Below are 57383 nucleotides of genomic sequence, written 5' to 3' on the forward strand. Positions count from 1 at the left end.
GAAACCCGAGAGGCCATGGCCGCCTGTGCGGTAGATAACCTTCTGGCGGTGCTCTCGGGGCAACCGCCGCGTAACCCCGCCAACCAGCCACGGCGGTGAACGCACAGCCGGCCGTTTGGCCAGGGGAGCGCTGGCTGCTAAAGCCCCGAGAGGCCATGGCCGCCTGTGCGGTAGATAACCTTCTGGCGGTGCTCTCGGGGCAACCGCCGCGTAACCCCGCCAACCAGCCACGGCGGTGAACGCACAGCCGGCCGTTTGGCCAGGGGAACGCTGGCTGCTAAAGTAGCGCGCCCACCGGCCTCGCCTTGGCCGGCCTTCTTGCCTGCGGAACACCCCCTTGCCATGACTGCCTTGGTTGTACTTCGTTTTCTTCACTATTTTGCAGTGCTGAGCCTGTTCGGCGTCAGTGTATTCAGGCCTCTGCTCCTCGCAGGCATGCCGCAGCTTCCCGCCCTTCGCCAACGGATGGACCCGGTGCTGTGCCTGGTGGCGTTGCTGGCGTTTCTCAGCGCGGTGGGTTGGCTGCTTGCGGCCAGCGCCGGCATGGCGGGCGACTGGCACAGCGGCATTCAGCCCGCCACACTGCGTACGGTATTGCTCGATACCGCCTTTGGCCGCATATGGGCCGCGCATGTGATTATTTGCCTGCTGCAATTGATCTGGTGGCGGTTGCCCGGCCAACGCTCGCCTTTGCCCGCGATCGCGCTGTCTGTGCTGGCTATCGCCACGCTTGCCCCGGTGGGCCACACCGGGATGCTGGGCGGCGTTGCGGGTACACTGCTCGCGCTCAACCAGCTGCTGCACTTGGCCGCCACGGGCGGATGGGTCGGGGCCTTGTTGTTGCTGGGCTGGATCGCCGTGCAGCCCCGGGGCTTGCGGCCAGGCGCACTCGCGCTTGATTTTGGCCGCTACGGCCTGCCGATGGTTGGGGTGATAGCCATCACCGGCCTGCTCAACCTCTGGGCAATCACCGGCACACTCCTGCCGGGCGCAAGCCCCTTTGCCACGGTGTTATGGATCAAGCTGGCCGCAGTCGCGGGGATGTTGGCGCTTGCGCTCTGGCACCGTGCGCATGCCCTGCGCGCCGGCGAAGCGAACCTGAAGCTCACGCTGGGGCTCGAATGGCTATGCGGGCTGGTGGCGCTGCTGGCGGTTGCCTGGCTTGGAACGCTACCGCCTTCCCTCTGAAACGTTCACACACGAGGCACTCATGAAAATCGGCCTGATCGCAGACACCCATGGCTTGTTGCGCCCGGAAGCCCTGGCGGCGCTGCAGGGCTGCGATCACCTGATTCACGCCGGGGACATTGGCAAGCCGGATATTCTCGACCAACTGCGTGCCATTGCCCCGCTGAGTGTGGTGCGCGGCAACAACGACCGAGGCCTGCCCTGGGCCGATGGCCTTCCGGATCATTTGTTGCTCGACCTCGGTGGGTTACGGATCTACCTCACCCATGAACTCGCCGACGTGCCCTGGCCACTGCCCGGTGAGGCAACCGTGGTAGTGACCGGGCACTCGCACAAGCCGCTGATCGCCCACAAGGACGGGGCCCTGCACATCAACCCTGGCAGTGCGGGGCCGCGGCGGTTCAAGCTGCCGGTTTCGGTCGCGCTGCTTGAGCCGACCCCAGCGGGGCCGCACGCCCGGCTCGTCCCTCTGGGCTGAAGGTCATACCGCGCAGATGTTGCTGAAGCCCGGCCATCTCCGCCAGCAACCCCTGCAGCGTCGCTTCGCCACGTTCCATGGCCTCACAGCGATCGACCAACCCTGCGGCGCCCACGATACGTGCCCCGCCCTTTACCCGGTGCACCACGTCGTCGAGTTCCGGCGAGGCCGTGGTGAGGCCCTGCAGCCGCTGGTAATCCTGCGCGAGCGCTTGTAAAAGGCTGTCTCGCAGCCGGCGAGCCGAGGTCACGCAGCCTCCCGCCAGGCTGAGCAGCGCCTCCGGGCTGTCATGAGCACGCACCGGCGTAGCCGTAAGGGTAGCTGGCAGTGCTGGCGCAAGCGCGGCCGCCAAGGCTTCCAGCCCCAGGGGTTTGCCCAGACATTCGTCGATGCCGGCTTCACGGCAGCGTTCGCGTTGATCCCCTGTGGTATCGGCAGTGCATGCGAGCAGGCGGCAGGGCCTCAACCCCTTGCGCTGCTCTTCCAGGCGAATGGCGCGCGCCAGGTCGTAACCATCCATTCCCGGCATTTCGCAATCACAGATCACCGCATCGAAACCTCGATGACTGCACCACTCTCGCAGGCCGTTCGCGCCGTCTTCAGCCACGGTCACGCGGTGCCCGAGATAACTGAGCTGTTGAGCGAGCAGCAAACGGTTGGGCTCGTGGTCGTCCACCACCAGCACGCTGATGGTCGCTTGGGTACAGGTGGCCAGGCTGGGCTGGGCGGGCTTTTCCACGCTGCAGCGTGGCAGGCGAAGGCAGGCTTCCACTCGGCTGCCCTCGCCTTCCCGGCTGGAGAGCTCCAGCCCGCCGCCCATCATCCGGCATAGATGGTGACTGATAGACAGCCCCAGCCCGGCACCTGTGCGGCCCGACAACTGATGGTTGCCGGCCTGCTGGTAAGGCTGGCAGAGGCGACGCAGGTCCGATTTGGGAATACCGATCCCGGTATCCTGCACCACCAGCCTTACCACGAGCTCGTTGTGTGCGGGTTCTGCCGTCAGGTGTACGCTCACCCGCCCCTGACGGGTAAACTTGATGGCGTTGCTCAACAGGTTGCCCAGCACCTGCTGAAACCGTAAAGGGTCCAGTACCACGCCCCACCCCGTATCCTGCTGGACGGTAAGTTCCAGCTGCAGGGATTTCTCCCGCGCCCGCGCCTGGTAAAGCTGCACGGCCTGGCGCGTCAGCGCATCCACTTCAACGGGCCGGGGGTTGAGGTTCAGATGCCCGGACTCGATACGGCTGATGTCCAGGATATCGTTGAGCAGTTCCAGCAGGCCGCTCGCGGATTCGGACGCTACCCTCAGCGCCAGCATATCCAACTCGCCCGTGTCGGCCTTGCGCCGCGCCAGCTCCAGCATCCCCAGAACCGCGTTCATCGGCGTGCGTATTTCGTGGCTGGCCGTGGCCAGGAAGCGCGACTTGGCCCGATTGGCCGAATCAGCCTCCTCCTTGGCGGCCTGCAGGGCGTCATACAGACGCTGGCGTTCGGTGATGTCTATCCACCCGCCGATCAGGCCCATGATGTTGCCGCTGCTGTCGCGGTACGGGAGGATCCAGTGGAACACGGTAAGTTCGCGGCCATCACGCAGGCGTAGCTGCCGATCCTCGACGATAGGCTGGCCGTCGGCGATCACCTGGTGGTACAGCGCTTCGTATGCGGCTGCCTGGTCGTGAGCCAGTGGTATGCGCGTGACCCTTTGCCCGATCACCGCACCGCGCTCTACCCCCAGTGCGAGCAAATAACTGGCATTACAGTCCAGCAGGCACCCTCCACGGCTGCGCACGTACACCGGATGCGGGGTGCCGTCGATCATCACGCGCACGAACTCCAGCTGATCGGTGAGTGCCTGCTCGGCGGCCTTGCGCCGGCGTACCTGTCGCCGTAACAGGCGAATCCACACCACTGCCAATAGCAGCATCGCCCCTGCAACGGCAAAGGCCGGAACTAGCCACCTGGCCTGCGTCGGCCACTCCGGTTCCACGTGAATTTCACTGCGCCAACGGCGGGCCATGGTGTCCAGCACTGCGGGTTCGAAGCTCAGTAGCGCCTGATCAAGGATGGCCGGCAAGGCCTGTTGCCCATAGGCCACCGCAAACCCGTACCGGCGTGGCGGCAGCGGCAACACGCTGCCTATGCGCCATGACTTTTCCGGGCTACCCGCAAGCATGACCCGTGCCTGTTCGTAGGGCAGCACCGCTGCCCGGGCATGGCCGGCAGTGACCGAATCCAGGGCACCCCGGGCCGTGACGGTTTCCTCCCAACGGACAGTCGGCCAGCGCCCCGCCAACGTAGCGGTCGATGCCAGCGAAGCCGGTACCGACACCACTTGCCCGTCCCAATCAGCCAGGCCTTCGGCACGCTGCACGGCACCGTTGGTCACCAGCACAGGCACGGTACTCAGCCACGCCCGGGTAAGGCGCAGGCTACCCGGCGCCTCGGCATCCGAAGCCATGGCGGCGGCGAGGTCCACTTCTCCGTGCTCCAGTGCAGCCACCAGGGCGGCATGGGACGCCAGCGGGACGGGTTCGAACACAAGCCCGGTCCGCTGGCCAATACGCGCCAGAAGGTCCGCAGCCAAGCCCTTGAATTGGCCCTCGTTGTTTTGAAAGCTCAGCGGCGCGAATTCACGCAGATAGCCAACCCGCACGCGAGGGTGAGCGTCCATCCAGCGCCGGGCTTCGGCGGTCCAGGTCAGCGTTGACGCTTCACTGAGCCGCGCCGCGCCGCGGCTCCAGGTGTCATCGACCTTTTTGCGCCATGCCGCGGGGGCACTGGCAAGGCACGCGTTGACCAGCCCGGCCAGGCGTGTGTCGCTGGCACGCAGCAGGAAGGCAATGCCGCTTGGCCGCGGTGGCAGGAAGGTGACTTGCTCGCGCCCGGACAACGGGCTTTGCGCCAGCTGCGCCGCGACCGCTCGGGCATTGCCCAGCGCCATGTGCACCTGCCCCACCGCAACCGCCGCCAGGCCATTAAGCAGCGAAGGCACAGCCACAGGCTGATAGTCAGCCGCCAGCTCGGCCAGCTCCGCTTCACTCACGTAGCCCCCGTTGACGGCAATGGTCCCGCCACGCTGCTCGGTGATGCGGTCGGCGCGCCGCACCAGCACCGGCTCGTCCGCGGCATACGGCCGGCTACGAACAAGCCCCGGCAGGTCGGCTTCTTCGGCGTAGGCGGAGGTAAGCATGTCGACGTCGCCGGCGCGCAGCGCTTCCACGGCGGCGCTGCGAGCCTCATAGGCCTGGATGCGCACCTCCAGGTGCAACTGTTCGGACAGCAGACGCACGTACTCGGCACTGATGCCCTCGTAGTGCTGACCATTGCCGAGCTGATCGAAGGGCGGGGTGTCGGGCCGCGTAACCCCTACCCGCAGCACGCGCCTGCGCCAGAGCCAGCGCCTGTCGTCATCCGGCAGTTCAAGCCGGACGATGGCTTCGGTGCCCGCGGCCAGCCGGGAATGCAATGCCGGCTGTTCGGCGCACGCCAGCGGAACGGCCAGGCCGGCCACAAGTGCAAGGGCAAGAAGTACTGCCCGCCTGGTCAAGTGCCGCCGTTGGATCAACACAATTGATGCCTCCGGGCGATTTCCGCCAGTGCGACGACTGAGGGAACACCCAGCTTTTCCATCAGGCGATATTTGTAGCTGCTCACGGTCTTGGCACTAAGCGCCAGGTGCTGGCCGATCAAGCGGTTGGTATACCCCCGTGCGAGGTGATGAAGCACGAGGATTTCCCGGTCGCTGAGCTCGGCCAGGCACTCGCGCTCGGTGCGCAGCGAATCCTGGCGCCGCACGCTGCTGTAGGTCACGTCGGGGAAATAGCTGTAACCCTCACGCAGGGCCCGCACGGCCTTGCGCAACTCCGCAAGCTCGTTGTTCTTGGCCACGAACCCGCAAGCGCCGGCCTTCATGCATCGGAGGGAATAGAATTCCGCCGGCAGGGAGCTGAGCACCAGGACCTTGGTTGGCAAGCGCAGGCTGCGCAACCGCTGGATCACCGTAAGGCCATCCAGCAAAGGCATGGAGATATCGACGATCGCGAGGTCTGGCAGCGCCTCCCGCGCGATCTGCAGCGCCTGACGGCCGTTGTCGGTTTCGCCCACGATGTCTACGCCATCCTGCGCCAGCAACAGGCTGACACTAGCCCGTATGAAAGGATGGTCGTCGACGATGATTGCCCGGTACATGGGACACCTCCTTGGCTATAACCGCCTATCGCATGACGGGATAGGGATTATTCGGCAGTGGGCCTGAGGAGTCTGTAGGACGCGTCCGAGCTGGTTGTAGGAAAGGTGGAAGAGGTTCTGCGAATTCCCTGAAGAGGGGTGTTCAAGGGAGCATTGGCGGTTGCGTTGTGGTCTATGGGACAGGCCCCGAAGGATGTTTCCTCATGTTGGACACTGCCGTACCTGCCCTGCCCCCCGACCTTCATTACGTCGACGATAGCCAGCCGGGTATCCGCCGACGCAAACTCAGGGGCAAGTTCGCGTATTTCAACCCTGATGGAACGCGCATCACCGACCCTGAAGAAATCAAGCGGATCAATGCGCTGGTGATACCGCCCGCTTACCAGGATGTATGGATTTGCCCCGATGCCCGTGGCCATTTGCAAGCGACCGGTCGGGATGCACGAGGGCGCAAGCAGTACCGTTATCACGCGCGCTGGCGGGAATTGCGCGACGAAAACAAATACAACCGCATGCTTGCCTTCGGCAAAAGCCTCCCCCGGGTGCGGCGCCAGCTGGAGGAGCATCTGGCAACGCCGGGGCTGTCACGTAATAAAGTCATGGCCGCGGTGATTTCGTTGCTGGACGCCACCTTGATCCGCGTCGGCAACAGCCAATATGCCCGGGATAACCAGTCCTATGGCCTGACAACGCTACTGAACGAGCACGTGGAGGTGAAAGGCAGCGCTATCGCCTTCCAGTTTCGCGGCAAGAGCGGCGTGGAGCATCAGGTAAGCCTGAAGGACAAGCGCCTGGCGCGGATCATCAAGCGGTGCATGGACCTGCCAGGCCAGCACCTGTTCCAGTACCTGGACGACAACGGCGAGCGCCACCACATCAGCTCCCACGATGTGAACGACTACCTGCGCGGTCTGCATGGCAGCGACTTCACGGCCAAGGATTACCGCACCTGGGCCGGCAGCGCACTGGCCCTGGCGATGCTTCGCGAGCTGCACTGGCAACCCGAGCCGGATGCCAAGCGGCATATTGTGGAAATGGTCAAACATGTGGCGCGTCAGCTTGGCAATACCCCTGCGGTTTGCCGCCGTTGCTACATACACCCTGCGGTACTCGAACGTTTTGTGTTGGGCGAACTCGCGGCGCTGCCCAAGCCGAGACAGCGCAAAGGCCTGAGGCTTGAAGAAGTTGCGCTGGCGACTTTCCTGGAAAACCTCGCCGAAGTGGCAGACGCGCAGGTGCGGCAGGCTAGCTGACTCTCTATCCTGCACTCGCGAGCGACCTGCGGGTCAGGAAGCTCGCGAGCGCACCCTATTACTACTGCGTAGGTGCCGGTCCCTTGCCCGGATCGTTCTTGTCGATCGGCCGCGGGGCTTCACCTTGCTCATTCAGCTGCTTGTGCTTTTCTCCTACGTCGCCGGCCTGCTCGGGCTTGTGATCGAGGTCTTCACGTTGCGATTGCTTGTTCATGGTCATGCTCCGGACGGTTCATGCATTGGGCAACAGCACATGCGCAATGTTTCCTCTGAACTCATCGCCCTGGCCGCCAGTCCCCATAAGAGTGACGTTTATGAGGCAAACCCGGATGCACATCTCGCTCGAAAAACAAGTAGCACTCGTGACTGGCGCCAGTTCGGGCCTGGGCTATGCCGCCGCCAAGGCGCTGGCCGCGGCAGGTGCTGCGGTGGTGATCAACTACAATAGCCACGCTGAACCTGCCGAGGAGCTGGCACAGGCTATCCGCGACCAGGGTGGCCAGGCCATTGCCATTGGCGGCGACGTGAGCAATGAGGCGGACGTGGAAAAGCTGTTCGCGACTGCAGTTGACACCTTTGGCGCGCTGGACATTCTCGTGGCCAACTCTGGCCTGCAGAAGGACGCGCCCATCGCCGAAATGAGCCTGGAAGACTGGCGCAAGGTTATCGACGTAAACCTCACGGGTCAGTTTCTTTGTGCCCGCGCCGCGCTGCGGCAATTCGCCCGCCAGGGCCCGCGGCGGTCGGTGTCCCGCGCGAACGGCAAGATCATCCACATGAGCTCCGTGCACCAGGTAATACCGTGGGCGGGCCACGCCAACTATGCTGCGTCCAAAGGTGGGGTAGACCTGCTCATGCGCACCATCGCCCAGGAAGTTGGCGAACTGCGCGTGCGAGTCAATGGCATTGCACCCGGAGCCATTCGTACGGCAATCAATGAAAAGGCCACCGAAGGCGACGCCGAGGCCAACCTGCTGAAACTCATTCCGTACGGTCGCGTGGGCGAGCCCGACGATGTTGCCAATGCGATTGTATGGCTGGCTTCAGACCTGTCCGATTACGTACATGGCGCAACACTGTTCATCGACGGTGGCATGAGCCTGTACCCAGAGTTCCGAAACAATGGATGACGCGCGCAAGACCGCCCAGGTACCCATTCAGCGCCACGGCGTGATCGGCAATATGCGAGCGCTGGCCTTGGTAGCCGATACCGGCAGCATCGACTACATGTGCTGGCCGGAATTCGACAGCCCCTCGCTGTTTACCGCCTTGCTGGACACGCCCGCAGCGGGTGTTTTCGAGCTGGCGCCGCGTTTGCCGGATGCCCGCCGCCTGCAGATTTACCTCCCTGGTAGCAACATCCTGCAAACCCGATGGCTCAGCCGCGACGCCGTGGTGGAGGTCACCGACCTGATCCCTGTGATCCCTGACGCAGATGCGTTGCCGCTGCTGGTGCGGCGGGTCACCGTGGTCCAGGGGGCGGCTACCATTCGCATGCGCTGCAGGGTGCGTCATGACTACAGCCGAGCTGATACGCGCGCCACCGCTGACGAGCGTGGCGTAGTGTTCATCGCCGAAAACCAGCCCTCCGTCCGCCTCAGTGGCTCGGTGCCCCTGCGACTGTCGGAACAGACCGCCGTCGCCGAGTTCGAGCTGCGCGCCGGTGAAAGCGCCGAATTCGTATTCGGTGACGCGGACGATGCTCGGGTCGCCCCGGGGCACGCCGATCGCCTGCTCGTGGAGACTTTGGCCTTCTGGCGACACTGGCTGCGCAAGAACACCTATCGCGGCCGTTGGCGCGAAAGCGTCGAGCGCTCTGCACTGGTGCTCAAGTTACTTACGTCCCGTAAACATGGCGGCATTCTGGCGGCGGGCACCTTCGGCCTGCCTGAGCTTCCCGGCGGCGAACGAAACTGGGACTACCGCTACTGCTGGATCCGCGACGCGTCCTTCACGGTGTATGCGTTCATGCGGCTGGGGTTCAGCGACGAGGCCAATGCATTTGTTCGCTGGGTTCGCGCACGCGTGAGTTCCTGCTCCAAAGACCCGGACCCCTTGCGTATCGTGTACGGCATTGCCGGAGAGAAGGAGTTTCCTGAGCACAACCTTGAACACTTGGCAGGCCACCTGGGCTCGCGCCCGGTTCGGATCGGTAACCAGGCCTACGAACAGAAGCAGCTCGACATTTATGGAGAGCTGATGGACGCGGTGTACCTCGCCAACAAGTACGGCGAGGCCATTTCCCATGAGGGTTGGGAAAATTGCCAGAGGCTTATCAACCAGCTCTGCGAAGCCTGGCACGACACTGACGTAGGTATCTGGGAGATGCGCGGCCCGCCGCAGCACTTCTTGCACTCCCGTCTGATGTGCTGGGTGGCGCTGGACCGCGCCATTCGCCTGGCCTACAAGCGCTCCCTGCCCGCCCCGTTCGAACGCTGGGACGCCGCCCGCCAGGCTATCCATCACGATATCTGGGACAACTTCTGGAACGCCGAAGCAGGGCATTTCGTGCAGCGACTGGGCAGTACCGAAGTAGACGCCGCGATGTTGCTGATGCCGCTGTTTCGTTTTGTGGGCGCCACCGACCCTCGCTGGCTGGCCACGTTGAACGTAATCGAGCGCGACCTGGTGCGGGACGGCATGGTGTATCGCTACCGAAACACCGGAGGCAGCGATGGCTTGAGCGGCGATGAAGGCGCGTTCACTGCGTGCTCGTTCTGGTACATCGAGTGCCTGGCACGGGCGGGCCAGTTGGACAAGGCTCACCTGGAATTCGAACAACTGCTGCGCTATGCAAACCCCCTTGGCCTTTACGCCGAGGAATTCGACCGTAATGGCCGCCATCTGGGTAATACCCCGCAGGCACTGAGCCACCTGGCGCTGATCAGCGCCGCCACCTTCCTGGACCGCAAACTCAGCGGCGACAGTAGTAATTGGCAACCGTAAGAGGAACCAGACGATGCAAAGCGAACTTGAAAAAGTAGTACTCACCCGCCTCCTTCACGCTCACCCGCAAGGGCTGGGCAAGGAAATACTCGATGATCATCGGGGCGCCGAGCAGGTTGAACTGTGCATCAAGAACCTGCGCGAACGCGGGCTGATCCACAGCCCCGAGGAAGGCAAACTGGTGTACCCCGTGAAGCTGAGCTCAGCGGGCGTGGAGGCTGCCAAGGCTTTTGAACCGCAGTAAGCCTACCCATGAGGCGCCCGTGCAAGGCCGGGCGCCCCTGTGAAAGTACAAAACCAAGGGTTTTTATCAAGTTTTCATCGTTTTCACTGCCTGCCCGGCTAGGCGCCATAGCGGGTTACAGGCGATACTTGGCATCCGTTTTTCCCAATCCTCTTGTAGTCCTTTTCTTAATAGGACGAAGGATAAATACGGAATTAAATTGTCCAATCCGCGTCTCTAGAGTTATGGCGTGTTTATGCACGTCACCAAGGCCGGATATTTAGCAAGGAATCAAGGAGCATTAAATGCTGATACTCACCCGCAAGGTCGGCGAAAGCATCGTCATCAATGACGATATCAAGATCACCATCCTTGGCGTGAAAGGAATGCAGGTTCGCATCGGCATCGACGCGCCAAAGGATGTACAGGTTCACCGTGAAGAGATCTTCAAGCGCATCCAGGCCGGCACCCCGGCGCCGGAAAAAGCAGGGCAATAACCTCTAGCCCTCGCTTATCGTTTCTCGCGCATGCCGGGCCCTGCCCGGCTGGGCTACCCCTCTTCTTCCCGGACCCCTCATGCTTAAACGCGGTGCCCTGATCCTTTCAATGTGGTTGCTCAGTGTACCTGCATGGGCGGTTCAGCCCGGGGACCCCATCACCCCATGGACACTGCTTGACCAATTCGATCAGCCTTTCACCCTCGATGCTGACACCCATGTGTTGCTAGTGGCCCGCAGCATGGCCGCAGCGCGCCTGGTGAACGCGGCGCTCGATGCGGCGCCAACCGGGTACCTGGAGGATCGGCATACGGCGTATATCGCTGATATCGAACACATGCCAACCGTGGCCCGGGCCTTTGCGATCCCCGCCATGCGCTCGGCGCGCTATCGCATTCTGCTGGACGGGGATGGCCGGGTGGCGCCCCGCTATGACGGCGCCCGAGAAGGGGTGCAGTGGCTGGAAGTGCGGGATGGGACCCTGCGGGCGCAGCAGCAATTCAATGATGCCGCGCAGTTACGCCAGGCGCTGGAGCGCCTGACCCAATAGCGGTTAGCCCGAAGCGGTTAGCCGAAGCGCGCGAACAGTTCCGCCACAAATACCCGGATGGCCTGCTCAGGCCCGTAGACTTGACCAAGGTACTGATCAGCGGCGCGCACATGCTGACGCAGCCGACGTTTTACCCCGCTGCTGCCCAACACCGCGACCAGGGTGGATTTGCCGGCGTCCTTGCCCACGTCCTTGCCCAGCGCAGCGTCAGGTACCCCGCGATCCTGCAAGTCATCGAGTAGCTGGAACGCCTGGCCAAGCTCCATCGCGAACGCACCCAACGCCCGCCGCACCGTGTGGGAGGCTCCCGCTCCGATTGCCGCCATCTGCAGGGTGGCATCGAACAGCACCGCGGTTTTCAGCTCATTGGTGCGCGCGATGGCGTCGGCGGTGCGAGCTTGCCGCCCCTCGCGCAGGTCCTCGTATTGCCCCTTTACCAGCCCTTGGCTACCCACAGCCCTGGACAGTTCCACGACCAGGGCTGCACGCCGGTCCGCTTCCAGGTCTACAGCGCCAAGCAGCCCGAACGCGCGGCTGAGCAAGGCGATGGCCGCCAGAATGGCCACATCCTCGCCAAAAGTCAGGTGAAGGGTGGGCCGGCCCCGGCGCAGGCGCGCGTCATCCATGCACGGCAAGTCATCCAACACCAGCGAGGCGGCATGCACCATTTCCACTGCGCAGGCCATGTCGAGCATTGCCGGGCGGGTTTCCCCCAAGCCTTGCGCAGCCAGCAACAATAGCAAGGGGCGCACGCGCTTGCCCGGCGCCAGCGTGCTCTCGCGCATGGCCATGGCAAGCAGCTCCTGATGGCTGCCGGGTTCTGGAAGCAATGCCTGCAAGCGGTCTTCCACCGACAGGCGCAGCGGCCCCCAGGCGCAGGTTGGGCGGTCATCAAGCACGGCGAGGGGGGTGGGCGTCATCCGGGGCAATCCTTTATGGCTGTAAACGGCTATGTTTAAACGCAGGGGCCGCGCAGGCACCACACCGCTGCCGGGCGCAGGGCGGCTGGCAATAACCGCCGCCCACCCAGCTCAGCGCCCCGAGGGCGAGGTACGGCACTAAATTTCGAGGTTGATGCGCACGCTGGGGAACGCCTTGCCACCGGCGCTGCCTTAACAGCGCGCGGACGCTATACCAACCCTCTACAAAATAGCCGACCCTGCATAACTGACAGTGGATTTTCAGGAATACTCCCGGAGCCGCGATGAATCATGTGGATCTGCTTGACCGAAAGAACGATCACCTGGAGATCGTGCTGGATCCCGCACGCGCGAAAAGCAGTGGGCGTACGGGCTTCGAACATTGGCACTTCGAACATTGTGCCTTGCCTGAACTGGCTCTGGATGCTGTCGACCTGAGCACTTCATTCCTGGGCAAGCCGCTGCGCGCGCCTGTGTTGATCAGCTCGATGACGGGGGGCGCCAGCCGTGCCCGGGAAATCAACCATCACTTGGCCGAGGCCGCGCAAACGCTGGGGCTGGCCATGGCAGTGGGCTCCCAGCGGGTAGCGCTGGAGACCGGGGCAGACCGCGGTCTAACCCGGGAGCTGCGCCAGCGCGCGCCGGACATCCTGCTGATGGCCAACCTCGGCGGCGCGCAACTTCGCACGCCCGCAGGGCTGGACCTGGCGCGCCGGGCTGTCGATATGATCGCCGCCGATGCCCTGATCATCCACCTCAACCCCCTTCAGGAGGCGGTTCAGCCCGGCGGCGACAGCGATTGGCGTGGAGTGGCCGATGCCATCGCGCAGGCCGTTGCCCAGCTCGGAGTACCGGTGATTGTCAAGGAAGTGGGCAGCGGGCTCAGCGCGGCGGTGGCTGCACGCCTGGCCGAGGCAGGCGTCGCGGCGCTGGACGTTGCTGGCATGGGCGGCACTCATTGGGCGGCGGTGGAGGCGGAACGCGCGACCACGGCTGCTGAAAAAGAGATCGCAGCCGCTTTCAGCCAGTGGGGTATCCCCACGTCAGACGCCCTGCGCGCCGTACGCCAGCGCCTCCCGGACATACCCTTGATCGCCTCGGGCGGCATCCGCAACGGGATCGACATGGCAAAGGCGATCGCGCTGGGTGCGAACCTGGTGGGCCAGGCGGCCGCGGTGCTGCGCAGTGCCACTGACTCGCCAGAAGCCGTGATCGCACACTTCCAGGTTGCCTTGCGCCAATTGCAGATTGCGTGCTTCTGCACAGGGTCGGCCAACCTCGCACAACTGCGCCAGGCCACGCTGGTACGGGAGGCATCCGCTCCGTGACTCATTTCGGCGTGGTTGCGCCACCCTTGTTCAGCCATTTTCAAGCGTTGCAAGCCCTGGCCGGGCGGCTTATCGACCTTGGCCATCGAGTGACCTTCTTCCAACAGCTGGAGGCAGGCGCCTTGCTGCGCGATAACCGCATCGCCTTCCATCCGCTGGGGATCGATAGCCATCCGCCCGGCAGCCTGGGCCTGGTGCTGCGCCATGCCGCGCGCCCTGCTGGCCTGGCGGTACGCCGGGTGATCCGCGACATGGCGGCCAGCACCGACATGCTGTGCGCCGAGCTTCCCGAAGCGCTCACAGCGTTGCATGTGGATGCATTGATCTGCGATCAGATGGAAGCCGCCGGAGGGCTGGTTGCCGAGGCGCTGGGGTTGCCGTTCGTGTCGGTTGCCTGCGCCCTGCCGGTTAACCGGGAGCCTGGCATGCCCCTGCCGGTCATGCCGTTTCCATGGGAGGACGACCCCCGCATGCTGAAGGTGTACGCCACCTCTACGCGCATCTACGATGCGCTGATGGCACCGCACGGCCGAGTACTGGCAAAACGTGCCAAGGCCTTTGGTCTGCCCCCTCGGCGCGGGCTGCACGAATACTTGTCCAACCTGGCCCAGCTCAGCCAGACCCTGCCTGGCCTGGACTTTCCCCGACGCGCCTTGCCGGCCTGCTTCCATCACGTAGGCCCGCTGCGCACCCCCTCGCGCCTGCTCGCCGACGATCAGCCTTGGCCGGTGGAGCGTGAGCGCCCTTTCGTCTTTGCCTCCCTGGGTACCCTTCAAGGCCATCGGTACGGCCTGTTCCGGCGCATCGCAAAAGCCTGCAAGGCACTCGATGTTCAGTTGCTGATCGCCCATTGCGGTGGCCTCGATGCAGCCCAGGCTGAGCGATTGAAGCGGCTGGGCGCCACCTGGGTCACCGATTTTGCCAACCAACCCCAGGTATTGCGCCAGGCAAACGCCGTGATCAGCCACGCCGGTTTGAATACCGTGATGGACGCCGTGGTGGCCCGAACGCCTATTCTCGCCCTGCCCGTGGCGTTCGATCAGCCGGGGGTAGCCGCCCGGGTACAGCATGCAGGCCTTGGGTTGCATGCCTGGCACCGCAGCCGCTGGCAAACGATCCAGCAGCGGCTGGACGTGCTGCTCAGCGAAGGCGAGTTCGATAGCCGTTTGGCCACCCTTGACCACGAGTTGCAACTGGCCGGCGGCGCCCAACGCGCGGCGGCAATCATCGAACAGGCGGTTACCCGGCGCCGCCCGGTGTATGCCGAGCCCTTACCATGAAGCGCACCTGGGATTTGATACTGGTAGGCGCCGGCCTGGCCAATGGGCTGATCGCCTGGCGCTTGCAAATGGCACGCCCCGAGCTGTCGGTGCTGGTCATCGAACAGGCGGCGGCCCTGGGCGAGGCGCATACCTGGTCATTCCATGAAAGCGACCTTTCCGTGGACCAGCTGCGCTGGGCGGGGCCGCTGGTGAGCCATCGCTGGCCGGGGTATCAGGTCCGCTTCCCTAACCTCAAGCGTACCTTTTCAGGCGCCTACTGCAGCATCAGCGGCGAACATTTTGGCCGCACGATTACCGCAGCCCTGGGGCGTGACCTGATGTTGGGCGCCACCGTGCAGCGGCTCACCCCGGACACCGTACAATTGGGCAGCGGCGAGACCCTGCATGCGGGTGCTGTTATCGACGGTCGGGGCTTGGAAGCTTCCGGCCACCTGCGCCTGGGCTACCAGCGCTTTCTGGGCCAGGAAGTACGGCTGGCCACCCCCCACGGGCTGGCGCTGCCCACCGTGATGGACGCCAGCGTGGCCCAGCATGATGGTTACCGCTTTGTATACGTGCTGCCGCTGGCCGATGATCGCTTGCTGATCGAAGACACCTATTACACCGAAGACGGCCAGCTGGAGCCCGTACGCTTGCGTGATCGGGTGAACGCCTATGCACAGGCGCAGGGCTGGACGATCACCGAGGTGATACGCGAGGAGCAAGGCAGCCTGCCCATCGTCCTGGCCGGGCGCTTCGAAGCCTTCTATGCCCAAGGCAATGGCGTGGCGCGCAGCGGCCTGCGGGCCGGGCTGTTCCACCCGGTTACCGGTTATTCCCTGCCTGAAGCGGTGCGCCTGGCAGACCTCATCGCCGCCACACCCACCGCTGACAGCGATGCGCTTCAAGCCGTGCTTTACCGCTATCGACGGGCACTGTGGCGGCGCCAGCGATTCTTCCGGCTGCTCAACCGCATGTTGTTCCTCGCCGGAACGCCCGATAACCGCTGGCGCGTGCTGGAACGCTTCCACCGCTTGGCGCCCGGGCTGATTCAACGTTTTTATGCGGGCACACCCACATTGGCCGACAAGGCACGCCTGCTCATGGGCAAACCGCCGGTCCCCGTGGGGCCCGCCGTGAAGGCCATGCTCGATTACGCTCCACCTGTACAGGAAGAACCATGACAGACACCCCAGTGACGGTGGTGACAGGCGCAGGTTTCGGTGGCCTGGCGCTTGCTATCCGCCTTCAGGCCGCAGGCCGGCAAACCGTGCTGCTCGAGGCCCGGGACAAGCCGGGTGGCCGCGCCTACGTGTATGAAGACGAAGGTTTTGTCTTCGATGCCGGGCCCACGGTAATCACCGACCCCACGGCGATCGAAGAGTTGTTTCAGGTGGCGGGCCGTCGCATGGCCGACTACGTGGAGCTGCTACCAGTCACGCCGTTTTATCGGCTGTGCTGGGAGGATGGCAGCCGCTTCGACTACGCCAATGACCAGGACGCCCTGGAACGGCAGATCCATGGGTTCAACCCGGCGGATGTCGAAGGCTACCGCCGTTTCCTCAAGTATTCACGAGCAGTGTTCGAAGAAGGCTACCTCAAGTTGGGCAGCGTGCCGTTCCTGTCATTCCGCGACATGCTGCGCGCCGGCCCCAGCCTGGCTCGGCTACAAGCCTGGCGCAGCGTTTACGGCATGGTTTCAAAGTTCATCAAGGACGAGCGGCTGCGCCAGGCGTTTTCGTTCCATGCGTTGCTGGTGGGTGGTAACCCGTTCGCTGCCTCGTCTATCTATACCCTCATCCACGCGCTGGAACGCGAATGGGGGGTGTGGTTTCCTCGCGGTGGCACCGGGGCGCTGGTACAGGGGCTGGTGCGGCTGTACCAGGACCTTGGTGGCCGGCTGGAATTGAACGCGAAAGTGAGTGCTATCGACACCTACCACGGGCGGGTGAGCGGCGTACGCCTGGCGGATGGCCGCTCCATTCCCGCCGTGGCACTGGCGTCCAATGCGGATGTAGTGAATACCTACAAGCAACTGTTGGCCGCACATCCTCGGGGCCAGCGCCACGGCAAGGCCCTGGCGGGCAAGCGGGCAAGCAACTCACTGTTCGTGCTGTATTTTGGCCTTGATCGGCTGCAGCCCGGGATGGCGCACCACACTGTGTGCTTCGGCCAGCGTTATCAGGGCCTGATACAGGACATCTTCCATGGCAAGCACCTGGCGGACGACTTCTCGCTGTACTTGCACGCCCCCTGCGTAACAGACCCATCGCTCGCCCCGCCGGGCTGCAGCGCCCATTACGTGCTCGCGCCGGTTCCCCACCTGGGCAATGCCCCTCTGGATTGGACGCAGGAAGGGCCGCGGCTGAGGGAGCGCATCTTCGATTACCTCGAAGAACGCTACATGCCCGGCCTGCGCAGCCAGCTGGTCACCAGCCGCATGTTCACTCCAGAAGATTTTCGCGACCAGTTGGGCGCGCATCTGGGCTCGGCCTTCTCGCTGGAGCCCCTTTTGCGGCAAAGCGCGTGGTTCCGCCCGCACAACCGTGACGATGAGATTCCCAATCTTTACCTCGTAGGCGCCGGCACCCACCCCGGCGCGGGCGTTCCCGGTGTGATCGGCTCGGCCAAGGCCACGGCCCGGCTGATGCTGGAGGATCTGGCACCATGAACCAGCCGTTGCTTGATCACGCCAGCGAGACCATGCGCCAGGGCTCCAAGAGCTTTGCGGCCGCGTCCAGGCTGTTCGACCCGGACACCCGCCGAAGCGCGCTGCTGCTGTACACCTGGTGCCGCCACTGTGACGACGTGATAGACGGCCAGGTGCTGGGGCACGACGTCCTGCCACCACCACCAGGTGAAGCCCTGGCCCGCCTTGAACAGCTGCGGGAAACCACTGCGGCGGCCTACCGTGGCGAGCCCATGAGCGACCCAGCGTTCGCGGCATTTCAAGCTGTAGCGCGCGAGCATGGTATCGAAGCGCGACACGCCTTCGCCCACCTGGATGGCTTTGCCATGGACGTGGAAGGCCGGCGCTACGAAACCCTGGAAGATACGCTGGAGTACTGCTACCACGTGGCCGGCGTGGTGGGGCTGATGATGGCGCGGGTAATGGGTGTTACCTCGCCAGCGGTTCTTCAGCGGGCCTGCGACCTTGGGCTAGCGTTGCAGCTGACCAATATCGCCCGCGACATCGTGGAGGACGCTGGGGTGGGCCGGTGCTACCTGCCACACGCCTGGCTAAAGGAGCTGGGCATACCCGAGAACAACCTCGCCGCGCCGACCTATCGCCCTGCCCTGGCCATGCTGGCAAATCGATTGGTCGAGGCCGCCGAACCCTATTACGCCTCGGCAGTGGCCGGAATCGGCGCGCTACCGCCGCGCTGCGCCTGGGCGGTGGCCACGGCGCTGGAAGTGTACCGGGCCATCGGCTTGAAAGTACGCGCCGCCGGCCCGGCCGCCTGGGACAAGCGCCAGGGGACGAGCAAGGGCGAGAAACTGATGTTGCTGGGCAAGGCCACGTACATCGCGAGCCGCGCGCGCTTCACCCAGCACCCTCCCCGGCCACCGGGGTTGTGGGCGGCCCCAATCTAGGACCCTTATTCGCGAGCTGCGCCTGCAGCTTCGCTTGCTCCCACAGGGGCCGGTGCAGTCCGTTCATTTTGTGGGAAGCGGGCTCGCGAATCGGCTCGTAACCGCTGCTTGAGCTTGGTAATAGGCGGCGCATACAGAAAGCCGAACGACACGCACCCTTCCCTGCCGCCTACCGCATGGTGAAGCCGGTGAGCCTGGTACAGGCGCTTGAGATAACCACGCCGTGGCAGGTAGCTCATGGGCCAGCGGCGGTGCACCAGCCCGTCGTGGGCGATGAAGTACAGGGCGCCATAGGCGGTCATGCCGGCACCGATCCACTGCAGCGGATAAGCGCCGCTTGTGCCGTAGGCAATCAATGCGATGGCGATGCCGGCGAACACCACCGCATACAGGTCGTTGCGCTCGAACCAGCCAGTGCGCGGCTGGTGGTGGGATTGATGCCAGCCCCACCCCCACCCGTGCATGATGTATTTATGGGCAAGGATGGACACACCTTCCATTGCCACCACGGTCATCACCACTATCAGCGCTTCAAGCATTAGCGAGCTCCTCGACAGCCGTTGGGCAACCCTTGGGCCGTGGGGTTCCCTCGGCTGTCCGGAACGTCAAAGCCAGCCTTGCTGCAGCGACTCGATCGCCATTGGCCGGGCGAAGTGGTACCCCTGCGCCTGGCCCGTGCCCATTTCCCGCAGCAGGTTCAGAGAGGCGGCGTCTTCCACCCCTTCAGCCACTACAGACAACCCCAGCGACTCGGCCATGCGCACGATCGCCCGTACGATCGCCCGGCTGCGGCTGCTCGAAGTGAGCTCAAGGATGAACGACTTGTCGATCTTCAGGCCCGTGAAACGGAACTGGTGCACATAGCTGAGCGAGGAGAACCCCGCGCCGAAGTCATCCAGTACCACCGACATGCCCTGGTCCGCCAGCTTCTGCATGCTCTGGCGCGCCAGCTCCGGCTCGGCCACCAGGGCGCCCTCGGTGAGCTCCAGGCAGACCCGTCCCGGGCTTACGCCGTAGTAACCCAGCAGTTCGAGCACTTCATCGGCAAATTCGGGGCGGGTGATGCTGTAGCTGGAGCAGTTCACGTGAACTGGCGGCCAGTGGCCGTTTTCCGGCCGCCCCAGGATGGTTGCCACGCAGCGCAGCATGTACAGGTCCAGCCGGCCGATAAGCCTCAGGCCCTCCAATGCCGGCAGAAACGCGCCGGGCGCCAGCACCTGGCCGTCGGGCTGGCGCCAGCGGATCAACGCCTCCAGCGCCACCAGCCTGCCGCTGTCCACATCCACGATAGGTTGGAAATACGGTACCAGCTCCTCGTTGCCTTTCAGCGCATTGCGTAGCGCACCTTCGCGCTCTACCTGGTCCGAAAATTCGCGTCGCAGCTCCTGGTTGAACACCGCGTAGCTGTCCCGACCACCGTTTTTTACCCGGTACATGGCGGTATCGGCGTCTCGCAGCAGGTCGGCTGGCTCCTGGTGGAACTGCTCGTCCGCGCTAACGATGCCGATGCTGCACGACGAAAACACGGCCTGCCCGTCGATATGGAACGGCAGGTCGAAGGCGGCGAGGATCCGCTCGGCGATACCGACCGCCACGTCCACCGGAGCCTCGGGCGCGAGCACCGCAAATTCGTCGCCGCCCAGCCGGGCCAGCAGGTCAGTGTCACGCAGGCAACTGCGCAAGCGCGCTGCCGCTTCCATCAGCAACAGGTCGCCAAAGTGGTGGCCGCGGCTGTCGTTGATCAGCTTGAAGCGGTCAAGGTCCAGGAACATCACCACCAACTGCCGGCCCTGCCCACGAAATTCCTGCCACGCCTGGCCCAGTCGGTCCTGGAGGTGGCTGCGGTTCGGCAGGCCGGTCAGCGCGTCATGGGCGTTCTCGTGCTGCAACTTGGCGTTGGCCAGGTCCAGTTCGCGGGTGCGGTCCTGCACCCGGGCTTCGAGCTTGAGGTTGGCGGCGTGCACGGCTTCGGCGGCGCTGCGCCGAGCCAGCGCGGTGTCGATGTGGCGAGACACGAACGTGAGCAGTTCCTGGTCGCGCAAGGTGTAGCGGATTTGCGGGATATAACTCTGCACCACCAGCACGCCACGCACCTGCTCGTCATCGAACAACGGAATCCCCAGCCAGGACTGCGAGCGCACCGGGTCATTGTTGTTCTGGATCTCGCCCGCTTCCATCAGCCGGCTGGCGTCATCGAAGTCGATCAGGCACGGGCGCCGCTGGCGGATCACGTACTCGGTCAACCCCCGACGACCACGGCGAGGGCGCGGGCGAACGGACAGCACTTCGTCGATGTAGTACGGGAAGGTCACTTCATCCTGAGCGATGTCGTACAACGCGATGTAGAAGTTTCGGGCATACAGCAGCTCACCCACAATGGCATGCAGGCGGGAGAACAGCTCGGCCATGTCGCCCTGTTGGCTCGACAACTCGGCGATCTGGAACAAGGCGCTTTGCAGGTGTTCGGCACGCTCGCGTTCAGTCACTTGCTGACGCAACGCATCGTTGAGCTGGGACAGCTCACGCGTACGCTCGGCTACTGTACGCTCCAGGTGAGCGCGGTGCAGGATGCGGTCAAGGGCCATGGCTACGTGGCGGGCCACGACCAGGAACAGTGCACGGTCCTCCTGGCTATACACCCGCTCCACGTCATACACCTGCATGGCGATCATGCCGAATACTTGATCGGAGGCGTTCTTGAGCGGAGCACCCATCCAGAATTCCGGCTTGTGGCCCACGCAATGGAAGCGATTTTGCGCGCTGGCAAGGGCGATGCCGGCGGCGTCGATCAACATCGGCTGGCCCGAGGTCAATACATAGCCGGTCAGGGACAACCGCTCGGGGTCGAGGTATTCGTTGGCGTCCGCCTCCACGGCTTCTGTATCAGTGGTGTCCACGTAGTAGGGATAGGTGACTTGCCCCGTGCGCTGATCGTACAGCGCCAGGTAGAAGTTCTCGGCGTCGATCAGGTCGGCCAGCTGACGGTGCACGCCCACCATGAAGCTGGCGCGGTCATGGGTGGAGCTGGCCAGGTTGGTAATGCCATACAACACCCGCTGGGTATGCTGGGCACGAATCAGCGCATCGCTCTGCAGGCGCAGGCCCAAGCGCATGGCCAGGTCGACGAATTGCGGGTTGTCGCGGTCGCTTTCGCTTACCAGCAGCCAGCCCAGTACGCTCTCACCGCGGCCCGTGGCCCAGCGATGCAGACGTTCGCGCTGGCAATAGCTGTCCAGTTGGGCTTCGTCCAGCGCACCAGGCCAGCTTGCGGGCGCGTCGCCGCACCCGGCGAGCAGCAACTGCTCCCCAGCCCGATAGAATGCCCATGCCCTGTCCCGGGCTTGCTCCCTTGCCCCATCCAGCAAGCGGGTGAGGCTTGGCAACGTCGAATCCTGCGAACTCATGCATGCTCCAAGCTGTACCCACGGGGTCCATCATCCTGTCACGCGTGCCACTATGGCCAGGGGCCATCACTTTTTTCAGTGCTGATACTACATGCATAAAACGTGCGCCCGCTAGCGGGACCGCACGTTCAAGCCTTACAAGCGACAAGTGCGCTATTGAAGGGCTTCCCGTTCACGCTGTTCATGTGACTTGATCACTCGCGCCCGGCTGTTGGCAAGGTGTACACGCATGGCCGCGCGGGCGGCGTCGTAATCGCACCGGGCAATCGCGTTGTAGATGTGTTCATGCTCACCTACCAGCCGGCTATGTGCCTGTTGCCGATCCAGGCGAGCAATGGCTACGGTATTGAGCCGCGCCCTGGGGAACATGCTGGTGCCGAAGTGCGTGACGATTTCCACAAAATAGCGATTATTGGTGGCGTTGGCGATCTGCAGGTGAAACTGGAAGTCCGACACCAGCGAGCTTCCAGTGTCGCTGGCCCGCTCGAAACGCTCCAGCGCCTCGCCCAGGGCCGCCAGTTGAGCGTCGGTGCGCCGCAAGGCGGCAATACCGGCGGCTTCCACTTCGAAACTCATGCGCACATCCAGGATGGCTACCACGTCCTGAAGGGTCACGATGGTAGAAGGGTCCAGCCTGGGGCTGGCGCTGCCTGATGCGTTGAGCACGAAAGTACCGATGCCACGACGCGTTTCGACCAGCCCCGCCACTTGCAAACGTGACAGTGCCTCGCGGACCACCGAGCGGCTTACGCCACCGGTTTCCATCAATTCCACTTCGCTGGGAAGCTTGTCCCCCGGCTTTAGCATGCCCTCGCCAATACGCCGGGAAAAGTCATCGACCAGCGCCTGGGCCAGGTTGCGAGGGCGGCGGGGCAAGCCGGGGGAAAAAGGAAGGTCGGTCGCCAAGGCGTTCTGCTTATGTGAAAACAAGGTGGCCACATCATATAGGAACGCATGGGCCTGTTGCCAAAGTTGGCAAACAGGCCCGTCCTGGCCGTGCATCAATCCTTCTTGTGGCCAGGCAATACCGCGCCAAGCACCTGGCGGGCGGTCTGTACCAGGATGCCGGCTTCGTCAGGGTCACCCTTGAGCAATGCCGAGGCAAATTTCTTGGCCTGTTCAAGTTTGATATGGGGCGGCAACGGCGGCACGTTGGGGTCGGTCTTGAATTCGATCACCACCGGCCGGTCACTGGCCAGCGCTTCTTCCCAGGCCCCGGCCACCTGTTCGTCACTGTTGACGAAAATACCTTTCAGGCCGATGGACTCGGCAAACCGGTGATACGGCACGTCCGGGATGTTCTGGGAGGCCTCGAACTTGGGGTCGCCTTCCATCACGCGTTGCTCCCAGGTTACCTGGTTAAGGTCCTCGTTATTGAACACCGCGCAGATCCACCGGCCGTTGCCCCACTGGTGCCAGTACTTGGCTATGGTGATCAGCTCGGCCATGTTGTTCATCTGCATGGCGCCATCGCCCACCAGGGCAATCACCGGCTTTTCAGGCCAGGCGAACTTGGCGGCAATAGCGTACGGCACCGCAGCGCCCATGGAGGCCAACCCTCCGGACAGCGAACACTGCATGCCCCGGCGGATTTTCAGATCACGGGCGAACCAGTTGGCGCAGGAGCCGGAATCACTGGTGATGATGGCCTCGTCGGGCAAGCGCGGCGACAGTTCGTACACTACCCGCTGCGGGTTGATCCGGTTGGCATGCACCAGCGCACGCTTGGTGAGGGTGTCCTCCCAATCGGCGCGCCAGCCTTCGACGCGCTTGCGCCAGGCGCTGCGGTCCTTGTCCAGCAGCAAGGGGATCAGCGCTGTGAGCGTTTGTGCCGCATCCCCGGTGAGGTTCACCTCCATGGGATAGCGCAGGCTGAGCATGTCGGGTGCGAGGTCGATCTGTACCCCGCGGGCATGGCCTTCCATGGGGAGGAACTCGGAATAAGGGAAGCCCGAGCCGATCATCAACAAGGTGTCGCATTCCATCATGAGCTTGTAGCTGGGTTCGGTCCCTAGCAGGCCGATGGAGCCGGTAACCCAAGGGAGGTCATCCGGGAGCACTGCCTTGCCCAGCAGGGCCTTGGCCACACCCGCGCCGAGCAATTCGGCGACCTGGGTCACTTCATGCGCCGCGCCCAAGGCCCCGGCCCCTACCAGGATGGCCACGCGTTCGCCGCTGTTCAGCACATCCGCGGCACGTTGCAAGTCATGCTCATATGGCACCACCCTCGGTTGGCTGTAGCCCACCCCGGAGTGCACCGTGCCATGGGCCCGCGCGGGCTCGCTATAGGGTTCTTCCTGGAGGTCGTTGGGCAGCACCAGGGCAGTCACACGCCGCTCTCCCACAGCGGTGCGGATGGCACGGTCGACCAGGTGCCGCACCTGCGAGGGGGCACTGGCCTGTTGAACGAACGCCCCGGCTACGTCCTTGAACATGGACACCAGGTCCAGCTCCTGCTGGTAGTGCCCACCCAGCGCAGTGCGCGCTTGCTGGCCGACGATGGCCAGCACGGGCATGTGATCCAGCCGCGCGTCGTACAGGCCGGTGATCAAGTGGCTGGCGCCGGGCCCGGAGGTTGCAATGCACACGCCCAGTTCGCCGGTGAACTTGGCATGGGCACTGGCCATGAATGCGGCCATTTCCTCGTGCCGGGCTTGAACGAACTCGATTTTGCCGTTGGCTCGCGCCAGCGCGCCGAAGACGCCGTTGATACCGTCACCGGGGTAGCCGAATATCCGCCTTACCCCCCACTGGTACAGCCGTTCAACGAGAAAATCACCGACGGTCATGCTGGCCATGAAAACCTCTCTTTCACCCGGTACGTTTGGGTTCTAGACCGTTGCGGCGTGCGCGGTGGTTCCATTTTTTTCCGAAAGCCTTCGGCATTGGCTAGAATCGCCGCCCTTTTCATTGCCCGAGCCCCGCCCATGGATGCCAACGCCCTCCTCCAATTGCGCCAGTGCCTGCAGGCCACTCTCGCTGCGCCGCCGGCCGAGGCTCAGCGATTGCTGCACGGGCGTGGGCGCCGCTACCCGGGGCTGGAACAGGTGACCGTGGACTGGCTCGAAGGTGTGCTGCAGGTCACGCTGTTCAAGGCGCTGGAAGGCAACAGCCGTGAGTGCCTGCTGGCCCTGTTGCACGAAACAGCGGCCTCTGCCCAGTGGTTGGCGGCAGGGCTGGACGGGCTGTTATTGCAGGAGCGATACCTGGACGGCAGCCCTTCCACATGGGTTGCCGGCGGCGCCACTGGCCCTCGGCTGGTACACGAAGACGGCCTGGCCTACTGGATCGACCCGGGGCGGGCCCAGAACAGCGGTTTCTTCCTGGACATGTGCGAGGGGCATCGGTGGGTACGCAGTCACGCCGCGGGCAAGCGTGTACTCAACCTGTTTGCTTATACCTGCGCATTTTCCGTGGTCGCCCTCGCGGGTGGCGCAAGCAGCGTGGTGAACCTGGACATGTCCAGCCCGGCGCTGGCACGCGGCCGGGACAACCACCGCGCCAACGGCCATGCCCTGGACACCGTCACGTTCCTGCCCCACGACCTGTTCAAATCCTGGGGGAAGGTGGCCCGGCAAGGGCCGTACGACCTGATCATCATGGACCCACCCTCTTTTCAGCGCGGGAGTTTCATCCTTACCCGCGACTACCCCAAGGTCATGCGCAAGCTCCAGGGGCTGCTAACACCCCACGGGGAAGTGCTGGCGTGCCTGAACGACCCGGCGCTGCCTGCCTCGTTCTTGCTGGATGCCATGGCCATAGAGGCGCCGGCGCTGGAATTCGTCGAGCGCCTGGCAAACCCCGAAGCGTTCGCCGACATCGACCCGCAGGCTGGGCTCAAGGTACTGGTGTTCCGCCGCCGCGATTGACGAGCAAAGTGCAAAGCACGCTATTCATTTTCTGAAGGGGCGGCCGATACAGCTGGCACAAGCGACACGCTTATCCATTTTTTCGTTATCAGGCCTGCCAGCCCCCTTATGAGCTTTCCACCGATCAACCGGCTATTGCCCCCACGCTGCATCCAGCGGGGTATCTTCCTGCTTCCGCTGGGGATACTGCTCGTTGCGGTGGTGCTGGCCTGGTGCATAGGGCACCTTGACGTACGCCACGCCAAGCGCGAGATGCGCGCCGACGTGCGGCTACAGTTGGGCGCGATCAGTGCCCAGGCTCAAAGCCAGGTGCGCTCGGCCTTCAGCGAGACCGAAGGGCTGGCGCAGTTGATTGGCATCGATGGCGACATCAGCCCCCAGCGCTTCGCTGGCATGGTGCGGCAGGTGATCAACGTGCTGCCTTATCTCAGCCACATTGCGCTTGCCCCGCAAGACGTTGTGCGCGACGTGTACCCGCGCGAAGGCAACGAAGACGTGATCGGCCTGGATTTCCGTACCGTGGCCGATCAATTCAAGCTGCTGGAGCAGTCTCGCCAGGCGCGGCAGAGCGTGCTCGCCGGGCCGCTGGAGCTTCACCAGGGCGGGCGGGCCTTGGTGTATCGTCGGCCGGTATTTACCACCGGTCATCTGGGCAAGATCCAGTACTGGGGCACTTTGTCGGTGGTGGCGCGGGTGGATGGCTTGCTCGAAGCCGCTGACATCACGAACCAGGCCGACCTGGACATCGCCCTGCGGGGCCAGGACGGGCTGGGCAAGGATGGCGCCATGATCTGGGGTGACCCGGCGCTGTTCCAGGGCCATAACGTATTTACCGACATCGAGGTACCCGGTGGCCACTGGCAGATCGCGGCCAGGCCCCGGGGCGGATGGCCGGCGGTGGGCCTGATGGATTCACGCCTGTTCATCCTCTGCCTGAGCGCCGGGCTATTGCTGTCGTTGTTCTGTGCCCAGCTTGCACGTGGCCACTTGCTCTTGAGCCGCCGCAACCACGACCTCAAGCGCGAGGTCAGCGAACGTCAGCAGGCCGAAGCCGAGCTGGCGCGCATCGCTCACTTCGACAACGTGACCCACCTGCCCAATCGCGTGCTGTTCAGGCAGCGGCTCGATCACGCCGTGGCCGCGGGGGCCGAGACCGGCGGCTTTGCGGTGCTGCTGCTGGATATCGACGGGTTCAAGGTGATCAACGATACCTTGGGCCACGCCCTGGGCGATCTGCTGCTGTACCAGGCCACTCAGCGCCTGGCTCAGCACATCCGCCCTGACGACACCCTTGCCCGCCTGGGCGGCGACGAGTTCGGCTTCATTCTCGAGCACCTGGGAGATCCGGCCCAGGCCGCACCCATTGTGCAGCGGCTGGTCAATGCGATGCAGCAACCGTTCGATCTGGACAGCAATGCCGCACTGGTCTCGGCCAGCGTTGGCGTGGCGTTGTATCCACTGGACGGCCACAGCGCGGCGGATTTGTTGCGCCATGCCGATACGGCGATGTACAGCGCCAAGGAAGCGGGCCGCAACGACTATCACTTCTACCAGCCGGCGATGACATCAGTCATCCATGAGCGCGTGGTGCTGGAACACGCCCTGCGCCGGGCCTTGACCCACGAAGAGTTTGAGGTGTGGTACCAGCCCAAGGTGTGCTTGCGCACCAGTGCCATTGCCGGCGCCGAGGCATTGCTGCGCTGGCGTGACCCGGTGCAGGGCATGGTCTTCCCGGATGTATTCATACCCGTGGCCGAGCGCACCGGGCTGATCATTCCCATTGGCGTGTGGGTGCTCGGCGAAGTGTGTCGCCAGCAGCGGGCTTGGCGCGAACAGGGTGTTTTCGAGGGGCAGGTCGCGATCAACGTGGCGGCTCCGCAGATCGACCGCAGCGATTTCGTGGCCAGCGTTCGCGCAGCCCTCGAGCATAACCGGCTACCGGCCGCCGCGCTGGAAGTGGAAGTCACCGAAAGCCTGCTGATGGAAAGCCAGGAGCGGGCGTGCGAGGTATTGGCCCAGCTGCAAGCGCTGGGTGTACGCACGGCCATCGACGATTTTGGCACTGGGCATTCGTCCCTCGCCTACCTCAAGCTGTTGCCGGTCGACCATTTGAAGATCGACCGCGCATTTATCCGCGACCTGCCGGCCGATCGCACCTACGGGGCGATTACCGAAGCGATCATTGCCTTGGGCGATGCCTTGCAGTTTCACGTGACCGCCGAGGGGGTGGAAACCGCCGAACAGATGGAATTCCTCTGCCAGGCAGGCTGCGGCTACGGCCAAGGCTATTATTTCGGGCGCCCCATGCCCGCCGAGGCCTTCGAAGCCTGGGTGGCCCAGCGGCAGCAAAGCGCCGCGCTTAGCCGCTGACAGGCGCTGGGGAACCAGGCGGCCCGTTCGCAGCCTCCGCCCACCCCTACAGAGGTAGGGGGCCTTGTAGGACCAGGTGAAACCCGGGAATAACCGGCGCACCTTGCTTCCCGAGTTTCACTCGGCCCACACCCACTGCAAAAAAGTATCAGTCTGCGTGCTCGCCCGGCGTTGTTTCCTGAACGAGGCGGGAGTGTAATCGTTGCAGGCATACGCCCCCGCTTCCTTGCGGACAAAAAAAACAATAACCGGCCCCGGCACGCCTGGGCCAGAGGAGAGCACGATGCGCACTTCGGTTCACGCTTCGGTGTCCGGCATGGCACCCGCCTTGATCGCTACCTGCTGCCTTGCCCTGATCGGGCCAGCCATGGCGGCAGACACGCTGACCATCGCTACCGTCAACAACAGCGACATGATTCGCATGCAGCGGCTGTCCAAAACCTTTGAAGAACAGCACCCCGAGATCAAGCTGAACTGGGTAGTGCTGGAAGAGAACGTCCTGCGCCAACGCCTCACCACTGACATCGCCACCCAGGGCGGGCAGTTCGATGTGCTCACCATTGGCATGTACGAAGCCTCACTCTGGGGCGCGAAAAACTGGCTGGCGCCCATGAAAGACCTGCCCGCCGAGTACAAGCTCGACGACGTGTTCCCTTCGGTGCGCGAAGGGCTTTCCGTCAACGGCACCCTGTACGCACTGCCGTTCTACGCCGAAAGCTCCATCACCTATTACCGTACCGACCTGTTCAAGGCCGCTGGCCTGACCATGCCCGAGAAGCCCACCTGGGACCAGATCGGCGAGTTTGCCAGCAAGCTCACCGACAAGAGCAAGGACCAGTACGGCCTGTGCCTTCGCGGCAAGCCAGGCTGGGGTGAGAACATGGCGCTGATCACTACCCTGGCCAACGGCTACGGCGGTACCTGGTTCAACAACCAGTGGGCGCCACAGTTCACCAGCACCGCCTGGAAAGACGCGCTCAACTTCTACGTCACCAACATGAAGAAGTCCGGCCCTCCCGGCGCCTCGAGCAACGGCTTCAACGAGAACCTGGCGCTGTTCAACAGTGGCAAGTGCGCCATCTGGGTCGACGCTAGCGTGGCCGGTTCGTTCGTGACCGACAAATCCCAGAGCAAGGTGGCAGACAGCGTGGGCTTCACCTTCGCGCCGCACCAGAGCACCGAGAAAGGCACGTCGTGGTTGTACTCCTGGGCGCTTGCCATCCCGGCCAGCTCGAAGAAACAGGAAGCCGCCCGTACCTTCGCCACCTGGGCCACCTCCGAGGACTACGCCAAGCTGGTGGCCGACAAGGATGGCATCGCCAACGTGCCGCCGGGCACCCGCGCGTCCACCTACAGCGACGCTTACATGCAAGCGGCGCCGTTCGCCAAGGTAACGCTTGAGTCGCTGAAAATGGCCGACCCGTCCAGCTCCGCGGACAAGCCGTACGTGGGTATTCAACTGGTGACCATTCCTGAGTTCCAGGCCACCGGCACCGCGGTGGGCAAGATCTTCTCCGGCGCCCTCACCGGCCAGACCAGCGTCGATCAGGCGTTGACGGCCGCCCAGGCGAGCACCGAGCGCGACATGAAACGCGCCGGCTATCCGAAGTAATCATTACCTTCCCATGGGGGCCCTGCCACAGGCTTCTGGCCCCCCGGGTTTATCAAGGTACGCGATCATGACTGTATCTACCCTCAAGGCCGACCTGGCGACCCCTCGCCAGCCCAACCGTCGCCTGTTCCGCAACCCTGGCTGGTTCCTCGTCAGCCCCTCGGTCATCCTCCTGCTGCTGTGGATGATCGTACCCTTGGCGATGACCGTGTATTTTTCGCTCATCCGCTACAACCTGCTGTACCCCGGCGAAAATGCCTTCGTGGGGCTGGAGAATTTCAGCTTCTTCCTCACCGACAGCGGCTTCCTGCCGGGCGCCTGGAACACCGTGGTGCTGGTGGGCAGCGTGTTGCTCATCAGCGTGGTAGGCGGCGTGCTGATCGCGGCCCTGCTCGAAGCCAGCGACTTCATCGGCCGTGGTGTGGTGAGGGTGATGCTGATATCACCGTTCTTCATCATGCCCACCGTAGGTGCGCTGGTGTTCAAGAACCTTATTTTCCACCCGGTGTCGGGCATTCTCGCCGCGGTGTGGAAATTCTTCGGCGCCGAGCCGGTGGACTGGCTCGCGAACTACCCGTTGCTGTCCATCATCATCATTGTGGCGTGGCAATGGCTGCCCTTCGCGATCCTCATTCTGATGACCGCCATGCAGTCGCTGGACCAGGAGCAGAAAGAAGCCGCACGGCTCGACGGCGCCGGCCCACTGGCGATCTTCTGGCACCTTACCCTGCCCCACCTGGCGCGGCCCGTGGCCGTGGTGGTGATGATCGAGACCATCTTCCTGCTGTCGGTGTTCGCCGAAATCTTCACCACCACCAATGGCGGCCCGGGCTTTGCGTCGACCAACCTGGCGTACCTGATCTACAACCAGGCCCTGGTGCAATTTGACGTGGGCATGGCTTCGGCCGGCGGCCTGATCGCCGTGCTGATTGCCAACATCGCCGCCATCGTGCTGGTTCGCATGATCGGCAAAAACCTGACCGACAAGGGCTGAGGCCACCGCCATGACTACCCTCAAACAAACCCGTCGGCTGCAAAGCATCGCGCTGGGATCGCTGTCCTGGCTGATCGCGGCGCTGATCTTCTTCCCGATCTTCTGGATGGTGCTTACCAGTTTCAAGACCGAGCTGGACGCCTTCGCTACGCCGCCGCAGCTGTTCTTCACGCCAACGCTGGAGAACTACCTGCACATTCAAGAGCGCAGCGATTACTTCCATTTCGCCTGGAACTCCGTGGTGATTTCCTTCAGCGCCACCCTTCTGAGCATGCTGATCGCAGTGCCGGCGGCCTACTCCATGGCCTTCTACGAAACCAAACGCACCCGCAAGACCCTGCTGTGGATGCTCTCCACCAAAATGCTGCCACCGGTGGGTGTACTGATGCCCATCTACCTGTTGGCCAAAGGCGCCGGCCTGCTGGATACCCAGCTGGGGCTGATCATTATCTACACCCTGGTGAACCTGCCGATCGTGGTGTGGATGGTGTACACCTACTTCAAGGACATCCCCAAGGACATCCTCGAAGCCGCTCGGCTGGACGGCGCCACACTGCTGCAGGAAATGGCGCGGGTGCTGTTGCCCATTGCCAAGGGCGGGCTGGCCTCTACCGTGCTGCTGTCGCTGATCCTGTGCTGGAACGAGGCGTTCTGGTCGCTCAACCTCACCAGCTCACAGGCGGCGCCGCTCACCGCCCTGATCGCCTCCTACTCCAGCCCCGAAGGCCTGTTCTGGGCCAAGTTGTCCGCGGTTTCTACCCTGGCCTGCGCGCCCATCCTGATTTTCGGCTGGATCAGCCAGAAACAACTCGTGCGCGGCCTGTCGTTCGGCGCAGTCAAATAACAAGAAGGAGCCTGTCATGGCGACGTTGAAAGTACGCAATCTGAAAAAAGGCTTCGAAGACCTGCAAATCATCAAGGGCATCGACCTGGAGGTGCGCGACCGCGAGTTCGTGGTGTTCGTAGGCCCGTCGGGCTGTGGCAAGTCCACGCTGCTGCGGCTGATCGCCGGGCTGGAGGACGTAAGCAGCGGGCAGATCGAGCTGGACGGGCGTGACATCACCGAGGTCACCCCGGCCAAGCGCGACCTGGCCATGGTATTTCAGACCTACGCACTGTACCCGCACATGAGCGTGCGCAAAAACCTCTCCTTTGCCTTGGACCTGGCCGGCCAACCCAAGCAGGACATCGACCGCAAGGTGAATGAAGCCGCGCGAATCCTCGAGCTGCAGCCCTTGCTGGAGCGCAAGCCCAAGCAGCTGTCCGGGGGCCAGCGCCAGCGCGTGGCCATCGGCCGTGCGATCGTGCGCAACCCGAAGATCTTCCTGTTCGACGAACCGCTTTCCAACCTCGATGCCGCCCTGCGGGTACAGATGCGCCTGGAGTTGTCGCGCCTGCACAAGGAACTGCAGGCCACCATGATCTACGTGACCCATGATCAGGTAGAAGCCATGACCCTGGCTGACAAGGTGGTGGTACTGAACGCTGGCCGCGTGGAGCAGGTAGGTTCGCCGCTGGAGCTCTATCACCACCCGGCAAACCTGTTTGTGGCGGGCTTTTTGGGTACGCCAAAAATGGGCTTCCTCAAGGGCCAGGTGAGCCAGGTGTTCAACGACGGCTGTGAAGTGCTGCTCGATGCCGGTACCCGTATCACCCTGCCACGCACAGGCCCGGGCCTGGCCGAAGGCAGCCCGGTGACCGTGGGCATTCGACCGGAGCACCTTGAGCTGGCCCAACCGGGCCAGTGCCAACTCAGCGTGGTGGCTGACGTAAGCGAGCGCCTGGGCAGCGATACCTATTGCCACGTGCGTACCGATGCCAGTGAGCCCTTGACCCTGCGCATTCGTGGTGACCTCAGCAGCCAATATGGCCAGCGGCTGAGCCTGCACCTCGATGCCCAGTATTGCCACCTGTTCGACGCCAACGGCCTGGCCGTGGCGAACCCTATGCGCGCGGCCGCCTGACGTTCGGAGCCTTCATGACCACTACCCCTCTCACGCTGCGCCTGGATGCACTGGACGACCTCCCCGACGAGGTGAAACGCCCCTCCTACCAACCCGAGCTGCTGGTGCAAGGCATCGTTCACATTGGCGTAGGCGGTTTCCACCGCGCGCACCAGGCGTTTTATACCGATGCCCTGATGAATCAGGGCAAGGCGCTGGACTGGGCTATCTGCGGCGCAGGGCTGCGGGCCGAGGACCGCAAGGCCCGCGACGACCTTGCCGGGCAGGACTACTTCTTTACCTTGTTCGAGCTGGGTGACACCGACGACACCGAAGTGCGCGTGGTCGGCTCGATTCGAGACATGTTGCTGGCCGAAGAATCGCCGGAGGCGCTGATCACCCGCCTGGCCAGCCCGAACATTCGAATCGTGTCGCTCACGATCACCGAAGGCGGCTACTGCATCGACGACAGCACCGGCGAATTCATGGCCCATTTGCCGCTGATCCAGCATGACCTGGCCCATCCCGATACACCCAAGACCGTATTCGGCTTCCTTTGTGCAGCGCTGCAACGCCGGCGCGCGGTGGGCATTCGCCCGTTCACGGTGATGTCCTGCGATAACCTCCCGCACAACGGCCAGGTCGCCCGCAAGGCCTTGCTGGCCTTCGCCCGCCTGGCGGGAGATAACTATGGCGCTGGGCTCGCGCAGTGGATCGAGCAGCAGGTAGCCTTCCCTAATGCAATGGTGGACCGCATAACGCCAATGACCAGCGCCGCGCACCGGCAGCAGTTGCTGGAGCGTCACGGCATCGACGACGCCTGGCCGGTGGTGTGCGAGCCCTTCGTACAATGGGTGCTGGAAGACAACTTCTGCGACGGCCGCCCGGCCTGGGAAGACGTGGGCGTGCAGTTCACCGAAGACGTGACGCCCTACGAAGAAATGAAGATCAAGCTGCTTAATGGCAGCCACCTGGCACTGACCTACCTGGGCTTTTTGCGCGGCTACCGCTTCGTTCACGACACCATGAACGACCCGCTGTTTGTGCAGTACATCCGCGACTACATGAACCTGGACGTCACGCCGCAACTGGCACCTGTGCCAGGCATCGACCTTACGGACTACAAAAACACCCTGATTGAACGCTTTTCCAACCAGGCCATTGCCGACCAGTTGGAACGGGTGTGCTCCGACGGTTCGTCGAAATTCCCCAAGTTCACCGTACCCACGATCAACACACTGATCAGCGACGGTGGCGATTTGAACCGCGCGGCACTGGTGGTGGCTGCCTGGGCGCTGTACCTGCGGGGCGTGGACGAGAAAGGCCAACACTATGCCATTCCCGACCCTCGCGCCGAATTCTGCCAAAGCCTGGTAGCCGAAGATGACGGTCTGGCCGAGCGATTGCTGGGGGTGGTGGAAATCTTTGGCCAGCAGATCCCGGCATCGCCGGAATTCGTCGCAGCATTCGAGGCCCAACTGCACCAGTTGCGTACCTACGGCGTTGAAGGCGCGTTGCGCGCATTGGTGACCCTGTGAGGAGAGCGGCATGTTTCTAGGGATTGATTGCGGAACCCAAGGCACAAAGGCATTGGTGCTCGATGCCGCGAGCGGGCAAGTGCTGGGGCGTGGCGCCGCAGAGCATACGCTGGTGAATGAGCCCAACGGCCGCCGCGAGCAGGACCCGGCAGAGTGGGTGCAGGCATTGATTATCGCCTGCCGCCAGGCGCTCGCCGAATCGGGCGTGCCAGGGGCGGCCATTCAGGCGGTGGGGGTGTCGGGCCAACAACACGGCCTGGTACTGCTAGATGAACAAGGCGAGGTGCTGCGCCCGGCCAAATTATGGTGCGACACCGAAAGCACCCCTGAAAACGACCGCTTGCTGGCCGAACTCGGTGGCAACCAAGGCTCGCTGGAGCGGCTGGGGTTGGCGATCGCGCCGGGCTATACCGTGTCCAAGCTGCTATGGACGCGGGAGCAATTCCCCGAGGTGTTCGAACGTGTCCGCAGCGTGCTCCTGCCTCATGACTATCTCAACTTCTGGCTGAGCGGCCAGCGCTGCAGCGAATACGGTGATGCGTCGGGGACCGGCTATTTCAATGTACGTGAACGCGCGTGGGACTACGCGCTGCTGGACCGCATCGACCCCAGCGGGCGCCTGCGGGCGGCGCTTCCCACGCTGGTCGAGGCGCGTCAGGCCATCGGGCTGGTGAGGCCTGAAGTGGCCGCGCAGTTAGGGATCAACCCCGAGGCGGTCGTGGCCAGCGGCGGCGGTGACAATATGATGGCGGCCATCGGCACTGGGAACATCCAGCCCGGGCTGTTCACCATGAGCCTGGGATCTTCGGGCACGGTATATGGCTTTACCGAAACCCCGGTGGTGTGCGAAGAGCCCGCCGTGGCGACGTTCTGCTCGTCCTCGGGCGGCTGGCTGCCGTTGATCTGCACCATGAACCTTACCAACGTCACCAGTGCCGTGCGCGGCTTGTTCGGCCTGGACCTGGCTGCTTTCAACGACCAGGTTGCCCAGGCACCGATCGGGGCGGACGGCGTGTTGATGCTGCCATTCCTCAACGGTGAACGGGTGCCCGCCCTGCCCCATGCCACCGGCGCGCTATTGGGCTTGACCGCGACTAACCTGAACCCGGGCAACCTGTGCCGCGCGGCTGTCGAAGGCACCACCTTCGGCCTGCGCTACGGCCTGGACCTGCTGCGTGCCGCTGGCATGCACAGCTCGGACATCCGCCTGGCCGGCGGGGGCGCGAAAAGCGCCGTGTGGCGGCAACTGGTGGCTGACGTAATGGCCACTCCGGTGATCTGTACCGTAGAGCCCGAGGCTGCGGCCCTTGGCGCGGCGATACAAGCGGCCTGGTGCGCGGGCGCGGGAGAACTACAAGCACTGTGCGAACGTTGCGTGCAGTTGGACGCCACTACCCGCTGCGAACCGCACCTGGAACACGTGGCGGCGTATCAGCCCGTTTACGAACGCTACCGCCAGCACATACTTTCGTTGGCAACATAGCGCTCGCAGGCTTCGCCTGATGGCCTGCCCCAGCTCCTGCACCCGGCGAGGCCTGCGAAACTCCTTCAACTAACAGCCAAGTAGCAAACTCCATCCGATATTTACTTAATCGACTTCAGGCTCTATTCTCTAGTTACACACTTCATCAGCCGGAGCCGAAAACCATGTCACGACTTGCCGAATTCCGCGCTGCCGAGAAAGCCCTACAAGAGCAACTCGCGCAGCTCGAGGTAATGAAAAACGATGCAGGGCTTAAACGGGAAATCGAATTCGAGCAGAAATTGCTTGGGCTGATGAAGGAGTATGACAAGAGCCTGCGAGATATTATCGCCCTGCTGGATCCGTCCAAGTCATCCTCTTCTCGTGCCGCCGCTCCGGCCGCCGCCCCAAAGACTCGCCGGGCACGCGTAGTGAAGGTTTATGAAAACCCGCACTCGGGTGAACTTATCGAAACCAAGGGCGGCAACCATCGTGGCTTGCGCGCCTGGAAAGACCAATATGGCGCCGACACTGTTGAAGCCTGGGTGCGCCGCTGAACGGTAATATGCTTCACGCTTTTTTCACAGGGCTACGCGCAGGATGAAGGTCGCTGAAGGAACAGCGCCCCATATGCCCGCTTCGGCGGGCTTCTTCTTTTCTGCCCCATGGCAGCCGCTGTATGGCCTTGCGCCCCGCGTCGTACCCCTTCCGCAGAACCGCCTCATGGCTTGCATGCATCAGGAGTAACTTCATGACACTCACCACCCTCGACACCGTCCCGGGCGTTACCGCGCAGCCGGACGCCGCTACCCAGGGCTTCGTGTTCAATCACACCATGCTGCGTGTAAAGGACATCACCCGCTCGCTGGATTTCTATACCCGTGTGCTGGGGTTCAGCCTGGTGGAAAAACGGGACTTTCCTGACGCTCAGTTCAGCCTCTACTTTCTGGCGCTGGTGGAGCGCGACAGCATTCCCCAGGACGATGCCGAGCGTAATCGCTGGATGAAGTCGATCCCCGGCGTACTTGAACTAACCCACAATCATGGTAGTGAAAACGACGCCAGCTTTGCCTATCACAACGGCAATAGCGACCCGCGCGGCTTCGGTCATATCTGTGTATCGGTGCCCGACATTCACGCCGCTTGCGAGCGTTTCGAACAACTGGGCGTGACCTTCCAGAAACGCTTGAGCGATGGCCGCATGAAGAGCCTTGCGTTTATCAAGGACCCGGACGATTACTGGGTGGAAATCATTCAGCCCACGCCGTTGGCAAGCGAATAACGGACTAACGCCCGGGGCTGTGCTCGAACAGCCCCAACTGTTCTCCGGTCAAATCACCGAAGTCTTCCCCAATAAACGGCAAGATGGCGTCGGCCACGGGCTGTAACTGGCGGCTGATGTAATGTTCGTAATCGAGCGGTGCCTGTCGCGCTTCCAATGGCTCGGGCCCCTGGGTAGTCATGACATAGCTGATCCAGCCGCCTCGCTGGTATTGCGCCGGGCGGCCGTGGGCATGGTTGTAGGCATCGGCCAGGCGGGCTGCCCGAACATGGGGCGGCACGTTACGAACATAGTCGGCCAATGGTCGCCGCAGGCGCTTGCGGTAAACCAGCAGCGGGTCCAGCTCCCCGGCGCGGGTCCGCCGAACATATTCGCGCACATAGCCCTGGCAGGGTTCGCCGGTGAACACCTTGAGGTACAACGCCTGCTGAAACTCCCGAGCAAGCGGTGACCAGTCGGTGCGTACCGTTTCCAACCCCTTGAATACCATACGCGGGCCTTGGCCTGCGGTTTCTACCAAGCCGGCGTAGCGTTTCTTGCTGCCTTCCTCCGCGCCACGGATGGTGGGCATCAGGAAGCGCTTGAAATGCGTTTCGAACTGCAACTCCAGGGCGCTCGTCAGGCCGAGCGTGCCAGCCAGATGTTCGCGCCACCACTGATTGACGTGCGCCAACAGCCGCGCGCCGATGGCGCTGGCTTCGTTCTCGGTGTGTTCGCGTTTCAGCCATACGAAGGTGGAATCGGTATCCCCGTAGATGACGGTGTACCCCTGGGCTTCGATCAGCTCCCGGGTTTGCCGCATGATCTGCTGGCCGCGCAGGGTTATGGAGGATGCCAGCCGAGGGTCGAAAAAGCGGCAACCAGGCGAGCCGAGCACGCCGTAGAAAGCATTCATGATGATCTTCAACGCCTGGGCCAGCGGCACGTTGCCGTCGCGCTTGGCTTGCTCGCGGCCATTCCATACGCGCTCGACAATGGCCGGTAGTGCATGGCAGCCACGGGAGAACCAGGCATCGCGGAAACCCTCGACCGCCTCCTCCGGGGCGGCCAAACCCTCGATCAACCCTACCGGGTCAACCAGGAAGGTACGGATGATGGAGGGGTACAGGCTTTTGTAATCCAGTACCAACACCGAGGCGTACAGCCCGGGCCGTGAATCCATCACGAAGCCTCCGGGGCTGGCCTGCGGCATACGCTCGCCGCGGTTGGGGGCCACGCGGCCAAGCCGATGCATGGCTGGCAGGTAGAGGTGATCGAACGCCGCCACGGATCCCCCGTTGCGGTCAACCGGCAGGCCGGTGACGCAGGCACGCTCCAGCATGAAAGCCAGCAGCTGGGTGTGTTCGAAAATCCGTGTAACCAGTTCGCAATCGCGCAGGTTGTACCGCGCCAGCGCAGGCTTGTCCTCGGTAAACATGCGTTCGATGGAAGCCAGGCGCTGGTACACGTTGTCGATGGCCTTGCCCTCGCCGAGCAAGGTTTGCGCGAGATGCTCGAGGCTGAAGGATTCGAACCGCCAGAACGCCGACCGAAGGCCTTCAATGCCGTCGATGATCAGGCGCCCCGCTGCCGATGCGAAGTAATGCGCATGTTCCGGATGCTCCCGCCAGCTCATGGCCTGACCGCCACGCCCGAGCAGCAGCGGCACGCCATAGCGCCGGCTATGCTCGTGCAGGATGCGCAGGTCGAACTGCACCACGTTCCAGCCGATGATGCCGTCCGGGTCATGGTCGGCGAACCAGCCATTAAGGGCAGTCAGCAGCGCAGGCGTATCGGAAAAGTACTCAAGCTGGAAATCCACCTCCGCCGGTTGCGAGGGGCGCGCACCCAGCATCATCACCACGCGCTGGCCGCAGCCCTCCAGGCCCACGCAGAACAGGTTGCCGTGACGGTCGGTTTCGATATCCAGGGACACCAGCCTCAGCCGCGGTCGATACGCCGGGGCGGGGCGCACGTCCCCCCGCCAGGTGTCGTCGCCCGAGGCATGCGCTATAAAAGAGACCGGGGCGGTAATGAACCGCTCCATCAGGTACCGGTCAGCGGGGCGCACGTCTGCTTCATACACATCGACCCCGCCCTGGCGCAGCCGCTGCGCCAGGTCCAGCAGTTGCCGATAATGTGTGCAATACAGGCCAGCTACCGGGCGATGGCGAAAATCCTTGAGGGACAACGCGCGGATGGACACCCCCGCTTCGCCTGAGACCAGTTGCTCGGCGCGTGCCCGTTGGGCCTGCGGCAGGAAAGCAACCTGAGGCTGACACAGCAGCCGCAGGCACAACGGGCCATCATCGGTGGCCAGCCAGAGGGTAACCTCGGTGCCCTCGGCCGTATCGGCCCAATGGCGGGTGAGGATGAAACCATGGCGCAGGGGCAACGCGAAGTCCTCGCAGGTGGGCTGGCAAGTTTACCCGCCCTTCCCCGCTACCGACAGCTCAGGGTGAAATGGGGTCACTGGCCGGGAAGGTTTCGTCTACCGCATGGTCGACCTTGTCATGCCCCTTCCCCTCCTCGCGGGTTTTCACGCCCGTACTACCGCATTCGCAACCGGCCATGGCACAGGGCTCGCCGTCCAGATGATCCACCGAACAGGCCACGCAGCAGTACCACTGCCCTTTTACTTCAACCCCTTCGGTGTGCTCGGCAGTGCAGTCGCAGCCGGAACAGTTACATGTCTTGTCTGCCATTTCAGTCTCCAGGCGCTGGGTGTAAGGCGGTGAGCCTTTTCGTTACGGCCTCAAGGTTATGAATGGCGCAGCGCGGGGGAAGTTTCCAATAACGCAAAAAGCGATGCCCCTTTTCAGGGGCATCGCCTGGGTTTGCAAGGGCGTTACTCAGTAGCGCTGATACTGCGAACCGAATTCCTTGCGGTTGTCGGCGACCAGTACGGCTTTGTCCTTGGCTGCCGGTTGGGCCTGGCTGGCGACGACCTTGGCGGCAGGGGCGCTGGCGGCAGCAGTGTGAGCGATCATCGAAGGCTGCTGGGGCACGGCATAAGCACTGGCGGCGGAAAAGGCTGATACGGCGAGGGCAAGGGCGATGGCACGTTTCATGGTAAAGCTCCTTCAGGGGGTGGGTAACTGTGTGTGGAGTAACCTTAACCGCCCTCGCCGCCGCCGGGAAAATCAACGCGCGCATAGTAAACATCAGCGCGGATGATACATCGGCGCTACAAGCTGAATTGCCGTACCTGCCGCTCCAGCGCCTGCGCCAGCCGCTCGATTTCTTCGGCGCTACGCGATGCACCGGCGATACCGTGGTTCGCCTGTTGCGCCATCTGTGCGATCCGCTCCACATTGCGCGCCACGTCCTGGCTGGCGGCGGATTGCTGTTGCAGGGCAACCGATATCTGATCCACGGCCGCGATGATCTTTCCCGAACCGCCGCGGATATGGTCAATGGCCTGATTGGCCGTCTGCGCCAGGCGCAAGCCATCGTTCACCTGCTCTACGCCTACCTGCATCTTGTTGACTGCCTCGTGCGCACTGCCCTGGATCTTCTGGATCATGTCGCCAATTTCCTGGGTGGACTTGCCGGTACGCTGCGCGAGCAGGCGCACTTCGTCAGCCACTACCGCAAAGCCGCGGCCCTGTTCGCCGGCGCGGGCGGCTTCGATGGCAGCGTTGAGGGCCAGCAGGTTGGTTTGCTCGGAAATGGCCGTGATCACATTGACGATCGAGGTGATCTGCTCGATTTGCCGGCCCAGCTCGGCCACCTGGTCGGCGGAGGTCTGCACCGTTCCGGCGATCTGCCCCATGCTTTGCAGCGTTTGCTGGATAACCGCCCCGCCTTCGTGAGATTGCTGCCCGGAGTCTGCGGAAATATCCCTGGCCTCGGTGGCGCTGTTGGCTACATGGCTGATGCTGACAGTCAATTGCTCCACGGTTGCGGCCATGGTGGCGGCCGAGCTGGACTGGTCCTGCGCGGCATTGGACAGGTCATTGGAGGTGGAAGCGATGTTGCGGGCGGCCAGCACCAGGTTCTGGCTGCCGGACAGAATCTCGTGAATCATTTCCCGCAAGCGCTGCTGCATGGCCGCGAAAGCGGTATAAAGCTGGCCAATCTCGTCGCTGGAACGATCATCGATACGTTGGTCCAGGCGCCCGCCGGCAATGCCTCGGGCTACTTCAATCGCACCGCTGATACGGCGGCGAATGGAAGTCGAAAGGCCCGCTGCAATGCCCAGCGCGAGCAAAGCTGCCACCAGCCCGCCGATGATAAGGCTGCCTAGCGCGAAGCGTTCCGCGCCCTGCAAGGCGTCGCTGCGCGCGCCCAGCAACTTTTGCTCATCGCCGCGAATGTCGGCCAGCAGCGCGCGCATTCCGTCCATGTGGGTTTTATCCTGGCGCGCAATAATCCGCTCGGTCAGGGCGCTCAATGGCTGGGTGCCGCCGTTCACCTGTCGGCGCAGGGCCAGGGTGCCTTCGATGTCCTGGCTCAGCCAGGCTTGCTGAACGCCGCGCAGGTCGTCCAGGCGCTTCTGTTGCGTGGGATTGTCGGAGGTGAGCTTTTTCAGCTCGGTCCAGGCCTGCTCGAAGGTCTGGCGGCCCTGATCGTAAGGGCCAAGGAAGTCATCCTGGCCTGTAAGGGCGAAACCCCGCATGCCCGTTTCGATATTAAGCAGGCCTTCCAGGGCCTGATCGGCCCGGCCCATCACCTGGTAGGTATGGATGGTCCAGTCCACGTTGTCGTTGACTTGGGAAAACCCCTGCCGCGCCACCACCACCAGTACCACGATGATAAGGATGATCACGCCGAAACCGGCGCTCAGTTTCTGGGTGATCGAGAGCTTCGACAGCATGAGAAATCCTCTGGCGGAATACGGCTTGAACAGCAGGCCGCGCAAGAGACAACTGTAGCTGCGTTACAGCGGTTGGTATCCCGGCCTGTACCGGGGCAGATCTCCAGGGTGGCGCAAGCGCAGCGCCACCCTGGTGGGTATTACCCGCAATCACTTCTTGTCGCGAATCTCCTTGATCACCGAGTTTTCGCGATTGACCATTACATACTTGCCTCTGATCTCAACCCATTGGGCGTTGTCGTCAGGAGCCGTCAGGCCCTTTTCCTTCCAGTTATGGATAGCGGTATCGTCGCGGGTGTACATGTCCGGGGCCTTGTCGCCGTTGGTATAGCAGCGGCCATGGCCGAGGAAGTCGGTCCATACCGCGTCAGGCTTGCAATCGCTGGGTTTTTCATCGGTCGCATTCGCCATCAGTGGGCTGAGGCACAGCAGGCCAGCCAGTACTACCGCATATCGTTTATCGCGCATCATTCACCTCGTCTCAGGCGGGCAACCGGCCCACTTTCCGAAGGCCCGGCCAGTAGCCGAACCCCTTTGCGTATGGAAGCCGCCGGGGCCTGAAAGTTTCTTCGCCGCGCAGGCAAAAGCGAAACGGGGTCATAGCCGTTTGTACGTCAGGCTTGCAGCCGCCGCAGGGGCCGTTAAAATCAGTGTCCGGCTGAAACCCTCCGCCCTACCGAGTAAAGCCGCAGATGCCCGATAGCGCTCCTTTGCATTTGATCGACGACAGCAGCCGGTACCGCCTGCTGCTCGACGCCGTTACCGATTACGCCATTTACATGCTCGGCCCCGATGGGCACGTCACCAGCTGGAATACCGGCGCTCGCCGGTTCAAGGGCTATGAAGAGGCTGAAATTCTCGGGCACCACTTTTCCCGTTTCTATACCGAGGAAGACAAGGCCGCCGGCTTGCCCGATCGCGCGCTCGCTATTGCCGCCCGGGAGGGGCGGTTCGAGAACGAAGGCTGGCGCGTGCGCAAGGATGGCACCCGCTTCTGGTGCCACGTGGTCATCGACCCGATCTACTCGTCGGCAGGCGCAGTGCTTGGCTATGCCAAGGTTACCCGCGACCTTACCGAGCGGCGGCTGGCCGAGCAGGAATTGCGTCGCAGCGAACAGCAATTCCGGCTGCTGGTGCAGGGCGTGGTGGACTACGCCATTTACATGCTTGACCCCACGGGTGTGATCACTAACTGGAACGCCGGGGCCCAGCGCATCAAGGGGTATCTGCCAGAGGAGGTGATCGGCAGGCATTTCTCGATGTTCTACCCCGCGGCTGAGCGCGAGCGCCAGGAGCCGCAGCGCGGGTTGCGCACCGCCTTGGCCGAGGGCCGCTTCGAGAACCAGGGCTGGCGGGTGCGCAAGGACGGCAGCACCTTCTGGGCGAACGTAGTGATCGACCCTATCCATAACGAGGCGGGCGAGCTGATCGGCTTCGCCAAGGTGACTCGGGACATCACCGAATCCCGTGAGAAAGAGCTGGCACTGGAGCAGGCTCGCGAAGCGTTGTTCCAGTCGCAGAAGATGGAGTCGCTTGGCCAGCTCACCGGGGGCATCGCCCATGACTTCAACAACCTGCTGATGGTGGTGCTGGGCAGCCTGGAGATTGTGCGAAAACGGCTGCCCCACGACCCACGTATCACACCGTTGCTGGAGAACGCCATCCAGGGCGCCGAACGCGGCGCCTCGCTGACCAAGCGTATGCTGGCCTTCGCCCGTCGCCAGCAGCTTAGCCTGGCGCAAGTGGACCTCGGCGCAGTGATACGCGGGATGTCCGAGTTGATGCAAAGCTCGATCGGCCCCCGCATTCACATCGAGACGCGGTTCCCACTGTCTATCCGCCCTGTTATGGCCGACAGCAATCAACTGGAGCTGGCAGTGTTGAACCTGGCGGTAAACGCCAGGGATGCCATGCCGGACGGCGGCACCTTGACGATCGAACTGCATGAGCGAGCAGTGGCCAGCGACACGCTGGGCCTGCGCGCAGGCAATTACATGTGCCTGTCCCTTCGCGACACCGGGGAAGGGATGGATTCCGCCACTCTGGCGCGTGCCACCGAGCCGTTCTTTACCACCAAGGGGATCGGCAAGGGAACCGGGCTGGGGTTGTCAATGGTGCATGGCTTGTGCGAGCAGAGCGGCGGCAAGTTCATATTGCACAGCAGCCGCCCGGGCGGCACTACCGCGCAGATGTGGTTCCCCGTAGCCGTTGGCGAAGACAGCCCCGTTTGCCCGGCGCAGCCCCCCAGTGAGGTGACAACCGCTGTAGGCCAACGTGTGATTCTGGCCGTTGACGACGACCCGCTGATCCTCATGAGCACCACTGCCATGCTGGAAGACCTGGGTTATCAGGTGCTCCCGGCCGCCTCGGCCGAGCAGGCGATGGCACTGCTGGAGCAGCACGGAGCAGCTATCGATGGGCTGGTGACCGACAATGTGATGCCTGGTTTGTCAGGTGTGCAGCTGATCGAACGTGCCCACCGTTACCTGCCGTCGCTGCCTGCCGTGCTGGTGAGCGGCTTCGGCGAAGACACCGACGCCGCCTCTACCGCAGTGTCGCAACTGGCCAAGCCATTCGATCAGGCCATGCTCGCTCGGGTGCTCGCGAAGTTGTGGTAAGGCTCCTACCGGGTTACCGGCCGGTCCTGCTCTACTTCAAACCCTGTGTCCACGCTGACCACCACCGATAATCCCGGGCGCAGGCGGCGGGCCTCTGGCTGGCCGGGGTCCACGATAATGCGCACCGGAATACGCTGGGCAATTTTCACGAAGTTGCCGGTGGCGTTGTCGGCCTGCAGCAGGCTGAACTCTATGCCGGTGGCCGGGGCGATTTCCTGGATTTTCCCGGTGAAGCGCCTGTGATTGAGGGCGTCGACGGTAAAGCTCGCCGGCTGGCCGATACGCATGTTGGCCATCTGGGTTTCCTTGAAATTGGCGATGACCCACGCCGTGTCCGGCACCAGCGCCATCAACTGCGCGCCCGAGTTTACCCAGCCGCCAAGGCGCACCCCGATCTGGCCCAGTTGCCCATCGCGTGGGGCGGTCACCCGGGTATTGTCAAGGTCGATGCGCGCCAGTTCCAGCGCCGCCACCGCATTGCTCACCGCCGCCTCCAGCGAATCGCGGTTTACGTCCACACTGCGCAGATCTTCCTCGGCGATTTTTACCGCCGCGTTGGCTTGCGCCAGGCTGGCCTTGGCCTGCGCAGCGGCTGCCCGGCTGACGTCCAGCTCGCTGCGTGAAATCGAACCATCAGGCGCCAGGGCCAGGCTGCGCTGAAGGTCAGCGGCGGCCTTGGTGGCTTGCGCCTGGGCGCTGCCTACAGCCGCCTTGCGCTGCTCCACGGTGGCCTGAGCGCTGCGCTTCTGCTGCCGGTTGTTGGCCAGTGCCGCTCGCTGGGACGCCAGGTTAGCCTCAGCCTGAGCCAGCCGCTGGCGATAGATGCGATCATCCAGCCGTACCAGCAGGTCCCCGGCTTTCACGAACTGGAAATCCTGAACCGGCACCTCGAACACATAACCGCTGAGCTGCGGGCTGATAAGGGTAACTTGCCCGCGCACCAGCGCGTTCTCCGTGCTCTCGATCGCGCTGGCGAACGGTGGCAGCTGCCACGCATAGAGCACCACCAATACGCCCAACAGCGCCAGGCTACCGAAGGCCAGCGCGGAAAGTACCTTGGTACGCCGCGGGCGGGTTTCGGCCACCCGGTCGGCGGGCGGTGTCTGGCCTTCCGGAGTAGCGGCGATGGCGGTGGTCGTAGTGGCTTGCGGCGTGGGCTGCGTGGTGTCGGTCATGAACGATTGCCGGAAGATTGGGCACTGGCTGCCTGAGCAGCACGGGCATTGCTGGCAAGCCAGAGTACGCGTATGGACATCCAGATCAGCGTAAGGATCGCGATGATCGCAATCAGCATGAACACGTCGTTATAGGCCATTACGTTGGCTTCCCGGGTGGTGGCATTGGCCAGCAAGCGCAGGCCTTGGACAGCGCGTGCCTGGGTGTCAGCGATAGCCTGGGCGTAGCTTGCGCCCCCGCTGGCTATCCGCGCAGCCACACGAGGATCGGTGGCCATCAACTGCTCGACGAGATGACTGGAATGAAACTTTTCCCGGGCCGCTTGCCAGGTGCCCAGCAAGGCGGCCCCCAACAGCCCACCCAGGTTCTGGGCAATCCCGAACAGCACCGAAAAGCTCACCAGGTTGCGTGGGTTGGCAATGACGTTGCGAGTGCCCAGCACCATGGTTGGGCCGAGGAAGTAGGTGCTGCCGAAGGCCAGCAGAAACTGGCTTGCATACAGCTGCGGTGGCCGGGTGAGGTTGTTGGAAAAGCTGTCCATCAAGGCGCCTATCGCCATCATTCCCACCGACACCAGCAGCGGGCGGAACAGATGGTCAGGGTGAATGGTGAGCGCACTGATCGCCAACCCCGCCACGCTGCCGATCAACATCACGACATACAGGCTGAACAATTGCTCGCTGCCCATGTTCAAGTACTGCATGAAGCCGACCGCGCCGGTGGATTGTTCCGAGGTGACCATACGGATCAATACCACCGCCAGGCCAAGCCGCACTATGGGACCGCTGCCCAACCAACGGGTCATCAGCAGCGGGTTGCGGCGGTTATGCTCGATGCACAGGCCCGCGAGAATCAAAACAATAGCGGCGGCGAGCGCAATACCAATCCAGGGTGCGTCAAGCCACCACTCGATTCGGCCCAGGGACAACACCGCTACCAGCAGCCCCACCCCCGGCGCCAGCAAGGCGAACGTGAGGAAATCCAGTGGCTCGAAGGTATGAAAGCGGTCCCCTGGCGGCAGTTTGAGCCAGAACACGCACGCCAGCGCCGTGGTCGCCAGGCCCAGTTCAAACAGGTAAAGGCCCCGCCATTCGGCAATCTGCAAAAGGTCTTCAGACACCAACCGGGCGAGCGGCAACGCAAGCTGCGCCGTGCCCAGGCCTAGCACCAATGCCTTGAGGCGCCACTTTGCCGGCAACGCCTGGATCATGTAATACAGCCCCAGTGAGCTGAGCGCCGCGCCCACCATGCCATGGGCCGCGCGTACGGCTATGGCCGAGCCCAGGTCATTGACGAACAGGTGCGCCAGGGTCACTACCACATACAGGCCCAGAAAAACCTCGGTGAAGGCCCGCAGCCCGAACTGCTGGCGAAACTTCACCAACAGCAGGTTCATGGTCACATTGGTCATTACGTAAGCGGCAGGCAACCAGGCGATCTCGGCGCTGGTTACACCCAGAGCGCCCTGCAGGTACACCAGGTTTGCGGTCACTAGCGCATTGCCCAGCCCCCCGGTGATGCCCACCAGCAATCCCACCAAGGCATAAGCGATCCGGCGAGGGGTGGGGTGCAAGGGCGTCGACGGCGAGCCTGGCATTGACGGCCGCTCGTGGGGCTCCCATTCACGGGGTGCGTACCGGTCCATACCCTTACCTGAAGTTGACTGTGGCTTAGTAGCGGCCGGGAACAAAAAGTTTCGGCCCTGATGGCATCACTCATCCCTGGCAAGAGGGGTCTCCTTCCAGGGCATTTATTCCTTCCGGCACGCCGTGGGCAGAACGTTTGCCCTGCCTCGCGGCAAGCCTTCGCTTCAAAAGAGAAAAAAACTCTACCTTTGGGGGCCTAGAATTATTCCCATGCAGCTTCAGCAACTCCCCAATAAACACAAGATCGAGGGTTGTAGAACGTGGACGCCGATGAACCGCTACGCCTGCACGTGCCTGAGCCATCAGGCCGGCCAGGTTGCCAGACCGACTTCAGTTACCTTCAGCTGCGCCCCGCCGGCAGCGCCCGCAAGCCGCCCATTGATATTGACGCACGCGATACTGCCGACCTGGCAGTGGGCCTGGTGCGCGTACTCGACGAGAACGATCAGGCCGTAGGCCCCTGGGCCGAGCCGATCGCTATGGAAACCCTCCATGCCGGCTTGCGAACCATGGTCAAGACCCGGGTATTCGACACGCGGATGGTGACCGCCCAGCGGCAGAAGAAAATGTCCTTCTACGTGCAAAGCCTGGGCGAGGAAGCCATCGGCACCGCCCATGCCCTTGCGCTGCGAAACGATGACATGTGCTTTCCCACCTACCGGCAGCAAAGCATCCTGTTGGCTCGGCAGGTACCGCTGTTCGAAATGATCTGCCAGCTGTTTTCCAACGAATGCGACCCGCTCAAGGGCCGTCAGCTGCCGGTGATGTACTCCAACAAGGCCGCGGGGTTCTTCAGTATTTCCGGCAACCTGGCCACCCAGTTCGTGCAAGGCGTGGGCTGGGCCATGGCCTCGGCGATCCGTGGCGATACCCGCATCGCGTCGGCCTGGATCGGCGATGGTTCTACCGCCGAATCGGATTTCCACACCGCCCTTACCTTCGCACACGTGTACCGCGCGCCGGTGATCCTCAACGTGGTGAATAACCAGTGGGCGATCTCCAGCTTCCAGCACATTGCCGGCGGTGAGGCAACGACGTTCGCTGGCCGCGGCGTGGGCAGCGGCATCGCCTCGCTGCGGGTGGATGGCAACGACTTCCTCGCGGTGCATGCCGTTTCCCGCTGGGCGGCGGAGCGCGCCCGCAGCAATCTGGGCCCAACCTTGATCGAGTGGGTGACCTACCGCGCCGGCCCGCACTCAACCTCGGACGACCCGTCCAAATATCGCCCCGCCGATGACTGGGCCCACTTCCCGTTGGGGGACCCGATCCTGCGCCTCAAGCGTCACCTGATCGCCCTGGGTGAATGGTCCGAAGCCCAGCACGAGGCCCTGGTAGCCGAGCTCGAACAGGAGGTGATCAGCGCAACCCGCGAAGCGGAGCGCCACGGCACCCTCGGGGGCGACGCTTACGCCAGCGCCGCGACCATCTTCGAGGACGTGTATCACGACATGCCTGCGCACCTGCGCCGCCAGCGCCAGCAGATGGGGATTTGAGCACATGAACAGCCCACAACAGATCGACCATCCAAGCGTTTCGCAGGACACCCGGGCGATGACCATGGTGCAGGCGATCCGCTCTGCCTTGGACGTGATGCTCGAACGCGATCCCACCGTGGTCACCTTTGGCGAAGACGTCGGATATTTCGGCGGGGTATTTCGCTGCACCGAGGGCTTGCAGGCCAAATACGGCAAAAGCCGCGTGTTCGACACGCCCATCTCCGAAAGCGGCATTGTAGGGGTGGCAGTCGGCATGGGCGCCTACGGCCTGCGCCCGGTTGCCGAAATCCAGTTCGCCGACTACGTGTACCCGGCCTACGACCAGCTCACCTCAGAGGCCGCGCGCCTGCGCTTCCGGTCGGCGGGTGACTTCACTGCGCCGATCACCGTACGTATGCCGTGCGGTGGCGGGATCTATGGCGGGCAAACCCACAGCCAAAGCCCGGAAGCCATCTTTACCCAGGTGTGCGGGTTGCGCACAGTGATGCCGTCCAACCCCTATGACGCCAAAGGTTTGCTGATCGCCGCCATCGAATGCGATGACCCGGTAATCTTCCTGGAGCCCAAACGCTTGTACAACGGGCCCTTTGATGGCCATCACGATCGCCCGGTAACCGCCTGGTCCGCTCATGCGGCCAGCGCCGTGCCCGAAGGTTACTACCGGGTACCCCTGGACAGCGCCGCTGTGGTGCGCGCCGGCAGCGAGGTGACGGTGATCACCTACGGCACCACGGTGCACGTAGCCCTTGCCGCGGCCAGCGAGACGGGCGTGGACGCAGAGGTGATCGACCTGCGCAGCCTCTGGCCACTGGACCTGGACACGCTGGTGGAGTCCGTGAAAAAAACCCGCCGCTGCGTGATCGTGCATGAGGCTACGCAAACCTGCGGGTTGGGCGCCGAGCTGTTGGCTCTGGTGCAAGAGCACTGCTTCTACTGGCTGGAGGCGCCTATCGAACGGGTGGCGGGCTGGGATACCCCCTACCCTCACGCTCAGGAATGGGCTTACTTCCCTGGGCCTACCCGCGTGGGCGCGGCGCTCAAGCGTGTGATGGAGGTGCGTTGATGGGCCAGCATGTGATCAAGATGCCCGACATTGGCGAAGGCATCGCCCAGGTGGAACTGGTGGAGTGGTACGTGAAGGTTGGCGATACGGTCACTGAAGACCAGGTGCTGGCCGATGTGATGACCGACAAGGCCACTGTGGAAATCCCCAGCCCGGTTTCTGGCCAGGTTGTCGCCCTTGGCGCTACGCCGGGGCAGACCATGGCTGTTGGCAGTGAGCTGATTCGCCTGGAAGTTGAAGGCGCCGGCAATCTCAAGGTATCCGCAACGCCTGCACCTGCAGCGGCGTCGCCTGCTCCAGTTGTTTCTGCGCCACCCCCTCAGCCCGCCGTTACGCCAGAGGTAGTGGCCAAAGCGCCTGAACCTGAGGTAACCACCGAGCGCCCGCTGGCCTCCCCAGCCGTGCGCAAGCGCGCCTGGGACGCCGGGATCGACCTGGCCGCCGTCAAAGGTAGCGGCCCGGCGGGGCGGATCGTTCACGCCGACCTGGACGCCGCACAGCAGCCGCTGGGTAAGAGGCCCGCTTGCGCTGCCAAGGATTTGGTACAGCCGGTGCCAGTGATCGGCCTGCGCCGAAAGATCGCCGAGCGCATGCAGGAGGCCACTCGCCGCGCCGCACATTTCAGCTATGTGGAGGAGATAGACGTTACGGCGTTGGAGGCCCTGCGCCAGCAACTCAACGGTAAATGGGGCGAGGCGCGGGGCAAGCTCACGCTGCTGCCGCTGCTGGTACGCGCACTGGTAGTGGCGTTGCGCGATTTCCCCCAGCTCAACGCTCGGTACAACGACGAACAGCAGGTGGTGGAGCGCCACAGCGCGGTGCATGTGGGGATCGCCACACAGGGCGACCACGGCTTGTTGGTACCCGTGCTACGCGATGCCCAACAGCGAGACCTGTGGGGCAACGCCAATGAAATCACCCGCATCGCAGCAGCGGCTCGCCACGGCAAGGCAGAGCGGGAAATCCTCTCGGGGTCGACCATCACACTCACCAGCCTCGGCGCACTGGGGGGCATTGTTTCCACGCCAGTGCTGAACCTGCCGGAAGTGGCCATCGTGGGGGTGAACCGGATGGTCGAGCGGCCAATGGTAGTGGATGGCCAGATCGTGATCCGCAAGATGATGAACCTCTCCAGTTCGTTCGACCACCGGGTGGTGGATGGCATGGACGCTGCCCGGTTCATCCAGGCGGTACGCCAGCTCCTCGAACAGCCTGCCACCCTCTTCATCGAATAAGGCCCGACCATGCACACGCTGGAAACAAAACTGTTGGTCCTGGGCGGCGGCCCGGGCGGTTACGTCACGGCCATTCGCGCCGGGCAATTGGGCATACCCACCGTATTGGTGGAGGCTCAAGCATTGGGCGGCACTTGCTTGAACGTAGGGTGCATCCCTTCCAAGGCGTTGATACATGTAGCCGAACATTTTCATCAGGTGAGCGAGCCCACGCCGTTCGGCGTCAGCGCTTCAAACCCGCAGCTGGACCTTGCCAGCGCCGTCGGTTGGAAGAACACCATGGTCGACCGGCTAACCAGCGGCGTAGGTGCATTGCTGAAGAAGCACAACGTTACGGTGGTCCACGGCCATGGCACGCTGGTGGACGGCAAAACGGTGCAGGTAGGCGACACCCGTATCCACTGCAAGCACCTGGTGCTGGCCACCGGCTCGCGCAGCATTACGCTTGCGAGCCTGCCGCTGGGCGGTGCGGTCATCGACTCCACTGCAGCGCTGTCCCCTTCCAGCCTGCCCCGCCATCTGGCGGTGATTGGCGGCGGCTATATCGGCCTGGAACTGGGCATCGCTTACCGCAAGCTGGGCGCGCAGGTCACGGTGATCGAAGCGCAGCCCAGGTTGTTGCCTGCCTACGACACCGAACTGAGCCAACCGGTAGTCCAGCGGATGAAGCAACTGGGCATCGCCACCCTCGAGGGCCATGCGGTAGAGGCTTACGATGCTGATGCCGAACGTTTGAGCGTACGCGGGCCTGACGGCGAGCCGCTAGCGCTGGAGGCCGACCGGGTGCTGGTGGCGGTGGGGCGCGCACCTCGCACCGAAGGCTACGGGCTGGAGGCGCTTGATCTGGCCATGGCTGGGCGGGCTATCAAGGTAGATACCTGTTGCCGCACCAGCATGACCGATGTGTGGGCCATCGGCGATGTGACCGGCGAACCCATGCTGGCTCATCGGGCGATGGCGCAAGGCGAGATGGTGGCCGAGCTCATTGCGGGGCACCGCCGAGAGTTCACGCCCCGGGCGATCCCGGCGGTGTGCTACACCGACCCGGAAATCGTGGTCGCGGGGCTTACGCCAGAGCAGGCCGGCAGCCAGGCGCTGGTTGCCAGCTTCCCCTTTGCCGCCAACGGCCGCGCAATGACGCTGGGCGCGACTACCGGCTTCGTGCGGGTGGTGGCGCGCGAGGACGACCATTTGATCCTCGGTTGGCAAGCCGTGGGCCCAGGTGTCTCCGAGCTTGCGGCTGCCTTCAGCCAGTCGCTGGAACTGGGCGCGCGGCTTGAAGACATCGCCGGTACCATCCACGCCCACCCCACCCTGGGCGAAGCGGTTCAGGAAGCCGCAATGCGTGCCCTTGGGCATGCGCTGCATATCTGAAATGGCTGTCAGGCGCCAGAACCCGCTGCATAGAGCGGCTGGCGCCATTATCAAAAACGGTGATTGTTGCCAGCACAGTGTTCAATTTCTCGAACGGCGCGTGAGGCGGTTAACTAACCCCAACGAAAAGCCACTTCATCACCTAACGAGGACACGAACATGAAAACCGCATTCGCCATCGCCGCCCTGACCGCTGTATTCGCCACTGGCGCCTTTGCACAGGATGGTGCCGACCGCGCCGTTACCGCTAACTTGCCGGTTGAAACCTACCACTACGGCATGCAGCTGGATGTCCAGAAAATCATCTCCAAGACCGACGTCAGCAACAAAAGCGGGGTGGTACCGGTGACCATGGTTTACCAGGACAGCAAAGGCGAGCTGCACAAGGTGCAATACCTGCAGCAAGGCGGCTACGACGACCGCGCCAACGGTTGATCACCGCGTTGCACCCAAAGCCCCGGCCCTCCCGGGGCTTTTGCTTTTGCGCGCAGGGTGCCGACCCAGGCACCTTCAATTTGACGTTCCTACCCCGGCATGCTTTCCTTACGCCTTTCGTTCGGGTGCCCTTCGCAGGGTGAAACGGGAAACCGGTGCGCCGCAAGGCCAGTCCGGTGCTGCCCCCGCAACGGTAAGCGAGTGCGTTTCCAATCCACTGTGCGCAGGCATGGGAAGGGGGAACGAACCGGTCGGCCTCTGCCCGCCCCTCGCAAGCCCGGAGACCGGCCTGATCGACATCATTGACACCTGCGGTGGGCGGGCTGTCCGATCTCCGCCATGCGGAGGCTCGGCGCCTGCCCGTCACTCACCTGAGGGAAGCGCCATGTCCGCCCATACTGCCAGCCACGTTATCACCCGTCCCGCCTCTACCCTTGCGCAACGCGTAACGGCGGCGTGCTTCGCTACCCTGCTCGGCGCCGGGCTGGTGTATTTCGCCGGTTTCTCACACATCGCCGCCGTTCACAATGCCGCCCATGACACCCGCCACAGCGCGGCTTTCCCTTGCCACTGAGGGCATGTTCATGATGACGCGTATTCTGCGCACCGCTGGCTTCGCCGGCCTGTTCGCGGCCCTGCTGCTCACCTTCATGCAAAGCCTGTGGCTCAGCCCGTTGATCCTTCAGGCCGAAACCTACGAGACCGCGGCACCGGCTACCCATGACCACGGGGGCCCCAGTGCCGGCACTCATGAGCACGAGCACGAAGCCGCGGCGTGGGAACCCGAGGACGGTTGGCAGCGCCTGTTGTCCACCACGGGCGGCAACCTGGTGGTCGCGGTGGGCTTTGCCCTGATGCTGGCCGGCCTGTACACCCTGCGTGCACCCGGGCGTACGGCAGAAGGGCTGCTGTGGGGCCTGGCCGGTTATGCCGTGTTCACGCTTGCACCCACCCTGGGGCTGCCGCCAGAGTTACCAGGTACCGCGGCGGCAGACCTGACTTCGCGTCAGCTGTGGTGGATCGGTACGGCGGCGTCGACTGCCGTCGCGTTGGCATTGATGGTGTTTTCCCCGAACTGGCTGCTGAAAATCGCGGGTGCGGTATTGCTGGTAATCCCGCACATCATCGGCGCCCCCCAGCCGCCTACCCATGAAAGCCTGGCCCCTGAAGCACTTGAACATCAGTTCCGCTGGGCTGCTCAAGCCATCAACGTGGTGTTCTGGCTGGCGCTTGGCCTGGCCAGTGCCTGGCTGTTCCGTCGCGCCCCGCAGGCCTGACTCCGGTGAGCGCGCGCGCCTGGCTGATTGCCGGTTTCGGTTGCCGTCAGGGCTGCCCCGCGTCGGAACTGCAAGGGCTGCTCGATCAGGCATTGGCGCTAGCCGGTGCCCGCGTTACTGAGCTGTGCGGCATCGCGACGTTCGAGCGCCGCCTCAACGAACCCGGGCTGCTGTCCTTGGCCGAGCGATTGACGCTGCCCCTTGGCGGTTACTCCGCCGCCGCCCTGGCGCCATTCGAACCGTTCTTGAGCCACCGCTCGGAGGTGAGCTGGCGCCATACCGGCTGCCATGGCGTAGCGGAAAGCGCCGCGCTCGCCCACTGCCAAGCGCTTAGTACGCTGCAGCCTCGCCTGCTGGTCACCCGCCAGTGTTCTGCGCAGGCCACCGTGGCATTGGCTTCAACTTGAAGAACGCTCAACCATTCCCGGGATAAGGGCTTGTGCAATGACCGTCTATTTTATTGGCGCCGGCCCCGGCGACCCGGACCTGATCACGGTCAAGGGCCAGCGGTTGATCCGTACCTGCCCGGTGATCATCTATGCCGGCTCGCTGGTACCCGAAGCACTGCTCGCTCACCACGCTGCGGAACGGGTGGTGAACAGTGCCGAGCTGCACCTGGAGGCCATCATCGAAGAGATAGCGGCCGCCCACGCCAAGGGCCAGGATGTGGCAAGGGTGCATTCCGGTGACCCAAGCCTGTATGGCGCGATCGGCGAACAGATCCGTTGCCTGCGAGCGCGGGGCATCCCTTACGAGATCGTGCCCGGCGTAACGGCCGTGGCGGCCTGCGCTGCGCTGCTGGGCGCGGAGCTTACCCTGCCCGGTATTTCGCAGACTGTGATCCTTACCCGCTATGGCACCCGCTCGCCAATGCCAGCCGGCGAAGCGCTGCAGGACCTGGCCCGGCATCGCGCGACCATGGCCATCCATCTCGGGGTAAGCCATCTTCCGGCTATTGTGGAGGAGCTGTGGCCCCACTATGGAGGGGACTGCCCTATCGCTGTGATCCACAAAGCCAGCTGGCCGGATGAGGATTACGTGACGGGCACGCTGGGCGATATCGTCGCCAAGGCACAAGCCAAGGCGTTCAAGCGCACAGCGCTGATTCTGGTTGGCCGTGTGCTGGGCAGCGAAGTGTTCGAGGATTCCGCCCTCTACCGCGCCGGGCGAGCGCACCTGTACAGAGCGGAATAAGACGCTGGCGCCCCGCGGTAGGTGCTCGCGCCAGCCTGCGAAGGACGTCTCGCCCTGCCCACAAACTTACTCAGTAGTAAGCATTCTCGCGGTTGGTATGGTCGGTCACGTCCCGTACACCCTTGAGCTGAGGGATGCGCTCGAGCAGCGTGCGCTCGATGCCTTCCTTCAGGGTAACGTCCGCCTGGCCACAGCCCTGGCAACCACCGCCGAACTGAAGCACCGCCACGCCATCTTCCACCACTTCGATCAGCGTGACCTGACCGCCGTGGCTGGCAAGCCCGGGGTTGATTTCGGTTTGCAGGTAGTAGTTGATGCGCTCGTTGATCGGGCTGTCCTCATTGACCATCGGCACCTTGGCGTTGGGGGCCTTGATGGTCAGCTGGCCGCCCATGCGGTCGGTGGCGTAGTCCACCACGGCGGCGTCGAGGAAGGGCTCGCTCACGGCGTCGATCCAGGCCGTGAAGCTTTTCAGACCCAGCGGGGTATCGTCGGGCTTTTCCTCACCGGGCTTGCAGTAGGCGATGCAGGTTTCCGCGTACTGGGTGCCGGGCTGGGTGATGAAGACACGGATGCCGATGCCCGGGGTGTTCTGCTTGTTCAGCAGGTCGCCCAGGTAATCCTGGGCGGCGTCGGTAATGGTTATGGCGCTCATGTAGGTTCCTCACAGACTTGCGCGCAGTTTACGGCAAAGCGGGCCGTGGATAAAGTCCTAGTAATTTTGTCGGGAAAGCGTCGGGGCCGACGTGTCGCGTGGCCCGGCGATCCAGGCTTTCATGCGATGGTACAAGCGCTTTTCAAGCCACTGGTAACTGAGCCATGAGATAGCGAGGATCATCGGGATACAGAACGCGATAAACACCAGATAGGGGTTCACACCCAGGCGCTCGTAGATGAACCAGCCGGCGTACAGCACCAGCAGGTGCACCAGGTAAACCGAGTACGAGCAGTCGCCCAGTGTCTTGAGCACCTTGCTATGAGAGAACCGGGGTTCCAGCGCCAGGCACGCCGCCACGATACCTGCGCTCGGCAAGCCCCAGTTCAGTAGCCGGTTGGTAGGTTCAAGCTGATAGATCATCGTACAGCTGGCCGCGATGATCCCGAGCGGCAGCCATAAGCCCTTGCCAATCCAACCCCGGCGCCAGGCGATGCCCAGGGCGATACCCAGCAGGAATTCGTACACGATGTTGTTGGCATAGAAGCGCCCGGACCACCCCAACCGGCTGAAGGCCTCGCTACCCACCACCAGGGCGACTGCCACGAATACAGCGCGCCAGGCGCGAGGGGCGAGGAATGCCAACGAGAACACCAGGTAGAAGAACATTTCGTAATTCAGCGTCCAGCCCACGTTCAAGGTTGGATACAGGCCATAGCCCCCGGGATTCTCAGCGGGTATGAACAGCAGCGAAAGGATAAATGTGGGCCAGTTCACGGCCCCGTGCGGCATGTAGTGGCCGGCCAGGTACAGCAGTAGCCCCATGGCGACGGTATAGAACCAGTACGCGGGAATGATGCGGATGGCGCGGTTGAGCAGAAATTCTCGCGCCTGCATCGGCTTGTCGTAAGTAGAGAGGTAGATCACCAGCCCGCTGATGACGAAGAAGATATCCACCCCGACCGACCCTTTTGCAGAAAACAGGTGCCCTACCGGGCCCGCGGCTTGAAAATTGAAGAAGATCTGCATGAAGTGATGACATACCACCATCCATGCCGCGATCGCGCGTAGTGCCTGTATCGAAATCAACATCAGGGTTACCTTTGCCTTCGAATCACTCCCGCGCCTTGAGGCGCGACTTCATAGTTGGGACTGACACAAGGCTGAAAAGGTCGGAAGTTTCATCTTTCGCTCAGATATTCGGCATGTGTGAACATGAGCAGGATTCATGCAAAGCGCAAGCATGATGTAAAGCCTCTCAGGTTTGCTATCATCGCTGGCTTTACCGCCCGTACCAGAGCCCTTCTCCATGACTGACCGCCAAGCTCGCCTGACCGCCCTCAACGACGCGCTGAAATCCCGCATCCTGATCCTCGATGGCGGCATGGGGACGATGATCCAGAGCTACAAGCTCGAGGAAAGCGATTACCGTGGGGAGCGGTTCGCGGACTGGCCCAGCGACGTCAAGGGCAACAACGACCTGCTATTGCTCTCGCGCCCGGACGTGATCGC

52 protein-coding genes, 1 pseudogene and 1 riboswitch (1 of these 54 running past the window's edge) are annotated in these 57383 nt (G+C 63.3%); of the genes and pseudogenes, 35 read left to right on the plus strand and 18 right to left on the minus strand.

Annotated elements, in window-relative coordinates; genetic code table 11:
- The 3 genes from G7016_RS25650 to G7016_RS20535 all read left to right on the plus strand — a co-directional run.
- Positions 1-99, plus strand: a 99-nt coding sequence (locus G7016_RS25650) for a hypothetical protein (RefSeq protein WP_375139709.1), incomplete at its 5' end; no start/stop codon positions are given.
- A 243-nt stretch (positions 100-342) separates the two neighbouring features.
- Positions 343-1188: a CopD family protein gene (locus tag G7016_RS20530; protein ID WP_181117561.1), complete on the plus strand. Its 846-nt coding sequence runs from the start codon at positions 343-345 to the stop codon at positions 1186-1188.
- A 22-nt stretch (positions 1189-1210) separates the two neighbouring features.
- The gene (locus G7016_RS20535; protein ID WP_181117562.1) at positions 1211-1666 is read left to right on the plus strand and encodes a metallophosphoesterase family protein; all 456 of its coding nucleotides are present in this window, start codon (positions 1211-1213) and stop codon (positions 1664-1666) included.
- Here the strand turns inward: G7016_RS20535 and G7016_RS20540 are convergent.
- Positions 1590-5237: an ATP-binding protein gene (locus tag G7016_RS20540; protein WP_181117563.1), complete on the minus strand. Its 3648-nt coding sequence runs from the start codon at positions 5235-5237 to the stop codon at positions 1590-1592. The two genes, G7016_RS20535 and G7016_RS20540, sit on opposite strands and share 77 nt — an antisense overlap.
- Positions 5231-5857 carry a response regulator transcription factor gene (locus G7016_RS20545; RefSeq protein WP_181117564.1) on the minus strand — a complete coding sequence of 209 codons (627 nt, stop codon included), beginning with the start codon at positions 5855-5857 and terminating at the stop codon, positions 5231-5233. Before G7016_RS20545 ends, G7016_RS20540 begins: the two co-directional genes overlap by 7 nt.
- Before the next feature lie 203 nt (positions 5858-6060).
- On the opposite strand from G7016_RS20545, the gene G7016_RS20550 reads away from it, so the two are divergent.
- The gene (locus G7016_RS20550) at positions 6061-7110 is read left to right on the plus strand and encodes a DNA topoisomerase IB (RefSeq protein WP_181117565.1); all 1050 of its coding nucleotides are present in this window, start codon (positions 6061-6063) and stop codon (positions 7108-7110) included.
- Between the two features lie 61 nt (positions 7111-7171).
- Here G7016_RS20550 and G7016_RS20555 read toward each other — a convergent pair whose 3' ends face one another.
- Positions 7172-7324 (minus strand): hypothetical protein, encoded by a 153-nt coding sequence (locus G7016_RS20555; protein WP_181117566.1) that lies wholly within the window; start codon positions 7322-7324, stop codon positions 7172-7174.
- Between the two features lie 115 nt (positions 7325-7439).
- Here G7016_RS20555 and G7016_RS20560 point away from each other — a divergent pair, with 115 nt between their 5' ends.
- The 5 genes from G7016_RS20560 to G7016_RS20580 all read left to right on the plus strand — a co-directional run bounded on the left by G7016_RS20560 (position 7440) and on the right by G7016_RS20580 (position 11326).
- Entirely contained in the window at positions 7440-8240 is an 801-nt protein-coding gene (locus G7016_RS20560) for a glucose 1-dehydrogenase (RefSeq protein WP_181117567.1), read from the plus strand.
- Complete coding sequence (locus G7016_RS20565; protein ID WP_181117568.1) at positions 8233-10056, plus strand: glycoside hydrolase family 15 protein; 1824 nt, start codon at positions 8233-8235, stop codon at positions 10054-10056. Before G7016_RS20560 ends, G7016_RS20565 begins: the two co-directional genes overlap by 8 nt.
- A 13-nt stretch (positions 10057-10069) precedes the next feature.
- Positions 10070-10300 carry a hypothetical protein gene (locus G7016_RS20570; protein ID WP_181117569.1) on the plus strand — a complete coding sequence of 77 codons (231 nt, stop codon included), beginning with the start codon at positions 10070-10072 and terminating at the stop codon, positions 10298-10300.
- Between the two features lie 284 nt (positions 10301-10584).
- Positions 10585-10776: a carbon storage regulator CsrA gene (csrA, locus tag G7016_RS20575; RefSeq protein WP_181117570.1), complete on the plus strand. Its 192-nt coding sequence runs from the start codon at positions 10585-10587 to the stop codon at positions 10774-10776.
- Between the two features lie 79 nt (positions 10777-10855).
- Complete coding sequence (locus tag G7016_RS20580) at positions 10856-11326, plus strand: FAD/FMN-containing dehydrogenase (protein ID WP_181117571.1); 471 nt, start codon at positions 10856-10858, stop codon at positions 11324-11326.
- Positions 11327-11343: 17 nt separating this feature from the next.
- Here the strand turns inward: G7016_RS20580 and G7016_RS20585 are convergent, their stop codons facing one another.
- Positions 11344-12246 carry a polyprenyl synthetase family protein gene (locus G7016_RS20585; protein ID WP_181117572.1) on the minus strand — a complete coding sequence of 301 codons (903 nt, stop codon included), beginning with the start codon at positions 12244-12246 and terminating at the stop codon, positions 11344-11346.
- A gap of 284 nt (positions 12247-12530) precedes the next feature.
- Between G7016_RS20585 and fni the strand changes: the two genes are divergently transcribed.
- Genes fni through crtB form a run of 5 tightly spaced genes read left to right on the plus strand, consistent with a single transcriptional unit; the run spans position 12531 to position 18430 of the window.
- Complete coding sequence (gene fni / locus G7016_RS20590; RefSeq protein ID WP_181117573.1) at positions 12531-13574, plus strand: type 2 isopentenyl-diphosphate Delta-isomerase; 1044 nt, start codon at positions 12531-12533, stop codon at positions 13572-13574.
- On the plus strand, positions 13571-14854 hold the full coding sequence (locus tag G7016_RS20595) for a glycosyltransferase (protein ID WP_181117574.1): 1284 nt from the start codon (positions 13571-13573) through the stop codon (positions 14852-14854). Before fni ends, G7016_RS20595 begins: the two co-directional genes overlap by 4 nt.
- A complete protein-coding gene (gene crtY / locus G7016_RS20600) occupies positions 14851-16020 on the plus strand; it encodes a lycopene beta-cyclase CrtY (RefSeq protein ID WP_181117575.1) in 1170 nt (389 codons plus the stop codon). The genes G7016_RS20595 and crtY overlap by 4 nt, the downstream gene beginning before the upstream one ends.
- Positions 16017-17507, plus strand: coding sequence for a phytoene desaturase (locus tag G7016_RS20605; protein ID WP_181117576.1), 1491 nt, complete (start codon positions 16017-16019; stop codon positions 17505-17507). Before crtY ends, G7016_RS20605 begins: the two co-directional genes overlap by 4 nt.
- Entirely contained in the window at positions 17504-18430 is a 927-nt protein-coding gene (crtB, locus tag G7016_RS20610) for a 15-cis-phytoene synthase CrtB (protein WP_181117577.1), read from the plus strand. Before G7016_RS20605 ends, crtB begins: the two co-directional genes overlap by 4 nt.
- Before the next feature lie 5 nt (positions 18431-18435).
- On the opposite strand, the gene G7016_RS20615 is transcribed toward crtB, so the two are convergent.
- From G7016_RS20615 to G7016_RS20630, 4 genes are all read right to left on the minus strand, one after another.
- On the minus strand, positions 18436-18969 hold the full coding sequence (locus G7016_RS20615; protein WP_181117578.1) for a sterol desaturase family protein: 534 nt from the start codon (positions 18967-18969) through the stop codon (positions 18436-18438).
- A 66-nt stretch (positions 18970-19035) separates the two neighbouring features.
- A complete protein-coding gene (locus G7016_RS20620) occupies positions 19036-21834 on the minus strand; it encodes an EAL domain-containing protein (RefSeq protein ID WP_181117579.1) in 2799 nt (932 codons plus the stop codon).
- A gap of 153 nt (positions 21835-21987) precedes the next feature.
- Complete coding sequence (locus tag G7016_RS20625) at positions 21988-22764, minus strand: FadR/GntR family transcriptional regulator (RefSeq protein ID WP_258195264.1); 777 nt, start codon at positions 22762-22764, stop codon at positions 21988-21990.
- A 71-nt stretch (positions 22765-22835) separates the two neighbouring features.
- On the minus strand, positions 22836-24632 hold the full coding sequence (locus G7016_RS20630) for a thiamine pyrophosphate-requiring protein (protein WP_181117581.1): 1797 nt from the start codon (positions 24630-24632) through the stop codon (positions 22836-22838).
- A gap of 129 nt (positions 24633-24761) precedes the next feature.
- On the opposite strand from G7016_RS20630, the gene G7016_RS20635 reads away from it, so the two are divergent.
- From G7016_RS20635 to gloA, 10 genes are all read left to right on the plus strand, one after another.
- On the plus strand, positions 24762-25703 hold the full coding sequence (locus G7016_RS20635; RefSeq protein WP_181117582.1) for a class I SAM-dependent methyltransferase: 942 nt from the start codon (positions 24762-24764) through the stop codon (positions 25701-25703).
- Between the two features lie 108 nt (positions 25704-25811).
- Positions 25812-28073: a putative bifunctional diguanylate cyclase/phosphodiesterase gene (locus G7016_RS20640; protein ID WP_258195265.1), complete on the plus strand. Its 2262-nt coding sequence runs from the start codon at positions 25812-25814 to the stop codon at positions 28071-28073.
- Between the two features lie 316 nt (positions 28074-28389).
- Entirely contained in the window at positions 28390-29685 is a 1296-nt protein-coding gene (locus G7016_RS20645; protein WP_181117665.1) for an ABC transporter substrate-binding protein, read from the plus strand.
- A gap of 67 nt (positions 29686-29752) precedes the next feature.
- Positions 29753-30679, plus strand: a complete 927-nt coding sequence (locus G7016_RS20650) for a carbohydrate ABC transporter permease (RefSeq protein WP_181117583.1) — start codon at positions 29753-29755, stop codon at positions 30677-30679.
- 10 nt (positions 30680-30689) lie between these two features.
- Positions 30690-31523 (plus strand): carbohydrate ABC transporter permease, encoded by an 834-nt coding sequence (locus tag G7016_RS20655; RefSeq protein ID WP_181117584.1) that lies wholly within the window; start codon positions 30690-30692, stop codon positions 31521-31523.
- Between the two features lie 16 nt (positions 31524-31539).
- Positions 31540-32643 (plus strand): ABC transporter ATP-binding protein, encoded by a 1104-nt coding sequence (locus G7016_RS20660; RefSeq protein ID WP_181117585.1) that lies wholly within the window; start codon positions 31540-31542, stop codon positions 32641-32643.
- A 14-nt stretch (positions 32644-32657) separates the two neighbouring features.
- Entirely contained in the window at positions 32658-34160 is a 1503-nt protein-coding gene (locus tag G7016_RS20665) for a mannitol dehydrogenase family protein (RefSeq protein ID WP_181117586.1), read from the plus strand.
- Between the two features lie 10 nt (positions 34161-34170).
- Complete coding sequence (gene xylB, locus G7016_RS20670) at positions 34171-35643, plus strand: xylulokinase (RefSeq protein ID WP_181117587.1); 1473 nt, start codon at positions 34171-34173, stop codon at positions 35641-35643.
- Between the two features lie 164 nt (positions 35644-35807).
- Positions 35808-36179 (plus strand): histone-like nucleoid-structuring protein, MvaT/MvaU family, encoded by a 372-nt coding sequence (locus G7016_RS20675; RefSeq protein WP_181117588.1) that lies wholly within the window; start codon positions 35808-35810, stop codon positions 36177-36179.
- A gap of 194 nt (positions 36180-36373) precedes the next feature.
- Positions 36374-36904 carry a lactoylglutathione lyase gene (gloA, locus tag G7016_RS20680; protein ID WP_181117589.1) on the plus strand — a complete coding sequence of 177 codons (531 nt, stop codon included), beginning with the start codon at positions 36374-36376 and terminating at the stop codon, positions 36902-36904.
- 4 nt (positions 36905-36908) lie between these two features.
- On the opposite strand, the gene G7016_RS20685 is transcribed toward gloA, so the two are convergent.
- From G7016_RS20685 to G7016_RS20705, 6 genes and pseudogenes are all read right to left on the minus strand, one after another.
- Positions 36909-39278, minus strand: coding sequence for a DNA polymerase II (locus tag G7016_RS20685; protein ID WP_181117590.1), 2370 nt, complete (start codon positions 39276-39278; stop codon positions 36909-36911).
- A 58-nt stretch (positions 39279-39336) separates the two neighbouring features.
- Positions 39337-39588 carry a metallothionein gene (locus tag G7016_RS20690; RefSeq protein ID WP_181117591.1) on the minus strand — a complete coding sequence of 84 codons (252 nt, stop codon included), beginning with the start codon at positions 39586-39588 and terminating at the stop codon, positions 39337-39339.
- 147 nt (positions 39589-39735) lie between these two features.
- Positions 39736-39954, minus strand: a complete 219-nt coding sequence (locus G7016_RS20695) for a hypothetical protein (RefSeq protein WP_181117592.1) — start codon at positions 39952-39954, stop codon at positions 39736-39738.
- Positions 39955-40070: 116 nt separating this feature from the next.
- The gene (locus tag G7016_RS25830; RefSeq protein ID WP_445674603.1) at positions 40071-40934 is read right to left on the minus strand and encodes a methyl-accepting chemotaxis protein; all 864 of its coding nucleotides are present in this window, start codon (positions 40932-40934) and stop codon (positions 40071-40073) included.
- Positions 40926-41702 (minus strand): annotated as a pseudogene (locus G7016_RS25835) (CHASE3 domain-containing protein); the annotation flags it as partial. The pseudogene G7016_RS25835 and the gene G7016_RS25830, both read right to left, overlap by 9 nt.
- A 150-nt stretch (positions 41703-41852) precedes the next feature.
- Complete coding sequence (locus G7016_RS20705; RefSeq protein ID WP_258195266.1) at positions 41853-42170, minus strand: RcnB family protein; 318 nt, start codon at positions 42168-42170, stop codon at positions 41853-41855.
- A gap of 224 nt (positions 42171-42394) precedes the next feature.
- On the opposite strand from G7016_RS20705, the gene G7016_RS20710 reads away from it, so the two are divergent.
- On the plus strand, positions 42395-44320 hold the full coding sequence (locus G7016_RS20710) for a hybrid sensor histidine kinase/response regulator (RefSeq protein WP_181117594.1): 1926 nt from the start codon (positions 42395-42397) through the stop codon (positions 44318-44320).
- A gap of 5 nt (positions 44321-44325) precedes the next feature.
- Here G7016_RS20710 and G7016_RS20715 read toward each other — a convergent pair whose 3' ends face one another.
- Both G7016_RS20715 and G7016_RS20720 read right to left on the minus strand, forming a co-directional pair.
- Positions 44326-45495 carry an HlyD family secretion protein gene (locus G7016_RS20715; RefSeq protein ID WP_181117595.1) on the minus strand — a complete coding sequence of 390 codons (1170 nt, stop codon included), beginning with the start codon at positions 45493-45495 and terminating at the stop codon, positions 44326-44328.
- Entirely contained in the window at positions 45492-47141 is a 1650-nt protein-coding gene (locus G7016_RS20720) for an MFS transporter (RefSeq protein ID WP_181117596.1), read from the minus strand. The genes G7016_RS20715 and G7016_RS20720 overlap by 4 nt, the downstream gene beginning before the upstream one ends.
- 261 nt (positions 47142-47402) lie before the next feature.
- Between G7016_RS20720 and G7016_RS20725 the strand changes: the two genes are divergently transcribed.
- From G7016_RS20725 to cobM, 9 genes are all read left to right on the plus strand, one after another.
- A complete protein-coding gene (locus G7016_RS20725; protein WP_181117597.1) occupies positions 47403-48635 on the plus strand; it encodes a 3-methyl-2-oxobutanoate dehydrogenase (2-methylpropanoyl-transferring) subunit alpha in 1233 nt (410 codons plus the stop codon).
- A 4-nt stretch (positions 48636-48639) separates the two neighbouring features.
- Entirely contained in the window at positions 48640-49701 is a 1062-nt protein-coding gene (locus G7016_RS20730) for an alpha-ketoacid dehydrogenase subunit beta (RefSeq protein WP_181117598.1), read from the plus strand.
- The gene (locus G7016_RS20735) at positions 49701-50936 is read left to right on the plus strand and encodes a dihydrolipoamide acetyltransferase family protein (RefSeq protein WP_181117599.1); all 1236 of its coding nucleotides are present in this window, start codon (positions 49701-49703) and stop codon (positions 50934-50936) included. The genes G7016_RS20730 and G7016_RS20735 overlap by 1 nt, the downstream gene beginning before the upstream one ends.
- Positions 50937-50945: 9 nt before the next feature.
- The gene (gene lpdA, locus G7016_RS20740; protein ID WP_181117600.1) at positions 50946-52310 is read left to right on the plus strand and encodes a dihydrolipoyl dehydrogenase; all 1365 of its coding nucleotides are present in this window, start codon (positions 50946-50948) and stop codon (positions 52308-52310) included.
- A 159-nt stretch (positions 52311-52469) separates the two neighbouring features.
- Complete coding sequence (locus G7016_RS20745) at positions 52470-52745, plus strand: DUF2790 domain-containing protein (RefSeq protein ID WP_181117601.1); 276 nt, start codon at positions 52470-52472, stop codon at positions 52743-52745.
- A 106-nt stretch (positions 52746-52851) separates the two neighbouring features.
- Positions 52852-53052, plus strand: a riboswitch (cobalamin riboswitch).
- Between the two features lie 78 nt (positions 53053-53130).
- Entirely contained in the window at positions 53131-53319 is a 189-nt protein-coding gene (locus tag G7016_RS20750) for a CbtB domain-containing protein (RefSeq protein ID WP_181117602.1), read from the plus strand.
- Between the two features lie 10 nt (positions 53320-53329).
- The gene (locus G7016_RS20755) at positions 53330-54022 is read left to right on the plus strand and encodes a CbtA family protein (RefSeq protein WP_181117603.1); all 693 of its coding nucleotides are present in this window, start codon (positions 53330-53332) and stop codon (positions 54020-54022) included.
- Positions 54023-54027: 5 nt separating this feature from the next.
- A complete protein-coding gene (locus tag G7016_RS20760) occupies positions 54028-54429 on the plus strand; it encodes a cobalamin biosynthesis protein (RefSeq protein ID WP_308812199.1) in 402 nt (133 codons plus the stop codon).
- A gap of 37 nt (positions 54430-54466) precedes the next feature.
- Positions 54467-55216, plus strand: coding sequence for a precorrin-4 C(11)-methyltransferase (gene cobM, locus G7016_RS20765; RefSeq protein ID WP_181117604.1), 750 nt, complete (start codon positions 54467-54469; stop codon positions 55214-55216).
- A gap of 70 nt (positions 55217-55286) precedes the next feature.
- Here the strand turns inward: cobM and nfuA are convergent, their stop codons facing one another.
- Positions 55287-55871, minus strand: coding sequence for a Fe-S biogenesis protein NfuA (gene nfuA, locus G7016_RS20770; RefSeq protein WP_181117605.1), 585 nt, complete (start codon positions 55869-55871; stop codon positions 55287-55289).
- Between the two features lie 57 nt (positions 55872-55928).
- Complete coding sequence (locus G7016_RS20775; RefSeq protein WP_181117606.1) at positions 55929-56963, minus strand: acyltransferase family protein; 1035 nt, start codon at positions 56961-56963, stop codon at positions 55929-55931.
- A gap of 217 nt (positions 56964-57180) precedes the next feature.
- Between G7016_RS20775 and metH the strand changes: the two genes are divergently transcribed.
- Positions 57181-57383, plus strand: partial view of a methionine synthase gene (gene metH, locus G7016_RS20780; RefSeq protein WP_181117607.1) — the 5' portion only. It continues 3484 nt past the right edge of the window; only the first 203 of its 3687 coding nucleotides appear in the window; the start codon lies at positions 57181-57183; the stop codon falls past the right edge of the window.

Source organism: Pseudomonas japonica, from assembly GCF_013522925.1.
GTDB lineage: Bacteria > Pseudomonadota > Gammaproteobacteria > Pseudomonadales > Pseudomonadaceae > Aquipseudomonas > Aquipseudomonas japonica_A.

Excerpts from the sequence above, each read along its gene's own strand:
- G7016_RS20615 (WP_181117578.1), bottom strand. The coding sequence starts at position 18,969 with ATGCTTGAAGCGCTGATAGTGGTGATGACCGTGGTGGCAATGGAAGGT.
- G7016_RS20555 (WP_181117566.1), bottom strand. The coding sequence starts at position 7,324 with ATGAACAAGCAATCGCAACGTGAAGACCTCGATCACAAGCCCGAGCAG.
- G7016_RS20735 (WP_181117599.1), top strand. The coding sequence starts at position 49,701 with ATGGGCCAGCATGTGATCAAGATGCCCGACATTGGCGAAGGCATCGCC.
- G7016_RS20550 (WP_181117565.1), top strand. The coding sequence starts at position 6,061 with ATGTTGGACACTGCCGTACCTGCCCTGCCCCCCGACCTTCATTACGTC.
- G7016_RS20535 (WP_181117562.1), top strand. The coding sequence starts at position 1,211 with ATGAAAATCGGCCTGATCGCAGACACCCATGGCTTGTTGCGCCCGGAA.
- G7016_RS20695 (WP_181117592.1), bottom strand. The coding sequence starts at position 39,954 with ATGAAACGTGCCATCGCCCTTGCCCTCGCCGTATCAGCCTTTTCCGCC.
- G7016_RS20705 (WP_258195266.1), bottom strand. The coding sequence starts at position 42,170 with ATGCGCGATAAACGATATGCGGTAGTACTGGCTGGCCTGCTGTGCCTC.
- G7016_RS20675 (WP_181117588.1), top strand. The coding sequence starts at position 35,808 with ATGTCACGACTTGCCGAATTCCGCGCTGCCGAGAAAGCCCTACAAGAG.
- G7016_RS20690 (WP_181117591.1), bottom strand. The coding sequence starts at position 39,588 with ATGGCAGACAAGACATGTAACTGTTCCGGCTGCGACTGCACTGCCGAG.
- G7016_RS20750 (WP_181117602.1), top strand. The coding sequence starts at position 53,131 with ATGTCCGCCCATACTGCCAGCCACGTTATCACCCGTCCCGCCTCTACC.
- lpdA (WP_181117600.1), top strand. The coding sequence starts at position 50,946 with ATGCACACGCTGGAAACAAAACTGTTGGTCCTGGGCGGCGGCCCGGGC.
- G7016_RS20545 (WP_181117564.1), bottom strand. The coding sequence starts at position 5,857 with ATGTACCGGGCAATCATCGTCGACGACCATCCTTTCATACGGGCTAGT.
- G7016_RS20755 (WP_181117603.1), top strand. The coding sequence starts at position 53,330 with ATGATGACGCGTATTCTGCGCACCGCTGGCTTCGCCGGCCTGTTCGCG.
- gloA (WP_181117589.1), top strand. The coding sequence starts at position 36,374 with ATGACACTCACCACCCTCGACACCGTCCCGGGCGTTACCGCGCAGCCG.
- G7016_RS20745 (WP_181117601.1), top strand. The coding sequence starts at position 52,470 with ATGAAAACCGCATTCGCCATCGCCGCCCTGACCGCTGTATTCGCCACT.
- cobM (WP_181117604.1), top strand. The coding sequence starts at position 54,467 with ATGACCGTCTATTTTATTGGCGCCGGCCCCGGCGACCCGGACCTGATC.
- G7016_RS20530 (WP_181117561.1), top strand. The coding sequence starts at position 343 with ATGACTGCCTTGGTTGTACTTCGTTTTCTTCACTATTTTGCAGTGCTG.
- G7016_RS20730 (WP_181117598.1), top strand. The coding sequence starts at position 48,640 with ATGAACAGCCCACAACAGATCGACCATCCAAGCGTTTCGCAGGACACC.
- G7016_RS20640 (WP_258195265.1), top strand. The coding sequence starts at position 25,812 with ATGAGCTTTCCACCGATCAACCGGCTATTGCCCCCACGCTGCATCCAG.
- G7016_RS20660 (WP_181117585.1), top strand. The coding sequence starts at position 31,540 with ATGGCGACGTTGAAAGTACGCAATCTGAAAAAAGGCTTCGAAGACCTG.
- G7016_RS20715 (WP_181117595.1), bottom strand. The coding sequence starts at position 45,495 with ATGACCGACACCACGCAGCCCACGCCGCAAGCCACTACGACCACCGCC.
- G7016_RS20665 (WP_181117586.1), top strand. The coding sequence starts at position 32,658 with ATGACCACTACCCCTCTCACGCTGCGCCTGGATGCACTGGACGACCTC.
- G7016_RS20620 (WP_181117579.1), bottom strand. The coding sequence starts at position 21,834 with ATGAGTTCGCAGGATTCGACGTTGCCAAGCCTCACCCGCTTGCTGGAT.
- G7016_RS20655 (WP_181117584.1), top strand. The coding sequence starts at position 30,690 with ATGACTACCCTCAAACAAACCCGTCGGCTGCAAAGCATCGCGCTGGGA.
- G7016_RS20585 (WP_181117572.1), bottom strand. The coding sequence starts at position 12,246 with ATGACGCCCACCCCCCTCGCCGTGCTTGATGACCGCCCAACCTGCGCC.
- G7016_RS25830 (WP_445674603.1), bottom strand. The coding sequence starts at position 40,934 with ATGCAGCAGCGCTTGCGGGAAATGATTCACGAGATTCTGTCCGGCAGC.
- G7016_RS20710 (WP_181117594.1), top strand. The coding sequence starts at position 42,395 with ATGCCCGATAGCGCTCCTTTGCATTTGATCGACGACAGCAGCCGGTAC.
- nfuA (WP_181117605.1), bottom strand. The coding sequence starts at position 55,871 with ATGAGCGCCATAACCATTACCGACGCCGCCCAGGATTACCTGGGCGAC.
- G7016_RS20635 (WP_181117582.1), top strand. The coding sequence starts at position 24,762 with ATGGATGCCAACGCCCTCCTCCAATTGCGCCAGTGCCTGCAGGCCACT.
- G7016_RS20645 (WP_181117665.1), top strand. The coding sequence starts at position 28,390 with ATGGCACCCGCCTTGATCGCTACCTGCTGCCTTGCCCTGATCGGGCCA.
- G7016_RS20570 (WP_181117569.1), top strand. The coding sequence starts at position 10,070 with ATGCAAAGCGAACTTGAAAAAGTAGTACTCACCCGCCTCCTTCACGCT.
- G7016_RS20720 (WP_181117596.1), bottom strand. The coding sequence starts at position 47,141 with ATGGACCGGTACGCACCCCGTGAATGGGAGCCCCACGAGCGGCCGTCA.
- G7016_RS20605 (WP_181117576.1), top strand. The coding sequence starts at position 16,017 with ATGACAGACACCCCAGTGACGGTGGTGACAGGCGCAGGTTTCGGTGGC.
- xylB (WP_181117587.1), top strand. The coding sequence starts at position 34,171 with ATGTTTCTAGGGATTGATTGCGGAACCCAAGGCACAAAGGCATTGGTG.
- G7016_RS20560 (WP_181117567.1), top strand. The coding sequence starts at position 7,440 with ATGCACATCTCGCTCGAAAAACAAGTAGCACTCGTGACTGGCGCCAGT.
- fni (WP_181117573.1), top strand. The coding sequence starts at position 12,531 with ATGAATCATGTGGATCTGCTTGACCGAAAGAACGATCACCTGGAGATC.
- G7016_RS20630 (WP_181117581.1), bottom strand. The coding sequence starts at position 24,632 with ATGGCCAGCATGACCGTCGGTGATTTTCTCGTTGAACGGCTGTACCAG.
- G7016_RS20650 (WP_181117583.1), top strand. The coding sequence starts at position 29,753 with ATGACTGTATCTACCCTCAAGGCCGACCTGGCGACCCCTCGCCAGCCC.
- crtB (WP_181117577.1), top strand. The coding sequence starts at position 17,504 with ATGAACCAGCCGTTGCTTGATCACGCCAGCGAGACCATGCGCCAGGGC.
- G7016_RS20565 (WP_181117568.1), top strand. The coding sequence starts at position 8,233 with ATGGATGACGCGCGCAAGACCGCCCAGGTACCCATTCAGCGCCACGGC.
- crtY (WP_181117575.1), top strand. The coding sequence starts at position 14,851 with ATGAAGCGCACCTGGGATTTGATACTGGTAGGCGCCGGCCTGGCCAAT.
- csrA (WP_181117570.1), top strand. The coding sequence starts at position 10,585 with ATGCTGATACTCACCCGCAAGGTCGGCGAAAGCATCGTCATCAATGAC.
- G7016_RS20580 (WP_181117571.1), top strand. The coding sequence starts at position 10,856 with ATGCTTAAACGCGGTGCCCTGATCCTTTCAATGTGGTTGCTCAGTGTA.
- G7016_RS20775 (WP_181117606.1), bottom strand. The coding sequence starts at position 56,963 with ATGTTGATTTCGATACAGGCACTACGCGCGATCGCGGCATGGATGGTG.